We start from the raw sequence: 57,671 nt of genomic DNA, 5'->3' as shown, positions 1-57,671 counted from the left end.
CATCGAAGAAAACCTGGAGCGCCTGGCCTACGCCGAAACCGTGGACAACGGCAAGGCCATCCGCGAGACGCTGAACGCCGACATCCCGCTCACCGTGGACCACTTCCGCTACTTTGCGGGCTGCGTGCGCGCGCAAGAAGGTGCCTTGAGCAACATCGACGAGAACACGGTGGCGTACCACATCCAGGAACCGCTGGGCGTGGTGGGCCAGATCATTCCGTGGAACTTCCCCATCCTGATGGCCGCCTGGAAGCTGGCCCCCGCGCTGGGTGCGGGCAACTGCGTGGTGCTCAAGCCCGCAGAAAGCACCCCCATCTCCATCCTCATCCTGGTCGAGCTGATTGCCGACCTGCTGCCGCCCGGCGTGCTCAACATCGTCAACGGCTACGGCCGCGAGGCGGGCATGCCGCTGGCACAGAGCAAGCGCATCGCCAAGATCGCGTTCACCGGTTCCACCAGCACCGGCCGCGTGATTGCGCAGGCCGCTGCCAACAACCTGATCCCCGCCACGCTGGAGCTGGGCGGCAAGAGCCCCAACATCTTCTTTGCCGATGTGATGGACAAGGACGATGCGTTTCTGGACAAGGCGATTGAAGGCCTGGTGCTGTTCGCGTTCAACCAGGGCGAGGTCTGCACCTGCCCATCGCGCGCCATCATTCAAGAATCGATCTACGACCAATTCATGGAGCGTGTCTTGAAGCGCGTGGCCGCCATCAAGCACCAGAACCCGCTGGACACCGACAGCATGATGGGCGCGCAGGCCTCCAAAGAGCAGCTCACCAAGATCCTGAGTTACCTGGACCTGGGCAAGCAAGAAGGCGCCGAAGTGCTCGCCGGTGGCGGCCAGGCCCACCTGGGCGGCGACCTGGAAGGCGGCTACTACGTGCAGCCCACGCTGTTCAAGGGCCACAACAAGATGCGCATCTTCCAGGAAGAAATCTTCGGCCCCGTGCTGGCCGTGACCACCTTCAAGGACGAGGCCGAAGCGCTGGCGATTGCCAACGACACGCTGTACGGCCTGGGCGCCGGTGTGTGGAGCCGCAACGGCAATGTGGCCTACCGCATGGGCCGCGCCATCAAGGCCGGGCGGGTGTGGACCAACTGCTACCACGCCTACCCGGCGCATGCGGCGTTTGGCGGCTACAAGGAGTCGGGCATTGGGCGTGAGACGCACAAGATGATGCTGGACCACTATCAACAGACCAAGAATCTGCTCGTCAGCTACAGCGAAAACAAGCTCGGCTTCTTCTGATCTGGGGTGGCGGTCCAAAAACCGCCCCTGGCGTCGTTGCTCCTTCTGGCCGTGGCGCTGCCACTGTCTGCGACGGAGGCGCCTAGCCAGAGACGGTTTGTGAACCGCTGGAAACGTTTCTACTGACGCGGCTCGTTGTTCCAACTGGCCGCGTTTTTGCATTGCACGCTGGAGACAACCATGGTCGAAAAAGTCATCGCCACCCCTGCCGCGCTGGAGCTGGTGGCCTTTCTGCAAGCAAAGCATGGCCCTGCGCTCATGTTTCACCAGAGTGGTGGCTGCTGCGACAACAGCGCGGCCAACTGCTATCTGCCGGGTGAGATCACGATGGGCGCAGGCGATGTGTACCTGGGCGACATCGGTGGCTGCCCGTTCTACATCGGGCGCGCGCAGTACGAGACCTGGAAGCACACGCAGCTCATCATCGATGTGATCGAAGGCACGGGCGGCACGTTTTCGCTGGAGGGGCCGGAGGGCAAGGCCTTTCACACGCGCTCGCGGGTGTTCTCCGACGCCGAGCTGACCGAGCTGGGCATTGCGCGCGGGCCTGCGGGCTGAACCCCGGGGGCTGTACGGCCCTCCATGACGCCCCTTCATGCCCGCTCCAGCGGAATTCGGGTCATTCAGACCGGTAGCGCTAGTGCAATATGCCGCTGCAGCTATTGAATTCGTAGCACACCTGCGGCCGTGCGCAGGCCGCCATCGTCGCCCAGGCGGAACACCGACACCACGTGCACCAGGTCTTCGGCCTGGTTCTTGAGGCTGCTGGCGGCGGCGGCCATCTCTTCGACCAGTGCAGCGTTCTGCTGGGTCACCTGGTCCATCTGCGTCACGGCCTCGCCCACCTGGGCCACGCCCAGGGACTGTTCGTGGCTGGCGGCACTGATCTCGCCCACGATGTCGGTCACGCGGCGGATGGCGCCCACCACCTCGCTCATCGTGGCGCCGGCGCGGTCCACCAGGGCGCTGCCCTGGGCCACGCGCTCCACACTGGCGCTGATAAGCGTCTTGATCTCGCGCGCGGCCTCGGCACTGCGCCCGGCCAGGCTGCGCACCTCGCTCGCCACCACCGCAAAGCCCCGGCCTTGCTCGCCCGCGCGGGCCGCCTCCACCGCAGCGTTCAGCGCCAGGATGTTGGTCTGGAACGCGATGGAGTCGATCACGCCGATGATGTCCGAGATCTTCTGCGACGAGGCGTTGATGCCGTGCATGGTGTCCACCACCTGCGCCACCACTTCACCGCCCTGCACGGCCACGGTGCTGGCATTGGCGGCCAGCTGGCTGGCCTGCTGGGCACTGTCGGCGTTCTGGCGCACGGTGGCGTTGAGCTGCTCCATGGACGCGGCGGTTTCTTCCAGCGCGCTGGCCTGGCTTTCGGTGCGGGCCGACAGGTCGGTGTTGCCCTGGGCAATCTGCACGCTGGCGGTGGCCACACTTTCTGACCCGCTGCGCACGTTGCGCACCACCTGTGTGAGTTGTGTGCGCATCTGCTGCAATGCCTCCAGCAACTGACCCACCTCGTTGGTGCCATGGGCAATGGGTGCGCCGCTCAGGTCCCCCTGTGCCACGGCGCGTGACAGCGCCACGGCCTGCGACAGCGGCCCGGTCATGGAGCGCACAAACACCAGCGCCATCGCACTGGTGGCCGACAGCGTGATGACCAGGGCCAGCGCCACCCACAGCAGATTGCGCTGCAGCCCCGCCACGCGCGCCTGCAGCGCCTGGTCCAGGCTGGTCATGGACAGGTTGTTGAGCGCGTTCAGCGCCTCGATGGTGCGGGTGAACGCGTCAAAGTAATCCTTGGACGGCAGCTGCAGCTCCGTGGCGTTGAGGATGTCGCGCTCCACCATCTGCAGCGACTGCTGGATCTGCCCTTGCACGGCCTGCACGCTGCTGCCCAGCGCGCGCTGCAGCTCGGCGTTGCCCTGCAGGGCGCGGTCCAGCCCCCGGAAGGTGTCGCCCTGCAGTTCGGCCACGCGCTGCTGCAGCACCAGCAGCTGGCCCTTGCCCTGGGGCGTCAATTCACGCTTGCCCAAGGCGCTGGCGCCCTGGGCGCGCAGCATGCCCAGCTTTTCTCCCAGCATGGGGGCTTGGGCCAGCGACGCCTGCACCAGCGCGTGGGTGTCGGCCTCGGGGTCGATCTGCAGGCCATAGGCATGCACCAGCGCCTCGTTGAGCTGCAGCAGCGCCGCGATGAGCTGGGTGTGCTGCGCCGTGCTTTGCACCTGTTCGATGCTGCGCGCGGCCACGGCCTGCTCCAGGGTGCGCCAGGTCTGCTGCGCCTGGGTCCAGGCCGCCATCTGCGCCGCAGGCACCTTGGCGGCGGCAAAGCGGGCGCTCACGTCGTCCAGGGCGGTGTTGACCGCATCGCGCGCGGCGGGGCGGCGCGCGGCCAGCGACTCATCGCCGCCCAGCATGCCCACGGACAGGCCCCGGTGCACCTGCATGCGCTGCACCAGGTGCGTGAGTGCCTGGGCAGGGGCCACGCCCTGCGCCTCCAGGCGCGCATGGTCGATGGCGTGGAGGGAGTCGCGCACCACCAGGTAGGTGGGCAAGGCGCTCATCATGAGCCCGATGGTCCCCAGAATGAGGAATTTCTCGAGCAGGTTCAAACGGTGAAGCAATGACATGGCAGTGGGCGCAGGCAACGCGGCGTGCGCAATGGAATAGGCCCCAGGGGCGGGTGTCGGCACCGCCGACTGGATAGCGGCCCTCTCAAGAACGTGTGGACGATCTCGCAGGGGATCACCGACACGCTCTGAAGGCCAAACGGAATGGTTCTCAATGTAGGGACGTGTCCGCAGTAGGGTTTTGACTCAGGTCAAGTCACGCAGAGCTTCCCCGCCCGTGGCGGGACGGCCGGCATCGGGCTGTGTACGGGTGCGCAAAGGGGCTACGGCCGCCGGGGCGCTGGAGAATAATGAACACATCCCCATCCTTTGGAGCCCCTGGCATGCACTCGATCACCCTGCGTTTCCTGGCGTCCCAGACGACCCTGCCCCAGGCGGGCCGCGTACCCGGTGGCACGGTGCTGCGCTGGGTGGATGAGGCTGGATTTGCCTGCGCCAGCGCCTGGGCCCAGGGGGATTGCGTGACCGAGTTTGTGGGCGGAGCCCACTTTGTGCGCCCTATCCGGCCGGGCAATCTGGTCGAGGTGCACGCGCGCCTGGCTTACACCACCGATACCAGCATGTGCCTGGCGGTGGAGGTGCGCAGCGGCGCCGTACACGGCGCGCCGCTGGAGGATGTGGTGCACTGCGTGGCCGTGTACACCGCCGTGGATGCCAGCGACCAGCCGCGCACCGTGGACAAATGGAGCCCCGAGACCCCCGGCGACATTGCACTGGCCCAGCGTGTGAAGGCGCACATTGACGCAGCGCGCGCAGCGCAATGAGCGGCGCTGCACAGGCCGCATCAGCCACCAGCCCGCTGCGTGCGCGCGACCTGCTCGCGGCGCTGGTGGTGGTGATCCTCTGGGGCGTGAACTTTGTGGCGATGAAGTGGGGGCTGCGCAGCTTCAGCCCGTTCCAGCTGGGTGCCGCGCGCTACCTGTGCGCGGCCCTGCCGCTGGTGCTGCTGGTGCGCCCGCCGCGCATGCACTGGCGCTGGGTGCTGCTGTTCGGGTTGTTCCAGGGCGTGGGGCAGTTCGGCTTTTTGTTCATCGGGCTCAAGGTGGGCATGACGGCCGGGCTGGCCAGCGTGCTGCTGCAGACCCAGGTGTTCTTCACGGCGCTGCTGGGCTTTGCGCTGCTGCGCGAGCGCCCGGGGCTGCCGCTGCGCGTGGGCATGGGGCTGGCCGCGCTGGGGCTGGTGTGTTTTGCGATGAACTATGTGGGCCCGGGCTCCGGCATGGGGGTGGCGGCTGCCACCACGCTGGCGGGCCTGCTGCTCACGCTGTGTGGCGCGGCGATGTGGGCGTCGTCCAACATCGTGGCGCGGCTGGCGCAGCAGCACAGCCCGGGGTTTGACCCGTTGGCCTTTGTGATCTGGAGCAGCCTGGTGCCGGTGCTGCCGTTCATGGCGCTGTCCGCCCTGTTCGACCCTGACGCCGCGCGCTGGCTGCAGTGGCAGACGCTGGCCAGCGTGCCGCTGCTGTCATGGGCCGCCGTGGCCTACCTGGGCTGGGCCGCCACCATCGTGGGCTACGCGCTGTGGACCAACCTGCTGCAGCGCTACCCCGCCAACCGCGTGGCGCCGTTCAGCCTGGCGGTGCCGGTGGTGGGCCTCACCGCAGGCTGGCTGCTGCTGGACGAGGGCGTGGTGCCCTGGCAGTGGGCGGGCATTGCGCTGGTGGTGGCCGCGCTGGCCTGTGTGGTGCTGGGGCCCAGACTACAAGCCAAAATGGCCGGTAGCGCTGGTTGAATATGCCACAGCAGCTATCAATTAGATGGCATTCAGCCACCGCACCGGCTACAGCAACCTGCGCCGCGCAAAGCGCACCACGGTCACCCCGGCACGTGCTTGGCGCACCGAGGGCATGACCAGCACGCAGTCGTCGTACGGAGTGACCACCGGCACGCCGTCGTTGTCACCAATCACCGTGCCCGCCTTCTCGAACACTTCAAGGCCCGTGTACGGCGCCACGAAGCGGAAGGCGCTGCTGGTGGCGACCACGGGGCCGGTCACCTCCAGCGCCCACTGGCGCGGTGCGTCGGGCAGGCGCCAGCCGGGCAGCTGCTGCGCCAGCGCGTCGGCGCTCAGGGCACCGGACTGTTCGACAAAGCGCACACACTGGTCCTGCGCCACGGCGCGGCTGGCCGGGTCGCCATGGAAGCCACATTCGATGAGCAGCGAGCGGGTGCCGTTGTCGTCCAGGTCGCCAAACCGGCCGTAGTCACGCATGCGCACGCCGTCCTTGTGGCCGGCGTCCACCACGATGTGCTCGGGCGAGCGCATGGCACGCGCCAGCGCTAGGTTGCGCGGCTGGATGCCAGTGAGCAGCAGCGGCGCCGAGGGCTCGTGCATGGAATGGATGTCGAGCAGCCAGTCGGCCTGTGCCACCCACGGGCGCAGCGCGGCGGCGCGGCGGCGCTCGTTGGTGTCGGCCGCATCGATGCGCTCGTCCAGCCACTGGCGGTTGAGGTCTTCGTCGGTGAAGCGCGAGGCGTCGTGGTTGCCGGGGTCAAACCGGTCGAAGGCGTCGAGGTTGCAGAACGCAAGCGTGAGCGTGCCCTGCTGTGGGCGCACACCGGCGTCGAGCAGGCCTTTGAGCGCCCAGGCGCCGCACAGCTCGTTGCCATGCACCAGAGCGCTGATCATCACGTGGCGGCCGGGCCGGCCCGAGTCGAAGTGCCACACGCCTTCGGTGCCGGTGTTGCCTGCCCGCCAGGCGCTGATGTCGGGGGCGGGTAACGCAAACACCAGGGGTTGCACGGACGTGGAGGGGAGAGTGCTGGTGCTCATTCTTCGATCTTGGCGAATTCAACAATCTTCTTGTACTTGGCCACTTCGGTGGTCAGGAACTGGTCGATGTTCACGGTGGGCGAGGCCACGGTGGACCCGCTGGCTTCCATCTTCTTGCGGAAGTCCGGCGATTGCAGGCTGTCGGCCAGTGCCTTCTTGAGCTTGTCGGTCACCGGCTTGGGCAGGTTGGCCGGTGCCATGAGCGCAAACCACACGCTGATGTCCACGTTCTTGTACTGCGGCGACTCGGCCAGCGCCGGGATGTCGGGTGTGGTGGCGGAGCGCTTGGCCTCGGTGGTGCCCAGTGCAATCACCTTGCCGCTCTTGATGTGCGGCAGGCCGCTGGAGAGCACGAACACGCCGTACTCCAGGTTGTTGCCCATGAGGTCGCTGGTGAGCGGCGCCACGCCCCGGTAGGGGATGTGCGTCATGAACAGCTTGCCTTGCTCCTTCACGGCCTCGCCCGCCAGGTGCAGCGCCGTGCCCACGCCCGAGCTGCCGTAGCTGAACTTGCCGGGGTTCTTGGACACCTTCTGCGTGAACTCCGCCATGTTCTTGACGCCCGCGCCGGTGGAGGCCACCAGCACCAACGGCTGGGAGGCAATGAGACCGATGGCGGTGAAGTCCTTGATGTCGTACTTGACCTTCTTGGTCACGAGCTTGTTGATGGCGATCTCGTTGTTGGCGCCCACCAGCAGGGTGTAGCCGTCAGGTGCGGCGTTGGCCACCTTCTGCGCACCGATCGCGCCACCGGCACCGCCCAGGTTCTCGATCACCACCGGCACGCCAAGCTTGTTGCCCAGCTCGGTGGCCACCGTGCGTGCGGTCAGGTCGGTGCTGCCGCCGGGCGGATAGCCCACCACGATGGTGATGGGCTTGCTGGGGTAGGCGTCTTGGGCGATGGCAGGGGCAGCGAGAACGGCCAGGCCGCACAGCAGTGCAGCACGGCGCAGGGGACGGACGGTGGTCATGGTGAAACTCCTTGGCAAAGGCGTGGGGCTGAATGGGGCGGGTGAGGTATGGATTGGATTGTGAAAAACCGGCCCCTGACTGTTGGTGCCAAAACGGCACCAGGTCGTGCTGATTCGCGATGCCCGCCACGGGGAAACCCGCAGGTCTCTCACCGTGGACACACACTCATCAGCGCTGCGCCAGGGCCTTCCACAGTGCCTCGGCCAGCGGCCCCAGACGGCGCTTGGGGCGATACAGGCGCACGTCAAAACGCACCTCCATGCGGGCGTCACCCGCCAGCGCGAGGCGCTGGGCCTTGCAGTCGGCAAACACCATGGACCAGGGCAGCCACGCAACGCCCAGGCCTTTTTGCACGTATTCGTAGTGGGCGTCGGCCGAGTCGCACTCCACCACGCGCTGCAGCCGGGGCGCATGGGGGTTGTGCGCCAGGTGGTCTTCCACCAGCCGCCCCAAGGCCAGCTGGGGGGCGTAGGCCAGGTACGGCACCAGCGTGGCGTCGGGCCCGAACCGGTGCAACGCCTGCCCCTGCGCCGTGGCGCGCGAGACGGGCACCAGCCGGTCGGAGGCCACCGTCAGGTGCGTGAACTGCCGCGCATCGAGCCGGATGGCCAGGGCCGGGTGGTGGTACACGAGCGAAAAATCAGCCTCGTTGCGCTCCAGCATGCCCACGGTGTCGGCCAGCGCCCGGGTGCGAATGCACAGCTCGCCGCCCTGCAAAATGGGCTGCAGGCGCACCAGCCAGTCGGCCACCACGGTGCGCGCCAAGGTGCGGCCCGTGGCCAGGGTCACGGTGCGGGCCTGCCGTCCGGCCAGGCTTTGCAGCTCCTCGTGCGACTGGGTGAGGTTGCGCACCATTTGCCCGGCGGTGTCCAGAAAACTCTGCCCCGCAGGTGTGAGGGTGACCGGGCCACCGCTGCCGCGCTCCACCAGCGGCGTGCCAGCCCAGGCTTCCAGCGCACGAATGCGGCGGCCAAACGCGGGGTGGGTGACATGCCGCAGCTCCGCCGCGCGGGTGAAGCTGCGCTCCTGCGCCAGCACGATGAAGTCTTCCAGCCATTTCAACTGCATCGTCGGCTCCTAGAGGGGCGGCTGTCCGGTCGGTGGGCTGGTGCCTGGGCTGTGCCGGCCCCGTTAGAGGACCAGACACCGCGGTCGGAGGGAGAGGGCTCAGCCCCGGGCAGCTTCCAGAACGCCTCGGGTGCGCATGGCTTCTGCACGCGCGACCTCAGCAAAGTCCTCGCCTTTGGACGCGTAAAGAATGGCCCGCGACGAGTTCACGATGATCGGCCCGTCACTGCGCAGCCCGGCACGCACGGTGGCGGCGGCATCGCCACCCTGGGCACCCACGCCCGGAATCAGCAGCGGCAGCGTGGGCGCGATGGCACGCACGCGCTCGATCTCCTGCGGGTAGGTGGCGCCCACCACCAGGCCGAGCTGGCCGTTCTTGTTCCAGGGGCCTTGCGCCAGACGCGCCACATGCTCGTACATGAGCGGCTGGCCCTCGACGCTGGCCAGGCGCTGGGTCTGCAGGTCGTCGCCGCCGGGGTTGGAGGTGCGGCAGAGCAAAAACGCGCCCTTGCCGTGGTAGGCCAGATAGGGCTCGATGGAGTCGAAGCCCATGAAAGGCGACAGCGTGACAGCATCGGCACCGTAGCGCTCGAAGGCCTCCTTGGCGTACTGCTCGGCCGTGGAGCCGATGTCGCCGCGCTTGGCGTCCAGGATCACCGGCACCTGCGGTGCGTTGGCCCGCATGTGCTGCATCAGGCGCTCGAGCTGGTCCTCGGCACCATGCGCGGCAAAGTAGGCGATCTGTGGCTTGAAGGCACACACCAGGTCGGCGGTGGCGTCCACGATGGCCGCGCAAAAGTCATAGATCTTGCGGGGGTCGCCCTGCATCGCGGCGGGAAACCGCGTGGGTTCAGGGTCCAGGCCCACGCACAGCAGGGAGTTGTTCTGTGCCGTGGCGTCGCGCAGCATGTCGGTGAAGTTCATGGGGCGTGATTTTAGGTGGGTGGGCACGGGATGCCCCCGCCGGGGATCGTGGTCGTCAAGGAGAGGCCCCGTGAAGCGGAGGTTTCGGGCACCCCGGGGTGTGCCAACGGGCAACAAAAAAAGGCCGTCGAGACGGCCTTTTTGCGGTAGCAGAGGGAGCAACAAGTCCCTGGTGAGAACGAAAGATCAGCGGGGCACAGCCAGCAGGCGTTGCACGTCGCGGTCGTTGGGCAGCGCGTAGTCGTAGCCACGCACGATGCGGCTGTCTTCGGTGCGCACCAGCTTCAGGCTCACGTAGGTGTAGTTGGCGGCCGCAGAGTAGGTACCCACCAGCACCAGCGAGGCGTTGTGGTTGCGGGCAATGTCCTTGATCTCACGCGACAGCAGCAGCTCGCCCTGGCCTTCGCGCACGAACACGTCACCGCGCAGCTTGATTTCCTTCACGTTGAAGCCGCTGGCCGCCATGCTGGTAGCGTACTGCTCGGACAACGTGCGGCCCAGCGGGGCAGCGCGGCTGAGGTCGTTGACGTTGACCACGGTGGCCACGAGCACAGGCCCGCCGCCCAGCGAGTTCATGTCGAAACCGGTGGTCAGCTTGGTCACCGCGTCGCGGCTGCTCTGGATGAACTGGCTGCTAGCGGCTTCCTGGTAGGTGGGCTCGACGCGCACCGGCGCAGCGTTGTTGGCGCAACCGGCCAGCACCACGCCGGCCAGCACCGTCAGAAGAAGTGCGGGGGTTTTCATTGCGAGACAACCTTCATGTTGACGTTCTTGTACGAGGGGCGCGTGAACAATGGGGTGTCAGCGTTTTCCAGGTAGTACACGTCGGTCTTGCGGGCCAGGTACTGGCCGCCGCGCGTGACGGTGGTGGTCAGGATCAGCTCGGTGTTGGTCGGGCCACCAGAGTTGATGCTGTTGGCATAGTCGGCGGCGAGGGTCAGACCCAGGCCAGCGGCCAGCTGGGCGTCGATGTGCTCATGGCGCAGGCCGTAGGCGGCAAAAAGGCCTGCAGCCAGCATGGTGAACTGCCCAGGGATGAAATGCGGGCGGTCGCTGTTGTGACGCACGACCTGGATACCGTAGGAGACTTCCAGGGCCTGGCCCAGGTTCTGCTGCACCACGGCGCCGTTCTGGACCAGTTTGGTGATCAGGAACTCGCGGAAGGCGGTTTCAAACTGCGTGGCATTGGCGGGCAATGACACATGCAGGGGGGTGTTGGGGGCCACGCCGGCCTTGTCCAGGGTGCTCAGCGTCTGATTGACCACATCGCGCGAGACCAGGTCCCAATGTCCGGCGGAGCGAACCTTGGGCTGCGAGGTGTACTCGAAATTTTCCGCGACGGGAATAGGCGCCCTCTGTGCGCACCCCACCAAAGTTGCCACAGCGCCAGCCAGCACGGCCAAGCTGATTGCCTTTGAAAACGACATGATTCCCTCCTACGGACTGAATTTGCGAGGATCCGAACAGATGCGACCCGCACGATTGAAAAATAATTCTGGGCGGTATCCTCAACAAAAACAAGAAAAAATTACGCTAACTACGCTCCGGCGTACACAGTTCGTTGTTTTTGGTCACAGTTGTGTGCCGATGCAAGGCGTGTAAGCAGGCAGGGCCACCTTTGCGATGGCCCGCCTTGCATTTGCTTACACGGAAGCGGCTGCGCGCTGCTCCAGGATGTCGAAAGCGGGCAGCTTTTTGCCTTCCAGCACTTCCAGGAAAGCGCCGCCACCGGTGGAGATGTAACCCACCTGTTTGTCGATGCCGTACTTGGCAATGGCGGCCAGCGTGTCGCCACCGCCCGCGATGCTGAAGGCCGAGGATTCGGCAATCGCCTTGGCGAGTTGCTTGGTACCGTTCTCAAAAGCGGCAAACTCGAACACGCCCACAGGGCCATTCCAGACGATGGTGCCAGCAGACTTGAGCTGGGCCGCGAGGCGGGCAGCCGTCTCGGGGCCGATGTCCAGGATCATGTCGTCGGGCGCCACGTCCGTGGCGGCCTTCACCGTGGCGGGGGCATCCGCAGCAAAGGTCTTGGCCACGACCACGTCGGTGGGGATCGGCACCTCGGCGCCACGCGCCTTCATGGCAGCCATCACGGACTTGGCGGCGTCCAGCAGATCGGGCTCAGCTAGGCTCTTGCCGATGGGCAGGCCTGCCGCCAACATGAAGGTATTGGCAATGCCGCCGCCCACGATGAGCTGGTCCACCTTGTCGGCCAGGCTTTGCAGGATGGTGAGCTTGGTGGACACCTTGGAGCCCGCCACGATGGCCGCCAGCGGGCGCTGGGGATGCGCCAGGGCCTTGGTCAGGGCATCGATCTCGGCCGACAGCAGCGGGCCGGCGCAGGCAATGGGGGCGTACTGCGCGATGCCGTAGGTGGTGCCTTCGGCGCGGTGGGCGGTGCCAAACGCGTCGTTCACGAAGATGTCGCACAGCGCGGCCATCTTGCGTGCCAGCTCCTCTTTGTTTTTCTTCTCGCCCACGTTCAGGCGGCAGTTTTCCAGCAGCACGATCTGGCCGGGTGCCACTTGCACACCGTCCACCCAGTTGGCGACCAGCGGCACTTCACGGCCCAGCAGCTCGGCCATGCGCTGGGCCACGGGGGCCAGGGAGTCCTCGGGTTTGAATTCGCCTTCAGTCGGGCGGCCCAGGTGGCTGGTGACCATGACAGCGGCACCGGCGTCCAGCGCCATGCGGATCGCGGGAATGGAGGCACGGATGCGGGTGTCTTCAGTGATGTTGCCGGCGTCGTCTTGCGGCACGTTCAGGTCGGCGCGGATGAAGACGCGCTGGTTGCGGGCCTTGCCCTGGGCGCACAGATCGGAAAAGCGAAGGATGTTCATGGGGGAAGGTTTCCTGGAGGGGCCGGTGGATCAGGGGCGCCATTTTAGGCGGCCCTGCTGACGCGGCCGGCCGCCGCCAGCACCTACCAGCCCCAGCCGATGTGCAGTGGCAGATACACCGCCATACCCACCAGAATGGTACCCAGGATGCCCCGGCGCCAGAAGTAATACACGCTGGCGAACAGCACGGCCGGCAGGCGTGCGTCCATGAAGGTGTCGATCAGCTCGCCCTGCACCATGAGGATCTCGGGTGCAATGACGGCGGTGAGCGCGGCCAGCGGGGCATATTTGAGGCCCCGCTTGAGCCAGTCGGGCAGGGGCAGCTCACGCTCCGGGATCATGAAGAAGGAGCGCGACACCACCGTGATCACAGCCAGGCCCACAGTGGCCAGCAAAGGATAGATCCAGGACCAGCTCATGGGTGGCGTTCCTCGCGCAGCGGCACCACATCGCCCGCCTCGACATGCTCACGCTCCTCGGGTGGCATGACGCTGTCAGCGGGCACCAGCAGCAACTCGGGTTGGCGACGACGGCGGTCCACGGCCTCCATCAGCAGTCCCGCGGCCACGGCTGCCGCCAGCGCCACCAGGATGTTGAGCTTGAGCGGCAAGGCAAACGCAGCAATCGCTGCAGTGGCCGCAACACCCGTGGCGAGCCAGGTGGCCCGGTCGAACAGCAGGGACAGCAGCACGCCCAGCAAGGCCAGCACCCCCGCAAAACCCAGCCCCCAGGACAAGGGCACCGCGTTGGCCAGCAGGATGCCGGCGATGGACGGCACCTGCCAAGCCAGCCAGTTGGTGGAGGCCGCGCCCCAGAAATACGGCACCTGCTCTGGGGCCGGCCGGGGTTCCGGAAAGCGCTTCATGAACGCCACATAGATCACGTCCCCGCTGAAATACCCCACGGCCAGGCGCTGGCGAAGCGGAAGGTGCGCAAAGTAGCTGCGCCACATGCTGCTGAAAATCACAAACCGCAGGTTGACGCAGGCGGCCGTGAGCCACACCACCCACAGCGGCGCGCCCACGGACAGCAGCGGAATGACGGCGAGCTGGGCGCTGCCGGCATACACCAGCAGCGACATGAACACGGCCATCCCGACCGACATGCCACTTTTGACCATGGCCACCCCGGTGACCAGCCCCCAGGCTGCAATGCCCAGCGAGGTACCCGCCATGTCGATGGCGGCCATTCGGAAGGAGGGGTGGCGCAGTGTCCGGCCCAGCGCAGCAGACACGCTCATGCAGGGTTTGCACCCAGCACCATGCCCGGCTGCAGGTCAAAGCCGCGCAAGAAATCAGCCGCCGCCAGCCGCTTGCCACCCGCCCGCTGCAGCGTGGTCAGGCGCAACGCCGTGCCGCTACCGCATGCGACGGTCACTCCCGCGCCATCCGCAGCCAAAATCTGCCCGGAGCGCTGGTCGGATTTGCCTTGAATGCTATCAATTGCATAGCTCCAGATCTTGATCGTCTCGCCGTTGCACTCGGTGCTGGCCCCCGGGAAGGGATCGAACGCGCGAATGCGCTGGCCAATGACTGCGGCAGGCAGTGTCCAGTCGATCGTGCTCTCGGCCTTTTCGATCTTGTGGGCGTAGGTGATGCCGTCTGCCGGTTGCGGCACGGCAGTGAGGCCCCCACAGGCGGCCAGCTCCAGCGCCTCGACGATCATGCGACCGCCCAGCGCGGCCAGGCGGTCGTGCAGGGTGGCCGTGGTGTCGCTCGGGGCGATGGGCAGGCGCTCGGTGAGCAGCATATCGCCCGTGTCCAGCCCTGCGTCCATCTGCATGATGGTGACGCCCGTTTCCGCATCGCCTGCCTCGATGGCACGGTGGATGGGGGCGGCACCGCGCCAGCGGGGCAGCAGGCTCGCGTGAATGTTCAGGCAGCCCAGACGGGGCAGATCCAGGGTCCACTGCGGCAGGATCAGCCCGTAGGCGGCCACGACCATCACATCGGCCTGCGCGGCCAGCAGGGCTTCGTGCGCAGCGGCGGCATCGTCGGGGTACTTGCCATCCAGGCGCAGGCTGCGGGGCTGGGAGACGGCTATCCCATGCTCCAGCGCGCATTGTTTGACGGGCGACGCCTGCAGCTTCATGCCACGGCCTGCAGGGCGGTCCGGTTGCGTCAGCACCAAGGGAACGGTGAAGCCTGCGGACAGCAGCCGCTCGAGGGCCACACGGGCGAATTCGGGGGTACCGGCAAAAATGACTCTCATGGGAACGGATGTTGGCTCAGGTGGGCGCGTTACGCGGTGGCCCTGCTGGGCGGGCCATCCCATCAATCGCGCGCGTTGTCAAAATTCGGCAGTTCGTCGGTGAACAACACCTGGCGCACCACCCCTTGGCGATCCAGGTGCACATGGGCCTGTCGCAGGTCCGAGTTCTGCCGGAAGCGGTAGGTCCAGATATCACCATCAAAGCGCGCCACCTGCTCGACACGCAAGGGCATTCCGAAGGTGTTTTGCAGGTCGGCACGGGTCCAGGTGCCCACGGGCAGGTTCTCGAATCGCTGCTGCGTGAGCACCTGCTCGTTGCGCACCAGCCGGCCAATGGCATCAAAGTCGAGGTTGTAGGCGGCAAACCCGGCGGGTAATTCCGAGTACAGCAGCCGCTCGCCAGAGGGCAGCGCTATCGTGACGGTTGGCGGGCCCAGGCGAGCGATCACTTCGGCCCGCAACGCGCCGGGCCGTTCACGGGCCGGCAGCACACAGCCCGCCAACTGGCCAACCAGCGCCACCAGCGCCAGCACTCTGACGCCCCAGCGGACGCAGAGCGCTGCGCGCATCACCCGCGCGCCTCCCGCTGCTGCTTGACCATCTTGGTCTTGATGCGGTTGCGCTTGAGGGGGGAGAGGTATTCCACAAACACCTTGCCCATCAGGTGGTCCATCTCGTGCTGGATGCAAACCGCCAGCAGTCCGTCGGCCTCGATGACGCGGGACTGACCCTGAGCGTCCAGCGCGCGCACATGCACCGCGTCAAAACGCTCCACGCCGTCATAAATGCCAGGCACCGACAGGCAGCCTTCTTCGTTCAGGTGCTTTTCGGCGCTGGTCCAGACCAGCTCGGGGTTGATCAGTACCAGGGGCTGGTCGCGCTCCTCCGACACATCGATGACCACCAGCCGCTCATGCACATCCACCTGGGTGGCCGCCAGGCCAATGCCGTGCGCGTCGTACATCGTGGCCAGCATGTCGGCCACCAGCGTGCGAATGCGGTCGTCCACCGCCTGGACGGGGCGGGCGACCTTGTGAAGCCGGGGGTCCGGGTAACAGAGAATGGGAAGGATTGCCATGGCTGCAGGTAAGAGATGTCGCTATTTTCGCCACTTTTGCGGCCTACTGCCGCCTTGCGAGCCAATAATCGTTGCCGAATCAAGGGCTTGAGCAGAGAATCTAAGAAGCTTTGTAACGTATTTGCCCGGCCGCACGCCTGCTTTGTGCGCCGAGGTGCCAGCGAGGGGGCGTTTCCCAATGCATGAGAAAAGGAACAACATGACGGCATTCACCAGCGTGCGGCGGACCGCCCTGGGCGCGCTCACGATCATTGCTGGCGCCCTGCTGGTCATGCCGGCCCAGGCGCAGAATTACCCCATCTCCAGCGGCCAGCGCGCCACAGCGCAGCAGGTGTCCGAGCGGGGTGTACCGCTGGAGGAGCTGGCGCCCAACGCCCCAGACACCTACACCGTCAAGCGGGGCGACACGCTCTGGGGCATTTCGGGCATGTATCTCAAGCGCCCATGGCGCTGGCCCGAGCTCTGGGGCATGAACCTCAAAGCCATTCCCAACCCGCACCTGATCTTCCCGGGCCAAACCCTGTACCTGATCAAGGAAGACGGTTATGCCCGGCTGAGCACCAGCCGCTCCAGCGAACCCGAAACCGTGCGCATCTCGCCCCGCACGCGCAGCGATAGCCTCGCTGATTCGGCGCTGCCCACACTCAAGCAGCACCTCATCGAGCCCTTCCTGGTCGAGCCTCTCGTGGTGGACGAGCAAGTGCTGTTGCGCGCCCCACGCGTGATCGCAACAACCGACGAGCGCGTGTTGATGGCGGCCGGCGACCGCGCCTATGTGCGTGGAGATGCGACGGCGCCCATGCTGGCCGAAGCGGGCGAGCCCCGTTACTACCGCGTGTTTCGCAATGCCGTAGCCCTCAAGGATCCTATCTCAGGCGAGGTGCTGGGCTATGAGGCCCAGTACCTGGGCAAGGCGGAACTGGTGCGCGGCGAGTCGTTTGAGGAGATTCCGAATGGCAAGGGCGGATACACGGCGGAATATATCCCTGCCACCGTGGATCTCTCAGCCACCAAGGAGGACGTGCGCGCGGGAGACCGCCTCCTGCCAGCACCGGCCCGACCCTTCATGAGTTTCACCCCGCGAGCGCCCCAGATCGAGGTCGATGCGCGCGTAGTATCCATCTATGGCAGCTCTGCAGTGGCCTACGCGGGTCAGAATCAGGTGGTAGCCATCAACATGGGTTCGCAGGACGGACTGGAGCCTGGCCATGTGCTCAGCCTGCTGACCAAGGGTGACCGCATCAAGGACATGACGGACGACAAGAAGGCGATGGTCAAGCTGCCCAGTGAAATCAACGGCACGGCCATGGTGTTCCGCACCTTCGAGCGCGTGTCCTATGTGCTGCTGCTGGAAATCCGCAACGGTGTGCGCGTCGGCGACCGCTTGGTCAACCCCAAGTAACGCTCAGGGCCGGTAGTACGTATCGCCGCGCGGGGCTCCTGCGCTGCGGTAGTGACGTTGCCGCGCCGTACTGGTATCCATGGACCACGACGAACTCGGCGCCTGGCTGCGGCTGACCTTGACGCCAGGCATTGGCAACGGGGCCGCGCGGCGTCTGCTGGCACGCTTTGGCTTGCCGCAATCCATCTTTCAGCAGACCGAAGCCGCCCTGCAACTCTGTGTGCCCGCCGCGCAGGCCAAGGCGTTGCGCGAGATTCCGCAGGGGTGGGAAGCCCTGTGGCAGACCACCGCCCAATGGCTTGCCAGTGCTGTGCCGCAAGGCCCCGCGCGCGCCATCGTGAGCCTGGGCGACCTGCGTTATCCGCAGGCCTTGCTGGACACGGAAGACCCACCGCTGCTGCTCTACCTCATGGGCCCGGCATCACTGCTGGAGGACCAGCCTTTTCCCAGTGATCGGTGTCTCGCTGTGGTCGGGAGCCGCAACCCCACCGCCCAGGGCGCCGAGAACGCTCGCCTGTTTGCCCGGGCGCTGCACAGCGCAGGCTTGACCATCGTGTCGGGGCTTGCGCTGGGGGTAGACGCTGCCGCCCACGAAGGCGCGCTGGACTCGGCGACCCCCCCTTGCGCAAGGGCCGCCACAATCGCCGTGGTAGGCACCGGGCTCGACCGCGTGTATCCGCGCAAGAACCTGGACCTGGCCCATCGCATTGCCGCACACGGACTGATCGTCAGCGAGTACCCCCTGGGCACTCCACCGCTGCCAGGCAACTTTCCCAAACGCAACCGCATCATTTCGGGCCTCTCGCAGGGCACGCTGGTGGTGGAAGCCGCACTGGCATCGGGCTCGCTGATCACAGCCCGCATGGCGGCCGAGCAGGGGCGTGAAGTGTTTGCCATTCCAGGTTCCATTCATGCACCGCAGTCACGCGGCTGCCATGCGCTGATCCGTCAAGGCGCCAAGCTGGTGGAGTCTGCCCAGGATGTGCTGGAAGAACTCAAGATCCCCGCCACCACTATGTCCGGCCTGCCCCACGAAGGCGCGAACGCCGCGGGAGTCACTGTATCGGACGGCACCGAAGACCCCGTGCTCGCCGCCTTGGGCTACGACCCCATGGGGCTGGATGCTCTGGTCGCCCGCACGGGCATGGGCGCATCGGCCTTGCAGGTGGCCCTGCTGGAACTGGAACTCGATGGCAGCATTGCGCGGTTGCCGGGGGGGTTGTTTCAGCGGGTCGGCAGGGGCTAGCTGATCGCTGCGTGATCGCCCAGGGCCAGAGGGGCGCAAGGGATGCCAACACGCATCCCGGATAAAAGCGCCTGTTGACGATCTCACAGGAGATCTCACACAGGCTCTGAGCAACGCCTGCGGGGCTCAGTCCAGCAATCGTTCCGGGTTGGCGTCCAGCTTGGCCAGGGCATCGCGCGTGGCGCGCAACGTGAGTCCTTCCTCGTCCTGGGCCACCAGCAAGCCAGCCTGCAGGTACGCCGCCAGGCGGCGCAACTGGATCAGGTAACTGCTGCCATCCACCGCAGCAAACAGGTGCAACTGCTTGCGCTGGCTTTGCCAGGCGTACTGCACCTGGGCCGATGCACCGTTGTGGTCCAGCGTATACCAGGTGCCAGGCTGCAGATCCTGCGCCCAGGCCACCATGGCATCGTCCACCGGAGCACCGTTGTCAGCAATAACGTGGATGGACGAGGCGTCGATGCCCAGCATCATCTCGATGTTGTCCGCATTGAGCGGCATGTCACCCAGTGTGGCATCACTGATGAAGTCTTCGAGGTTGGCCAGGCGTTTGGCCATGGCATCGATGTGCGCCTGGGGAATGGACGCCGTCTTGGACAAAAAGGCGTCGGCCAGGGTATCTGTCAACACTTTGACCTGCGCATCCTGCGCCGCGCCGTTCACACCCAGCAGGGTCAGCCCTTGGCGCAGGCGTTGCAGCAGCGCGGGCAGGTTCTGGATGACCTGGGCCCGGTCGCTGCGATTGGGTTTGGCGCTGGCGGCCCAGACGAGGTCTGCTGCCGTGCGCTTGAAGGCCACCGTGTCGGCATGTTGAGGGCCGTCACGCACGGCCGACAGCGCCAGCACCTCGGCCCAAGTCTTGAACAGGAACTCGCGGATCTCGTCGCGCACCGGCATGTCGCGCAACATGGTGCGCAGCTCGATGGTGTACTGGATCGCCAGCGTTTCCCGCTGCTCGACCTGTTGGGCGACGCTGACCAGGCGCGAGGTGACCTGCTTTTCGGTCAGGAACTTGGCCAGGAATTTTTCGAACTCGTCATAGACCAGCTGGAAGACGCGGCGTCCCGTCTCGGGGTACTGTTCGATCACCTGCACCACGCGGCGAATCTCGGCTTCCAGCGCACTGCCATTGATGCTGGTCGCGTCAAAACCGAGAACACAGGCTCCCATGCGGTCGATCAGCTTGCGCGCAGGGTGGTCGAGGTTGCTGAAGAATTCGGGCTCGGCCAAGGCCACGCGCAGCACGGGCACCTGCAGCCGGGCAAACCACACCCGCACGGCGGGCGGTATCCGGTCTTCGGCGAGGATGCTCTGGAACATCAGGGCCACCACCTCGATGATGGCCTTTTCGCCCGAGGTGGTCGCTTTCTTCTTGAGTTCAGTGGAGCGCTCGCGCACGGCGCCCACCAGCTGGACCACAGCGGCAGGGCTGTAGTCCTCCATCAGGGTAGCGACGCCGCTGTAGTAGGTGTCCGCATGCACGCGGTGCGCGGTGAGTGCATGGGCCAGCGCCGCCGACGCGGGGGGCGCATTCACCATGTCAAAGCCCGTAGCGGGCTGCGTGAGCAGGCGCCGCAGCTGCCCCATCACACCCTGCGCACGCTGGCGTGCCCGGGCGAGCGGCGTCATGCCCGTGGCAAAGGCCGTGGGCATTCCGTGTTGTGGCCGGGGGTAGCCGCCATGTCCGGGGGGCGGCATCTGCGTGCCCGGTGGCCCCATCGGCCGAGCCCCAGCGGGCATGCCGGGAGGCTGCTGCACTCCTCCGCGCGCGGCCATCATGGCCTGGCGGGTCTGCGCCAGGGCCTGCGAAGCCAGGCCCCCGGAACCCGAATCGCCCCCGCCACTGCCCGTGGCGGTGCCACCCTGCGTGCGGCGCACCTTGGATTTGAGATCGACCTGCGGCGTGATGCCCTGCTCTACGTAGAACACGTTGACCGCCTGGTAGTGCTTCTGGAGCAGGTTGGCCAGCTCGCGCTGCAGGGGATCCACCACGGTTTGCAGGTCCGTGCGGGGTAGCCCTGCCTCCACCCATTGTTCCACCAGCAACAGGCATACCGTGTCGGGTCGCAGGATGTCGCTACTGTCCAGCTCCTGCCCCTCCAGCGACTGGGTGCGCTGGCGCAAGGTGTCGAACTGATGGCTGACCTGCTCGTTCACCGTCAACGCCATGCGCGAGGCGAGGATCTTGTTCTCGACCACATCGTCGCTGAGCAGCTCGAACTGACTGAGCCCACCACCACCAGCCGCCAGCTGGCCACGTGTAGAGCTGACGTGGGGAGCCAGCGCCTCCTGCCAGGCCTTGCCGGCGCGCTCCGTCCATGCGGAATGTTTTTGCTGGTACAGAAGCCACGCATCCCGGCGCGACTGCATCTCGCGGGCTGTGCCCGTCTGGTTCATCAACGCGGTGAGGAAGTCCTGGACGGTCTTGTCCAGATCCACCAACCCTCCACAGATCCCCTCTACAAACCGCTGGCGCGCCTGGCGGGCTAGGCGGCGTTGCGGAACAGAAGGGGGCGTGGTGTGCATGAACAGATATTAGCGGGTCAGACGGTAGCTCCGGCATGGGGATCGTTGGGATCCCCCTCCTTTTTGGCGGGCTTGACGAGGTCCTCGCGCTTGACGCCCAGCCACATGGCAATAGCCGCCGCCACGAACACCGAGGAATAGATACCGAACAGGATACCGATGGTCAGCGCCAATGCAAAGTAGTGCAAGCTCGGGCCACCAAAGAAGAACATCGACAGCACCATCGCCTCGGTGGAGGCGTGGGTGATGATGGTTCGACTCATCGTGCTGGTGATGGCGTGGTCGATCACCTCGTGCGTGGTCATCTTGCGGTACTTGCGGAAGGCCTCGCGGATCCGGTCGAAGATCACGACCGATTCGTTCACCGAGTAACCCAGCACGGCGAGTACGCCAGCGAGCACCGACAGCGAGAACTCCCACTGGAAGAACGCAAAGAAGCCCAGGATGATCACCACGTCGTGCAGGTTGGCAATGATTGCGGCGACGCCGAATTTCCACTCAAAGCGGAAGGCCAGGTAGATCACGATGCCCACGACCACCATGGCCAGCGCCATCAGGCCGCCGTGCACCAGTTCCTCGCCCACCTGCGGACCTACAAACTCGGTGCGACGCAAGGTCACTGCGGGGTCTGCAGCCTTCAAGGCGCCCAGCACCTGCTCGCTCTGCTGTGCGGACGTCACGCCCTTTTGCACGGGCAGGCGAATCATCACGTCACGCGAGGTGCCGAAATTCTGCACCTGCACGTCGGGGTAGCCCAGTGCGGCCACGGTGTCGCGGACCTTGGCTAATTCGGCGGGCTGGCTGTAGGCCACTTCCATCACGGTGCCGCCCGTGAACTCCACCGACAGGTGCAGCCCACGCGTAAGCAGGAAGAACACCGCCAGAGCGAAGGTGATGAAGGAGATCGCGTTGAAGACCAACGCGTGCTTCATGAAAGGGATGTCTTTGCGGATACGGAAGAATTCCATGGTCTTCCTCCTTTAGTTCGTCTTGGCCACAGCACTATCGGGCTCAGGCTTCCACACCTGACCGATGGCCACGCTCTTGAGCTTCTTCTTGCGGCCGTACCACAGGTTCACCAGGCCACGCGAGAAGAACACGGCCGAGAACATGCTGGTCAGGATGCCGATGCAGTGCACCACAGCAAAGCCACGCACCGGGCCGGAGCCAAACGCCAGCAGCGCCAAGCCCGCGATCAAGGTGGTCACGTTCGAGTCCAGGATGGTGGCCCAGGCACGCTCATACCCCGCGTGGATGGCCGCCTGGGGCGACACACCCTCGCGCAGCTCTTCGCGGATGCGCTCGTTGATCAGCACGTTGGAGTCAATCGCCACCCCCAGCGCCAGCGCCATGGCAGCAATGCCGGGCAGCGTGAGAGTGGCCTGCAGCATGGACAAGATAGCCAGCAGCAGCAGCACGTTCACCGCCAGCGAGACGGTGGAGAAAATGCCGAACAGTGCGTAGTAGATGCACATGAACACCGCAATGGCCACCATGCCCCACACCACGCTGTGGATACCGCGCTCGATGTTGTCGGCGCCCAGGCTGGGGCCGATGGTGTATTCCTCGATGATTTCCATGGGCGCGGCCAGCGAGCCAGCGCGCAGCAGCAGGGCGGTGTCGTTGGCCTCGGCCGTGGTCATGCGGCCCGAGATCTGCACGCGGCCGCCACCGATTTCGGAACGGATGACAGGGGCCGTGACGACCTCGCCCTTGCCCTTTTCGAACAGCACGATGGCCATGCGCTTGCCCACGTTCTCGCGCGTGATGTCCTTGAAGATGCGGGAGCCCTTGGCGTCCAGCGTGAGGTTGACCGTGGGTTCCTGCGTCTGGCCGTCAAAGCCCGGCTGCGCATCGGTCAGGTTTTCGCCGGTCAGGATGACCTGCTTCTTGACGATGACGGGCTGGCCGTTGCGTTCCAGGTAGCGCTCGGAGCCGAACGGCACGGGGCCACGGCCTGTCTCTGCCGAACGGGCTTCGGTGCCCTCGTCCACCATGCGCACTTCCAGCGTGGCGGTGCGGCCCAGGATGTCCTTGGCCTTGGCGGTGTCCTGCACACCGGGCAGCTGCACCACGATGCGGTCCATGCCCTGCTGCTGGATCACGGGCTCGGCCACGCCCAGCTCGTTGATCCGGTTGTGCAGCGTGACCATGTTCTGCTTGAGCGCCTGCTCCTGCACGCGGCGTGTGGCTTCGGGCTTGATCGAAGCGCGCAGCTTGAACTCAGTGCCTTCTGGCGTGGTGGTGACCTGAAGATCGGCGAACTGGTCGGCGATCAGGTTGCGCGCGGCCGTGGCCGTGGCTTCATCGCGCACCTTGATGTCGATGGACTGGCCGTCGCGGCTGATGCCGCCATGGCGGATGTTCTTGTCGCGCAGTGCCGTGCGGATGTCACCCGCATAGGACTCGGCCTTCTTGGTCAGCGCCGCCTGCATGTCCACCTGCAGCATGAAGTGCACGCCACCGCGCAGGTCCAGCCCCAGGTACATCGGATTGGCGTGCAGGGCCTTGAGCCACAGCGGCGAACGCGACACGAGGTTGAGGGCCACGATGTAGGAAGGGTCGTTGGCGTCAGGCACCAGCGCCTTCTGGATGGCGTCCTTGGCCTTGAGCTGGGTGTCGGGCGTGTCGAAACGCGCGCGCACCGAGTTGCCCTCCAGCGCCACAAAGTCAGGTGTCACACCGGCGGCCTTGAGGGCTTCTTCCACCCGCTGCTGCACGGCGGTATCCACCTTGATGGTGGCCTTGGCCGACGACACCTGCACAGCAGGCGCCTCGCCAAAGAAATTGGGCAGGGTGTACAAGGCCCCCACCAGCAGCACGATCACCAGGATCGCGTACTTCCAGACCGGATAACGGTTCATGATCGCGCTCTCACCTCAGTTGTGCAGGCGCCCTACGCGCCAGCGCCCCCCGACCCCGCGCCCGGACGGGCCGGGGCGCGCAGCGCCTCAGGGGGATGTTCATGGATTACTTGACGGAGCCCTTGGGCAGCACCTGCACCACAGCGCTGCGCTGCATTTGCACTTCCACGCCACTGGCGATCTCGATGTGCAGAAACCCTTCGGACAGGCGCGTCACCTTGCCCACGATGCCACCGGCGGTAGCCACTTCATCGCCCTTGGCGATGGCGTCGATCATGGCGCGGTGTTCTTTCTGGCGCTTCATCTGGGGGCGGATCATGACGAAGTACAGCACCACAAACATGAGCACCAGGGGCAGCATGCCGGTCAGAGAGGACATGATGTCACCGCCGCCAGCGGCTGCGGCAGGTGCGGTTTGGGCGAAAGCGGAAGAAATAAACACGGACTGGACTCCACAACGGATGGTCAAAATTCACACAACCCGCCCACACCACGCGCCAAAGCGCCTGCGGGGGCAGAACAGGGCATTGTATGCGGCGCCTTGAGCGCCGCCCAAGGGGGAAGACCCAAGCGCGCAGCGGGTGTTTGCCACCTGCGGGCCCCACAAGGGCCTGCCAGCGGAAATACAGGCCAAAAACGGGTGATGCGCTAGGGATTCATGCCTCGATAGCTACACTATTAATAGCAAAAGCCCGCACAGAGGCGGGCTTTTGTGGGAGACACTGACGGCAGAAGGACCTATCAGGCGACCTGACGCTGGACCGGGGCGCCCGTGCGCCACTGGGCCATCAGGCCGTCCCACTTGGGACGCGCCGCCTTCAGGTGCCGTTCCTTCACGTGGCCGTAACCACGGATCTCTTCGGGAATGCGGGCAATTTCCACCGCCAAGGCCAGGTTGTCAGCGTTCAGGCGGGCCAGCAGCTCGTCGACGCAGGCGCGGTATTCGACGATCAGTGCACGCTCCATGCGGCGCTCCTCGGTCTTGCCGAAGATGTCCAGTGCCGTGCCGCGCAGGCCTTTCATCTTGGCCAGCACGCCGAAGGCGCTGCGCATCCAAGGGCCAAACGGCTGCTTCACCAGCTCGCCCTTGTCGTTCTTCTTGGCGGTCAGGGGCGGTGCCAGGTGGTGCACCAGCTTGTAATCGCCTTCGAACATGTTCGCGATCTTGTCCGTGAAGGCCTTGTCGGTGTGCAGGCGCGCCACTTCGTACTCGTCCTTGTAGGCCATTAGCTTGAACAGGTAGCGGGCCACCGCCTCAGACAGGCGGGTGCCGCTGCCCAGTTTTGCTTCCGCCGCCTTCACTTTCTCGACGAAGGCCTGGTACTCGGAAGCGTAAGCGGCGTTCTGATAACCCGTCAGGAACTCCACGCGCTTGGCCACCATCTCGGCCAGCGACGGCTTCTTGACGAACTGGATCACTTGCGCGGCCTGGAACAGCGCCTGCACCGCCGCCAGGTCGTGCGCGCAGCGGCGGCCCCATTCAAACGCTGCCTTGTTGTTGTCCACCTGCACGCCGTTCAATTCCATGGCGCGCATCAGCGATGCGTAGGTGAGTGGCACGCGGCCCTTTTGCCAGGCGTAGCCCAGCATCAGCGGGTTGGTGTAGATGCTGTCGCCCAGCAGCTGGGTGGCCACTTGCTCGGCGTCAAAGCTGCCCACACCTGCCGCGCCTACGGCGGTGGCAATGGCGGCGTCGCAGTTGCCACCAGGGAACTGCCAGTCCGGGTTGTTCACAAACGCCGCCGTGGGCGTACTGTGGGTGTTGAGCGCCACAAAGGTGCGGCCGGGCTGCATGACAGCCAGGGTGTACTTGTGCGCGGCCACGATGGAGTCGCAACCGATCACCAAGTCGGCCTTGGCGGTATCGACCTTGGTGGTGTAGATGGCGTCGGGGCGATTGGCGATCTGGATGTGGCTCCAGGTAGCGCCGCCCTTTTGCGCCAGGCCCCCTGCGTCCTGGGTGATCACGCCCTTGCCATCGAGGTGCGCGGCCATGCCCAGCAGCGAGCCGATGGTGATCACGCCCGTGCCGCCCACGCCACCCACCACGATGCCCCAGGCCGTTTCGGCCACGGGCAGCACAGGCTCAGGAATGGAAGGCAGCGCCGACAGGTCGCCCTTCTTCTCCTTCTTGGGCTTCTTGAGCTGGCCACCTTCCACCGTCACAAAGCTCGGGCAGAAACCGTTCACGCAGGAGTAGTCCTTGTTGCACGTGCTCTGGTTGATGCGGCGCTTGCGGCCGAATTCGGTCTCCACGGGCTCCACGCTCAGGCAGTTCGACTTCGTCGAGCAGTCGCCGCAGCCCTCGCACACCAGGTCGTTGATGACCACGGTCTTGTCAGGGGTGGCCAGCTTGCCGCGCTTGCGACGGCGGCGCTTTTCGGTGGCGCAAGTCTGGTCGTAAATGATGGCAGTGCAGCCCTTGATCTCACGGAACTGGCGCTGGATGGTGTCCAGCTCGTCCCGGTGGTGCACCGTCACGCCATCGGCCAGGGCCACACCGTCGTATTTGTGCGGCTCGTCCGTCACGATCACGAGCTTGGCCACACCTTCGGCCTTGAGGCTGTTCATGATCTGCAGCACCGAGTGGCCCTCAGGCCGCTCGCCCACCTGCTGGCCGCCGGTCATGGCCACGGCGTCGTTGTAGAGCACCTTGTAGGTGATGTTCACACCCGCCGCAATGCTCTGGCGAATGGCCAACAGGCCGCTGTGGAAGTAGGTGCCGTCGCCCAGGTTGGCAAAGATGTGCGCGTCCGTGGTGAAGGGCTGCTGGCCCACCCAAGTCACGCCCTCGCCGCCCATTTGCGTGAAGGTGCTGGTGCGGCGGTCGGGCATCCAGTTGACCATGTAGTGGCAGCCAATGCCGGCGACGGCGCGGGAGCCCTCGGGCACACGGGTGCTGGTGTTGTGCGGGCAGCCGCTGCAGAACCACGGAGCGCGTTCGCCCGTGTCCACCTTCAGCTCCGTCATGGCGCGCTCGCTGGCGTCGATGATGGCCAGGCGCGCCTCCATGCGGGCCACGATGTCAGAGGGCACACCCAGCTTCTTGAGGCGCTTGGCAATTGCCTTGGCGATGATGGCGGGCGTGAGGTCGGCCTTGGCTCGCAGCAACCAGTTCTGGCTCGGGTTGGGCATGGACCATTCGCCACCCGTCGCGTCGCCCTCGGGCTCGTCGAACTTGCCCAGCACGTTGGGACGCACATCGGGGCGCCAGTTGTACAGCTCCTCCTTGAGCTGGTACTCGATGACCTGGCGCTTTTCTTCCACCACCAGAATCTCTTGCAGGCCCTGGGCAAAGTCACGCGTGATGGTGGCTTCGAGCGGCCACACCACGTTGACCTTGTGTACGCGGATGCCGAGCTGGCGGCAAGTATCGTCGTCGAGCCCCAGGTCCACCAGTGCCTGGCGCGTGTCGTTGTAGGCCTTGCCGCTGGCGATGATGCCGAAGCGGTCTTGTTTGCCTTCGATGACGTTGTAGTTGAGCTTGTTGGCGCGGATGTACGCCAGGGCCGCGTACCACTTGTAATCCATGAGGCGCGCTTCCTGCTCCAGCGGCGCGTCGGGCCAGCGGATGTGCAGGCCGCCGGGCGGCATCACGAAGTCCTCGGGCAGGATGATCTTCACGCGGTCCGGGTCGATGTTGATGCTGCTGGACGACTCCACCACCTCCTGGATGGTCTTCATGCCCGACCACACACCCGAGAAGCGGCTCATGGCAAACGCATGCAGGCCCATGTCCAGAATCTCTTGCACGCTGCTCGGGAAGAACACCGGCGTGCCGCAGGCCTTGAAGATGTGGTCGCTCTGGTGCGCGGCCGTGCTGCTCTTGCTGATGTGGTCGTCGCCCGCAATCGCGATCACGCCGCCGTGCTTGGCGGTGCCCGCCATGTTGGCGTGCTTGAACACGTCCGAGCAGCGGTCCACGCCCGGGCCCTTGCCGTACCAGATGCCGAAGACGCCATCGAACTTCTTGCTCTGCGGGTACAGGTCGAGCTGCTGCGTGCCCCAGACGGCCGTGGCGCCGAGTTCCTCGTTCACGCCGGGCTGGAAGACGATGTTGTTGGCCGCCAGGTGCTTCTTGGCGGCCCACAGCGCCTGGTCGTACGTGCCCAGGGGCGAGCCCCGGTAGCCACTGATGAAGCCCGCCGTATTGAGCCCCGCCGCCGCATCGCGCTGGCGCTGCAGCATGGGCAGGCGCACGAGGGCCTGCACGCCGCTCATGAAGGCGCGGCCCTCGCCCAAGGTGTATTTGTCATCCAGAGTGACCGTCTCTAGCGCTTTGCGGATGGACTCGGGCAGGGGGGCGTTCATGGCTATGTCTCCAATGGCTTTTGTGGGGTCCGCGCCTTGTGGGCACGCTGGGGCAGCACCTGCGGCCCGTTTAGGGCCACGGCACTAATGTGCAGGTAAGTGTATGTCTGCGCCGCTGATATGTCTTTGCGTTCTGTGCCGTGTTTAGACTATTCTGAGAAAGGATCTTTCTCATTTCGGCCACTTTGTGAACACTCTTGACAAATTCGATATCGCCATCCTCAACGAGCTGCAGGCTGACGCCCGACTGACAAATGCCGAGCTGGCCCAGCGGGTGGGCCTGTCGGCCGCACCCTGCTGGCGCCGCGTGCGGGCGCTGGAGGAACAAGGCTTCATCAAGGGCTACCGCGCAGAGATCGACCGGCACAAGATCGGCCTTGGGGTACTGGCCTTCGTGCGGCTGGATGCGGACCGCAGCACGGGCAACCTCACGCGCAAGATGGAGGAAGCCATCCGACAGATTCCGGAAGTGGTGTCGTGCCACTACATCAGCGGCACCGGCACCTTCGAGCTGCAGGTGGTGGCACGGGATCTGGACAGCTTCTCGCAGTTTGCGCGCGACGTGCTGCTGAACCTGCCCAATGTGAAAGACATGCACACCAGCTTCTCGCTGGGTGAGGTGAAGGCCAGCGGGGCGCTGCCGCTGACACACCTCACACGCACACGGGCTTGAAGGCGCGCCGCCCTGGCTCTGCCAGCTCCAAAAGGCATGGCAGATTGGGGCCACGCCTCATTTCATGAGCGCCTCAGCGCGGCCACAGCGCCCAAAGGCGCAAGTTCTGCTTGAGCCGGCCCGCGATGTCACCCGCCTCTGGCCCCCAACCCGTGAAATAGTCCGCGCGCACTGCACCGAGGATGGCGCTGCCCGTGTCCTGTGCGAGCACCAGGCGGTTGAGCTGAACCTGCGGGCCGGACGAAGCCAGCCACACGGGTGTGCCGTAGGGAATGCTCTGCCGGTCCACTGCAATCGATCGGCCGGGCGTCAGGGGCACGCCCTGCGCACCACGCGGGCCAAACCCGGCGTCCAGCGGGCTCAAAGGCTCTTCGCGGAAGAACACATAGCGAGGGTTGCTCCACAGCAGCTCATTGGTGCGCTGGGGGTTCGCGGCCACCCAGGCGCGGATGCCCGGCCAGGTCGCATCGCGCGTCAGGCCCTGGTCCAGCAGCCAGCGGCCCACGCTCTGGTAGGGCTGGTCATTGGTGCCTGCGTAGGCCACCCGCACCAGCGAGACCGAGCCATCGGGCTCGGTGATGCGCAGACGGCCCGACCCCTGGATGTGCAGCACCATGGACTCGATGGGATCACGCAGCCACGCAATGGCCCGGCCCGCGAGCGCGGCCTGGGCCTCCGGCAGGGTGTCAATCTGCTGGCGGGTGTACCAGGGCTTGCGCGCCCCGAGGCTGGCGGGTACCCGATAGATAGGCACCGTGAAACCATTGCCGGGCTGGCGCGCCGCGTCCATCATGGGTTCGTAGTAGGCCGTCAGCAAACCATCGGCGTTGCCGTCAGTCGCCTCGACGCGGTAGGGCTGCAGGCGTGCGATGAGCCAGGCACGCTGCTCATCGGCCGTGGCAATGCTCAGCTGCCGTACCTCGCTGCACAGCGCAGTGAAGGGAGGCTGGGGCCGCTCGCAGCTCTTGATCCACGCGTTCCAGGCTTCGTGCAGCGCGTCTTCGGTAAAGCCCGGCAGCTCGGCCCAGCGCACGGGAATCCAGCGGCTTTTGGGCTGCGCCATGGGCGATGGCAGCGGGCCGGTGTCGCCCGGCAGCACCACCGCACTGGGCGGCAGCGGCGCAGGAGTGCCCCCAGGGCGTGCGGGGACTGGGGCAGGGGGCGTGGAGCAGGCGGCCAGCGTTCCTACAATCAGCGCGGTTAACGCAACGCGCAGGAGTGTCAATTTCATGGGGCTGATTTTGCTTGAAGCGCTGCTGGCGCTGGTGGTACTGGTGGCTATCGTGTGGTGGACCATGTTCTCAGGCCGCAAGGGAGGGGAACTGAAGTCCCCGCCGCCTGCCGACAGCGACAAGCATCCGCCATCGCCTTGAACGAGCGGTGAGTTGCTCCCCAGGGACGGCCCTGTCCTACAACCGATGGGCCAGCGCGCCGATGGCACAGCTTCATCGCGGGCCCACGATGGTGTGAGCTGGGTGACGCCACTGCACGGGACGCGATAACACTCCGACAGCGCGGCGGGCGCAAGGCCCGCCCACCCAGCGCCACCGCTTTTCAAGGAGCACACACATGCGCACACACATTCAAATTCTCGGCGCTGCCGCCGCCATCGTTCTGGTCACCGGATGCGCCAGCATGGATGACACCCAGCGCCGCACAGCCACCGGAGCTGGCATTGGGGCGCTGGCAGGCGCGGTCATCGGCTCCGCGACCGGCGGCAGCGCCGGGACCGGCGCCGTGGTGGGGGCCGGTGTCGGGGCACTGGGCACCTACATCTGGTCGCAAAACATGGAGCGCCAAAAGCGCGAGATGGAACAGGCCACCCAGGGCACCGGTATCGCCGTGACCCAGACGGCTGACAACCAGCTCAAGCTCAATATCCCCAGCGACATCTCGTTTGCCGTGGGCCGCTCGGACATCCAGCCCAACTTCGCGCCGGTCCTGGACCAGTTTGCCGCAGGCCTGCGCAACAACCCGAACACTGACGTACGCATCGTGGGGCACACCGACAGCACAGGCAGCGATGCCACCAACAACCCCCTGTCGATGGACCGCGCCGCAAGCACCCGCAGCTACCTGACAGCGCGCGGTGTGGATGGCCGCCGCATCGTGATCGAAGGCATGGGCGAGCGTTACCCCATCGCTACCAACGACACCGCCGAGGGCCGTGCGCGCAACCGGCGGGTCGAGATTTTTGTGGGCGAACGACCACGGGGCTGATCGCCCGGACTGCGAACTCCCCGCCAGAAGGTGGGCTCAGTTACCCGTGCGCAGCAGGTTGGCCAACTCCACAGCGGACTTGACCTGCATCTTGTCGAACACCCGTGAGCGGTGAACCTCGACCGTGCGCACGCTGATGTCGAGCTGGTCAGCGATGAGCTTGTTGGGAAGACCGGCCACCACCAGGTCCATCACATCACGCTCCCGCTCGGTCAGTTCGCTCAGCCGCACCTGCAAGTCACTGCGTTCCCGCACCTGGGCCAGCCGCTCGGCCGATTGGGCGAGTGCCTGCTCAATGCGGTCCACCAGCGCGTTGTCGGAAAACGGCTTCTCGCAAAAATCAAAGGCCCCCCGCTTGACGGTGTCCACAGCGGTGGGCACGTCCGCATGGCCAGTGAGAAAGATCACCGGCATGGTGGCCAGGTCGCCCCGCGCGGCCAACACGTCAAACAGTGCCAGCCCGCTCATGCCAGGCATACGCACATCCAGCAGCAGGCAACAGGGCTGGCGTTGGGGGGGCCGCTTTTGCAGCATGGCATCGAAGGCTTCAGCCGAATCAAAGGACTCGCTGGGCAGCCTGCGCGAGCGCAGCAGCCAGGCCAGCGCCTCGCGCACGCTGGCGTCATCGTCCACGATGTACACGGTGGCGTTGGTGATGGGCTCCATAGATCAGTTCAGTTGTCCATTGCAATGTCAGTCCCGCGCAGACGATGAAAGCACCAAATCCCCATCGCTGGCAGCCGTAACGTGCCTCAGGGGGTGGTTCCATTGTTTACGGGCAGCGTGAAGGTGAATACCGTACCACGGGGCTCATTCGGCGCAAATCCGAGAAAACCGCCGTGTTGTTCAATGACGGTGCGGCACATGCTCAACCCCAAGCCCATGCCCTCCGGGCGGGTGGTGAAAAACGGGGTGAACAGTTTTTCTGCGACCTCGGGGGGAATCCCGGTTCCCACATCGGTCACAGCAAATTCAATCCAGCCGTTGTGCGGATTGGAGGCAGCACGCCGCACCCGGATATCCAGCACGCGATTGCGCACGCCGGGATCATCCATCGCCTGCATGGCATTGCGCGCCAGGTTCAGCAACACCTGCTCCACCATCGTACGGTCACACAGCGCGGGCGCCAGGCCCTGCTCCACCGATGTGTTGACGCGCACACCCAGTTTGCGGGCCTGCAGGCTCACCAGCGGCAGGATGGCATCGAGCAATTGCTGCGCATGCACTGCCTCACGGGCTTGGTCGCGGCGCCGGACGAAGTCGTGAACACTTTTGATCACTCGGCCCGCTCGCTCGGCCTGGCGGGCAATCTGGCGCATGGCCATGCGCACATCCTCCAGCGCGCCGGGCTCGGGTACAGACGCACTGGCGGGAGTGGCATGTTCCAGCAGGTTGATGGAACCATTGGCGTAGCTGGAGATGGCGGCCAGCGGCTGGTTGAGTTCATGGCTGAGCAACGAAGCCATCTCGCCCACCGTGGCCAGCCGCGCAGTGGCCTGCAGCCGCTCCTGCGAGGCGCGGGACAGCTCCTCCACCCGGCGCTGTTCGCTGATGTCCAGGAACGCGCTCATCCAGCCGGTGTGCTGGCCTTGGGCATTGATGAGCGGGGCCTCGATGATCAGCACGGGAAACCGCGTGCCGTCCTTGCGCATGAACTCGGACTCAAACCCCTCGCGCGGCGGCATGGTGCCGGCAAAACGGATGGCCTGGCGCTGGCGGTATTCCTCCACACGCTCGGGGGGCCAATAGGGTGCCGACATGCTCAGGCCCAGCAGCTCCTGCGGGCTGAAGCCCACCATCTCGCAGAAGGCCGGGTTGACGTAGGTGATGCGCCCCTCCAGGTCGCGCGCGCGAAGCCCGGTCACCAGCGAGTCCTCCATCGCCTTGCGAAAGGCCAGCGCATCGGCCAGGTCACGCTCGGCGCGCAGGCGGCGGCGGTTGTCGCGCACCAGCACCACCATCACCGTCACCAGCGCAATCGACATGGCCGTGACCAAGGCCGTCAACACATTGGGGAACAGGCTGGGTGCACTGTGCCAGCTGTCCATGCGCAGCACCAATGTACTGCCTGGCAAGTCCAGCAGATGCTGCGCCGAGAACATGCGCGACCCCCGTCGCGCCGCTCCCAGCACCGCCAGCCGGGTGCCGTCGGCCTCTGTGAAGGAGGCTTCCTGGCTGCGCGTGAGGTTGTGCCCCACCAGATTGGCCAGGATGTCCTGCAGCGCATACGTCGCGACCAGATACCCCATGGTACGTCCGCTGGCAGACAACGGAACACACAGCTCCATCATCTCCGAGCCCAGGCCGTCACCATGGGGCTGAAAGTAGCTGCTGGAATACGCAGGCCCCCCCAGGCGACGCGCGTTGGCACAGGCGATAGTGAGGTCCGACTGGCCACTGTCGCGCAGCCGCATGTCCCAGGCCACCGGGCGGTAGGGCGACTGAACGTGGGTGCGCATGCGCAGATTCGCATCGCGCAGCTCAATGCGCACGAGCTCGCGCCGGTTACGCAGCAGGTCAGACGCCTCGACCTCCCAGGCCAGATGGCTCGGGTTGTCGCTGGGGAGTGCCTGCAGGCTTTGCAGGTTGTGCGTCAGCGCGGTGCGGATGTCCGAGACTGCATCGGCGGTGTCCCGCTCCAGGCGGGTCTGCACCTGGCTGGCTTCATAGCGCCCGGCCAGCCACACCATGGTGGCAAGCATGGACACCACGAGCAGCACCAGCGCCGTCCACAACGACCAGCGCCGCCAGGCTCCGCGCCAGCGCTGCAGCAGGGTGCGTTTGACGGGCGTTGGCTTCACAGCACGCGGTGGGTCAATGCGGGCAGCTGAGCGCGCACGGCACTCAGGCGCTGCTCGTCCAGCTCGCCGGCTACCACGCCAGCGCCTTGATCGCGCTGCGCGATGATGCTGCCCCAGGGGTCCACCAGCATGCTGTGGCCCCAGGTGTGGCGGCCGTTGGCGTGCACACCGCCTTGGGCAGGGGCCAGCACATAAGCCAGGTTTTCCACCGCGCGGGCACGCAGCAACACTTCCCAGTGCGCATGACCCGTGGTGTGCGTGAAGGCGCTCGGCACCAGCAGCAGGTCCGCACTCGCGCGGGCATGCGCGCGGTACAACTCCGGAAAGCGCAGGTCGTAACACACGGACAACCCCACCCGCCAGCGCTGACCGCTGCGCGCTTGCAGATCAAACTGCACCGGGGTGTCACCGGCGTCGATGACACGGCCTTCGTCGTACTGTTCAGCGCCGTTGCTGAAGCGAAAGAGATGGATCTTGTCGTAGCGCGCCACACAGGCACCCGTCGGGTCGAAGACCAGCGTCGTGTTGCGCACCCGGTCCGGCGTACCCGTGGCCATCGGGAGCGTGCCGCCCACGATCCACATCTCAAGCGCGCGCGCGGTATCGGCCAGAAACTGCTGGATCACTCCGGAACCAGCGGTCTCGCGCAAGGCGAGCTTGTCAGTGTCCTTGTGCCCCATCAGGCAAAAATACTCCGGCAGCACCGCCAGCTCAGCGCCGCCCTGCGCAGCCTGTTCCAGCAGCTGGCGCGCAACGCGCAGGTTATCGTCCAGCGCGATGCCAGACACCATCTGGATGGCGGCGACTTTCATGAAGGTTCTCCAGTCTTGGGGGGTGGGTTGGCCCGAGGCGTCGCCTCGGTGGCAGGGCTCGATTCGCGCCCGCGGCGGGCCACGCGCACCACCCGCGGGTCGGCCCAGGTGCCATCGATGCGGAATTCCTGCGTGGCAGCCTCGATGAGCGGACCGCGCAAAAACACCTGTGCCAAAAAGCTGCCCAGGCCAATCACCGGGTTGATGGCCGTGGCCACAAGCGACGCCGTCATGGCGTTGATCTCTGGCACCACCACCACACGCAGGTCCTGCGTCTCCTGGTCGATGTTGGCGCTGCCTTCCATCAGTACGGCCGCATTGACGCCCTTCATCTGCAGGTTGTTGGTGGTGGCCACACCGCGCTCGATGCGTACATCACCGCGCACAAAATCAAACGCAAAACCTTCACTGAACACATCGCGAAAATCCAGTGTCAAGCGGCGCGGCAATGATTGCAGGCTGAGCACGCCCAGCAGCTTGGCCAGACCAGGATCAGCCTTCAGAAACTGGCCGGATTCGACATTCAGGTTGATCTGCCCGGTCATGCTGCGGTAATCGGGGCTGAAGGGAGCGCCAATCCAGCCCACCTGCCCTTCCATGCGGCCCTTGCCGCGCCGCACCACGTTGGCCATGCCCAGGCGGGCCAGCAGATCGCCCGAGTCGCGGATATCGAGCTTGAAGCTGAGCACGGTGCGCCGCTCGGCCGAACGGGGGCCTGCAGAGACTGCATTGAGCACCGCCCAGTTGCCGTTGGCAGTGAAAGCTGCTTCGGGCGCAGTGATATTGAACTTGGACAGGCGCCATTCGCGTTGCACCCCCTCGCCGCCCCGGTTCTGGGCCTCCATCTCCACCCGTCCCAGCCGCTTGCCACGCAGCTCGAAATCCTCCACGACGATGTCCAGCGCAGGCAAGTTGCCCGGTTGCTCGTTGAGCAGTTCTTCGACCTGGGTCACGTCGCTTTGCGGCATGTTCACACGCGACAGTCGGGCAAACAAACGGCCGTTGCTGAAGTCGGGCGATCCGGGCTGGCGGTACTCCAGGTAGCCATTGAGTTCGGTGGCATCGAGGTTGGCACGCCAGGTGGAGCCGTCGCGCAGCGCACCTGCCACCACGTTGTGCAGCGTGCGGCCTTGCAACGTGAGCTCGCGCGCGCGCAGCGCCAGGGTGGTGGGCAGATAGTCCTGTGCCACGGCCTGCCCGGCAGGCGTGGTCGCCACTGCGGCACCCCGAGGGGCGGGCTCGGCGGCAGTGGCCCGGGTGAGCACCTCGTCCCAGGCGTCCACGTCCAGCTTGCCCTGGTTGATGTTGGCAGCCACGCCTTGCGCAGGCATCGGGGCAGACTCGCCGTTGCTCAGGCCCACACCGATGGCGCCGCGCAGCACGCGCGGCTGGGGGCCGCTCAGGTCGCGCAGGTAGGTGGCGGAGCCAAGTGATCCCAGGTCCAGCATGATCTGGTCCCGCAACGGGGGGGCACTGCTCCCGTTGCCGTTGCTGCTCGCCAAGCCCACCAGTGATTCGCGCGCCACCTGGTTGTCAAAGCGCAGGGGCAGGCTGCTGTCCGCCGTCTTGCCCAGCGGGGGCGGCAAGGCCAAGGCCAGGCCCTGCAGGCTAGTGTTGACCTGCAGCTCGGGCACCCCGCGGCGAAACGACAGGGCCAGCGCGTAAGGTGCGCTGCCGGTGGCACGCCGCGCCAGTTGCGACAACATGCCCAGCTGCGGGGTTTGCTGCAGGCCTTCGGCCGTGGCGGTGCCCTGCGCACGGATCTGCACCGCCGACTCGGTGGCCGGGGCATTGGCCGCCAGCGCACGCATGCCGCCTTCCAGCCGCACGGGGCCGCCCAGCGCCTGGGCCTGCACATTGGACAGCGAAAACCCGGTCTCGCTGAACTGCACGGCGCCCCGCACGCGGGTGAGCGCCGGGGTGTCGGGGGTGATGCGCAGCTCATTGCCAGCCAACGTGACGCTGCCCTGCACCTTGGATTTGTTGATGTCGCTGATGGGCAGGCTCAGTCGCAACTGGAAGTCGGCATTGCCCGTGCCGCTGGCCTGCTCCAGCGCATTGCCCGTCATACGGCCCAGCGGTGATGTGGTCATGAGCGTGAGCAGCTCTGCCAGCGGGCCGCGTGCATCGGCGCTCACACCCACCACGGTGTGCGCCAGGTCTGGAATGCGGGCATCGACCTTGGACAGCCGCAGGCCCTTGCTGCCTGCAAAGCCGCCGCTGGCGCCGCGCACCTGCATGGACGAACGCTCAAAAATCAGCTCGCCGCCGAGGTCAGTCAACGCAGGCCAGGGCAGGGTGCCCGCAGGCTGCAGCGCAGTAGGAACGTAGGCATAGGTCACGTCCTTGACGCGCGCCGCAATGCGGAACTCGCCCTGCTTGGGATCGTTGAAGGGCAGGTCGTGCAGATCGCCCTTGACGCGGAACTGCACATTGCTGGCGCTGCCGGCGACCACCGCGTCGCGCACATAGTGACGCGAATCGGCAGGAATGGACAGGGGCAGGTAGCGGTGCACCCGGGTGCCGTCGGCACGGTGCAGCGTGCCGGTGAGGTCCAGCACTCCCGGAAAGCGCGACCGGTGGGGCGCCTTGGATGCGTCGCTGGTGTGCCAGGTGGCACGGGCATCGCCCTGCGCATCGGCGTTGGCGAACTGCACATCATTGGCCTGAACGGCAATACGGCTGCCGTCCAGCTGCCAGCGCACGTCAGCACTGAGCCGGTCCAGCGGCAGGACGGGTTCCTCGAACACCCCTGGCAGCACCAGCGCACCTGACGCCATGGTCAGTGCCGCCTTGCCCCCTGCCTGATTCATGTCGATGTCCACATTGGCGCCACGCAGACCCAGGTGGGCGGGGGCCGAGCCATCCGTGGCACCCGCCAGTGCCAGCCCCTGGATACGCCCCTTGACCTCGTACTGCTGCAACGCATCCAGAGGCCCCTTCCAAGTGGCCTGGATCTCGTCCACCAGCCCTTGGGGCGTGTAGGTGCGCAAGGCCTCGTGGGCGGCCGTCCCCAGCGGCAGGCGGCTGGCCACCTGCGCCAGGGCCGCCAGGTCCAGCCGGTCAGCCCGCAACTCGCCTTGCGCCGGGGCCTTGCCGTTGGCATCGGTGTGCACCAGCCGCAAGTTGCCGCCGGGCCAGGTCAGACCGTCATCGGTCTGGAACTGCAGCGCCTGCGTCGAGAACTCAAAGCCGCCGGTGAGCCTCCGTCCCCCCAGCCGGCCCTGGATGGAAGGAAGAACCAGCGGGCGCAGATCGGCGGCCAGCGTGGTGTTCACATCGGCCAGTGCCAGGTCGGCCGTGCCCCCCACCACCTGGCCGCTGCGCACATCTGCCCAGGCCCGCAACGCGCCCCGGCCCTGCGCCACCTCGATGCCCACATCGGCGTGGTGCCGCAGATGCGACACATCGACCCGCGTGAAGTGCGCAAACACCTGACCGTTCCAGTGCTTCCAGTTGCCATCGCGGGCGCGCAGCAGCGGCGCGCGAAACAAACCCACCAGGCTGAAACGGTCCCCCCATTCCGGCGGCGGCGTGGCATCCACCCGGAGGTTGTGGCGCCAGTTGCCGTTGCGCAAAACCAGGTCCACTTTTTCCAGCGCCAGCTCGGGGGCGCCGCGCTGCTCATCGGTCCAGCGCACCGTGCCGTCCTTGATGTAGACCTCGCCCTGCGAGAACAACCAGTCGGCCGCCGCGCTGCTGTCGCCCTGATTCTGGGCAAACTCCAGTCCCGCCACATAGATGCGTCCGTCACTCGCCCGGCGCACATCCAGGTCGGGGCCTTCGATGTAAAGCTGCTCGAACCCCCACTGCAGCAACGAACGGGGTGACAGCGCCACCACCACCCGGGGCAGGCGCAACGCAGTGCGGCCCGAGGCATCCAGCAGCGCGACATCAGACAGCTCGATGGACGGGATCAGCCCCTCGGTGCGGGCCACGATGGCGCCGATCTGCACGGGAACCCCCAATACCCGTGCGGCCTGCGCCTGCAACTGTGGGCGGAAATCACCGATTCGCGGCACAATCCAGCCATGAAGAGCCCCCCATGCGATGGTCAGCAGCAGCCAGAAGGCGAGCAACAGGCCCAGCGACCACCGCGCAAAACCTGCAACTATTTTCAGCAGGCGTGAGGGGTGCGAGGTGGGATCGATCATGGTGGGATGGAAAGTGGCAGGAATTATGACCCGCAGCCCTGGCGTGGGTTCACTCGTGACCCGAGTGCCCAGTGAGCTTTTGTATGCCGTCGGGCCCGCAGACCAGCACCCCGCTTCCCATCCAACATCCGGCTGTGGCTGCCATGCATCCTTCTCTGTCTGACCCCCGTTGCCATCAGCCCCTGCCCAAGGGACCTCTGGCCGAGCATTCCCGCTTCTACCAGCGCCTGCACCGCCGCTACGCCAACGACCTGCCGCTGCTGCCACCCGGTGTTCCGGTGCTTGCGACCATGGAGCAGGCCTACGACGCTCTGTGCGCGCGTGGCTGCGACACCGGGACCGCGCTGCGGGTGCTGCGCCAGCTGGTCATGGAACGACTGATCCAGCTGGACTGCGAAGCGCAGACACCGCTGGCCGACATCACCCGGGCCGTGACCGAACTGGCCGAGCTGGCCCTGGACCGCGCCTGCCAGCAGGCGCGCCGCGAGCTGGACGAACGCCATGGTGCCCCGCGCGGCCCACAGGGCCAGCCCGTGCAGCTGTGGATCATCGGCATGGGCAAACTGGGCGCCCGCGAGCTCAATGTCTCGAGCGACATCGACCTCATCTATGTGTATGAGCACGATGGCGAAACCGCCGGCATGCCCGATGGCCGGGGCCGCATCTCCAACCACGAATACTTTGCGCGCGCCGTCAAGGCCATCTACAGCCTGGTGGGCGACACCACCGAGCATGGCTTTGTCTTCCGGGTGGACCTGGCCCTGCGGCCCAACGGCAACTCGGGCCCCGCATCGGTGTCCCTGGCCGCGCTGGAGGAATACCTACAGGTGCAGGGTCGTGAGTGGGAACGTTTTGCCTGGCTCAAAAGCCGCGTGGTGGCCCCCCGCGACTGCATCGGCCGCCCCGAGGTGCAAGCCCTGCGCGGCGTGGTGCTGCCGTTTGTGTTTCGCCGTTACCTGGACTACAGCGTGTTCGATGCGTTGCGCTCGCTGCACAGCCAGATCCGGGACCATGCGTCCAAACGCAGCGCCGGGCACCCCGAGCGTGCCAACGACGTCAAGCTCTCGCGCGGCGGCATCCGCGAGATCGAATTCACCGTGCAGCTGCTGCAGGTGGTGCGCGGCGGGCAGTTCCCCGAGCTGCGCCGCCGCCCCACGCTCGATGCGCTGCAGCGCCTGGCCCATGCGGGCCTGATGCCGCAGGAAACCGCCGACGCGCTGGCCCGGGCCTATGTGTTCCTGCGACGGGTGGAGCACCGCATCCAGTACCTGGATGACCAGCAGACCCACGTGCTGCCCACACGCGACGATGACCTGGCCTGGATCGCCAGCACCCTGGGCTACAAGGACTGCTGCGCCTTCCTGCACGAGCTGGACGCACACCGCGAGCTGGTGGCCCAGGAGTTCGACACCCTGCTGGGTGGCAACGGCAAAAAACAATGCAGTGGCGGTGGCTGTGGTGGCCCCCGGGCAGCGGCACCGCCGCCTCCAGAGCTGGAAGGCCTGCTGGAGCAACTGCCACCGGGCTTTCGCGAGCGTGTGGCCGAGTGGCGCAACCACCCGCGCGTGGCCGGGCTGCGTGACGAGGCGCGCGCGCGCCTGTTCCGCCTGGTGCAGCGCACGGCCCAGTGGCTCAAGGAAGGACGCGTCACCGAAGAGGCCACCGTGCGCCTGGCCAACTGGCTGGAGCCGCTGCTGCGGCGCGAAAGCTATCTGGCGCTGTTGCTGGAGCGGCCCTCAGTGCACGAGCAGCTGCTGCACCTGCTGGGTGCGGCCAAGTGGCCCGCGCGTTACCTGCTGCAGCACCCGGGCGTGATCGACGAACTGGTGGGCGATGCACTGTTATCCGAACGTTTTGTGGTGGCCGACTTTGAACGCGAGCTGGGCATGCGCCTGGCGTCGCTGCGCTCTACCGGCGAGGATGACGACGAAACCCTGCTCAACCTGTTGCGCCGTGCGCAGCATGCCGAGACCTTCCGCACCCTGGCACGCGATGTGGAGCGCCGCATCACCGTCGAGCAGGTGGCCGACGACCTGAGCGCGCTGGCCGACAGCGTGCTGCGCATCACCAGCCAGTGGTGCTGGAGCCGCCTCAAGAACCGCCACCGCGACGAGCCCCAGTTCGCCATCATTGGCTATGGCAAGCTGGGCGGCAAGGAGCTGGGCTACGGCAGCGACCTGGACATCGTCTTTGTATTTGATGACGACGACGAACGCGCGCCTGAGGTCTACGCGGCCTTTGTGCGCAAGCTCATCAACTGGCTCACCGTCAAGACGGGCGAGGGTGACCTGTACGAGATCGACACAGCCCTGCGGCCCAACGGCAACTCGGGCCTGCTGGTGACGAGCTTCGAGGCCTACGCCAACTACCAGCAGCAACGCGGCAGCAATACAGCCTGGACCTGGGAACACCAGGCCATGACACGTGCGCGGTTCGTGATGGGCAGCGAGGCCTTGCGCGAGCGCTTTGACGCTGTGCGCGAGGCCGTCATCACCTCTGCCCGCGACCCGCTGGCGTTGAAAGACGAGATCGTGACCATGCGCGAGCGGGTGCGCTCAGCCCACCCCACGCCCGCCGGTCGCTTCGACGTGAAGCACAGCCCGGGCGGCATGGTGGACGCCGAATTTGCCGTGCAGTACCTGGTGCTCTCGCAGTCTGCCGCCCACCCCGAATTGCGTGGCAACCTGGGCAACATTGCACTGCTGCAGCGGGCCGAGCAAGTGGGCCTGCTGCCCCCAGGCGTGGGCCACGCAGCCGCCGACGCCTACCGCGAACTGCGCCGGGTACAACACGTGGCGCGGCTGGACGAGGCGCCCACCCAGGTCACGCCACCCGCACTGCAGGCCGAGCGCGATGCCGTGCTGGCGCTGTGGTCGGCGGTCTTCGGCTCCGCAGCCCCATCGGCCTGATCGGCCGGGCGCACTGCGCAAGGGATGGCCGACTTCTGGAGGGGTCGCCTTCCCCCTCCCCGCCATATATTGGGACGGTGCAAAACCTCCATCCCATCTGCCCGTCCCTCGCTGCATTCAACAGGTCATCCCTGGCAGAAACACGGCCGAAACACCCACGATATTTTTTGAAACAAAAATTTAATCAATCGTTTGATTAAATAGTGCTGTAATCCGGCTCCATGCCAGATTCAGCCCCCAAGCCAACCCGGCCTTCCATGCCCCCCCCACCGCCCACGGAAGGCGCACAGGCCCGCGCGCGGCTGCTACACGCCGCCTTGCGCCTCTTTGCCGAAAACGGCTTTGCCAAGGCGTCCATCCGCGACATTGCCCAGGCGGCGGGTGTCAACCCGGCCTCCATCAGCTACTACTTTGGCGACAAGAACGGGCTGTACCGCGCAGCGTTCACCGAGCCCATGGGCAGCCCCATCGCCGTGGATGCCTGGCCGGACACCTTGCCTGCGTTCATCGAGCTGCTGATCCAGAGCTTCATGCAGCCCCTGCACGAAGGTGATCTGGTCGAGCTGTGCATGCGCCTGCACTTTCGCGAAATGCTGGACCCCACCGGGCTGTGGCAGCAGGAGCTGGAGTGCGAGATCAAGCCCGCCCACGCCGCGCTCGTCGGCCTGCTGTGCAAGGAGTTCGGCCTGAAAACTGCCGATGACGATGTGCACCGCCTGGCCATGGCCATCACCGCCCTGGCGCTGCAGTACTACGTGGGCCGCGACGTGGTGCAGGCGGTGCGCCCCGGCCTCACCGCCACGCCGCGAGGGCTGGCCGCCACCACATCCCGGCTGGTGGACTTTGCCCAGTTCATGGTGGACGGGGAACGCCGGCGCCGCGCTACGGCCCGAGCGGCCGCCCCCGCCAAAAAAACCTCCTCTCCCCGTACCCCAGAGTGACTTGCACATGCGACTGATCTCACACAAACCCTTGTGGCTGGCGCTGGTCCTGCCACTGGTGGCCTGCTCCACCTCCGCACCACCTGCGCCGGTATCGGCACCCGCACCTGCGGCCTGGAACGCACCCTTGCCGCACCAGGGCTCCCTCACGGGCATGGCCCGCTGGTGGACCCAGCTGCAAGACCCGCTGCTGGTCGAGCTGATCGACGCCGCCCAGGCCGTGAGCCCGGACATCGCGCAGGCCCAGTCGCGCATTGCGCAGGCCCGCGCCACGCAGGTGGGCAGCCGGGCGGCGTTGCTGCCTTCGCTCGACGCGCAGGCCAGCGCCAGCCGGGGCTTCAATGACCAGCTGGCGCGCGTGGCGACCACCTCGCAGGCGGGGCTGCAGGCAAGCTGGGAGCTGGACCTGTTTGGCGCCAACCGCGCCGCCAAAAGCGCTGCCGATGAGCGGCTGGCCGGCGCGCAGGCCCTGTGGCACGAGGCGCGCGTGAGCGTGGCAGCCGAGGTGGCACAGCAGACCAGCAGCATCCGCACCTGCCTGGCCCAGCAACATGTGGCCGAGCGCGATGCGCAGTCCCGTAGCGAAACGTCCCGCCTGTCCCAGCTCAGCGAACGTGCGGGCTTTACTGCGCCCGCCACGGCCGCACTGGCACGCGCCAGCGCCGCCGAGGCCCAGGCCCGCGCCTCGCAGCAACGCATGCAATGCGATGTGGAGGTCAAGGCCCTGGTGGCGCTCACCGGCTGGGAAGAACCCACGCTGCGCACCCGGCTGGCCCAGCCGGTGGCTGCGGCCCCGGACGCTTTGTTCACCATTGACGCACTGCCCGCCCAGGTGCTGACCCAGCGCCCCGACGTGTACAACGCCGAGCGCGAAGTGGCTGCCGCCAGTGCGGACGTCGCCAGCGCCCAGGCCCAGCGCTACCCACGTCTGACCCTCAGCGGCAGTGTGGGTGCGGCCCAGGTGCGCACAGGGGGCGTGACCACCGACCTGAACACCTGGACCATCGGCCCGCTGGCGCTCAGCGTGCCGATCTTTGACGGGGGCCGCCGCGCCGCGCAGACCGATGCGGCGCAGGCCCGCTACGACGAGGCCGCGTCGCAGTACCGCGCCAAGGTGCGCCAGGCCGTGAGCGAGGTCGAGCAAGCCCTGGTGCGCCTGCAAAGCACGGCCGAGCGCAGCGCCAGCGCGCGCACTGCCGCCGAGGGCTACCGCGCGTCGTTCGACGCGACCGAGGCGCGCTGGCGTGGTGGCCTGGCCAGTCTGGTGGAGCTGGAAGATGCCCGGCGCACAGCGCTGGCCGCCGAGAACGCGCTGGTCGCGCTGCAGCACGAACGCCAGACCGCCTGGATTGCGCTGTACCGCGCCGCCGGTGGTGGATGGAAGCTATGAGACACCCCCCTGAGGCGCTTTGCGCCTCGGTGCGTCCGCCGGAGGCGGCCGCTCTTCACCGCCGTCCAAGCCTGCGCAGGCAGGCTCGGAGCCGCGGCGCTCAGCCCCCGCTCTCGCATTGCTGCGCAATCCGGGCAGGGGGACGCAGCCCTCGCTGCGGGGCGGCCCTTGCTGGGCTGCCCTCGTCTGCGCATCGCCAGTTTCGAGCGCAGTGGGCCACGCCCAACACCATGCACAGCTGATATGAACTCCCCAGGACAGATGCACATGCAACACTCCTCTTTCTCCTTCAAGTTTTCCCCCACCGCCTTCGCCGTGATCGCCGCCTGCGTGCTGGCCACGGGCGGTGCGCTGGTTTTCTCGGGCGCATCGCGTGCCGCCGATGAACCCAAGGCGGGCCAGCCCCGGCCTGCGCTCACCGTCAGCACGGCGCAGCCGCAGCGCATGCCAGTGCCGCTGCGCCTGGCGGCCAACGGGAACATCGCCGCGTGGCAAGAGGCGAGCATTGGGGCCGAGAGCAACGGCCTGCGCCTGACTGACGTGCGTGTGAACGTGGGCGATGTGGTCAAGGCCGGGCAGGTGCTGGCCACCTTCTCGGCCGACACGGTGCTGGCCGATGTGGCGCAGAGCCGCGCCAGCCTGCTCGAAGCCCAGGCCAATGCGGCCGAGGCCGCCGCCAATGCCGACCGCGCCCGCTCGTTGCAAGCCACGGGCGCACTCAGCCAGCAGCAAATCCAGCAGTTCACCACGGCCGAGCAAACCGCCCAGGCCCGCGTGGAAGCGGCCAAGGCCGCGCTGAACGCGCAGCAGCTGCGCCTCAAATACACGCAGGTGGTGGCGCCTGACAGCGGCGTGATCTCGGCCCGCACCGCCACCGTGGGCGCGGTGGTGGGGGCAGGCACGGAGCTGTTCCGCATGGTGCGCAAGGGCCGCCTGGAGTGGCGCGCCGAGGTCACGTCCACCGAGCTGCGGCGCATCCAGCCCGGGGCCAAGGTCAGCGTTACGGCTGCCAGCGGCGCCGCGGCCGAGGGCACCGTGCGCATGGTCGCACCCACGGTGGACCCGCAAACGCGCAATGCGCTGGTCTACGTGGACCTGCCCGCCAACACCGACTTCCGTGCCGGGATGTTTGCGCGGGGCGAGTTTGCACTGGGCAGCAGCGACGCACTCACCGTGCCACAAGAGGCGCTGGTGGTGCGCGACGGGTTCTCGTACGTGTTTGTGGTGGGCGGAGACCAGCGCGTGCAGATGCGCAAGGTCCAGACCGGCCGCCGCGTGGCCGACCGGGTCGAGGTGCTGTCGGGCCTGGATGCAGGAGCCTCCGTCGCCGTGCGCGGTGCGGGCTTTTTGAACGATGGCGACCTGGTGCGCGTGGCGGCCCCTGCGGCGGCGCCAGCGGCTGGCAAGCAGTCCTCCAGCCAGCATTTCATGCAAAAAGTGCCTGTAGCGCTAGTGAATCATGCGCAAGCAGCTATCAATTAAGGAGCATTCCACATGAATGTGTCCACCTGGTCCATCAAGAACCCCATACCGGCGCTGATGCTGTTTGTGCTGCTGACCTTCGGCGGCCTGCTGTCCTTCAACGCCATGAAGGTGCAGAACTTTCCCGACATCGACCTGCCCACGATCTCCGTGACCGTGGCGCTGCCGGGCGCCTCGCCCGCGCAGCTGGAGAACGACGTGGCGCGCAAGATCGAGAACAGCATCGCCACGCTGCAGGGCCTCAAGCACATCTACACCAAGGTGCAGGACGGCGGCGCCACCATCACCGCCGAGTTCCGCCTGGAAAAGCCCACGCAGGAGGCGCTGGACGACGTGCGCTCCGCCGTGGCCCGTGTGCGCGGCGACCTGCCGGGCGACGTGCGCGACCCCATCGTCACCAAGATGGACCTGGCCGCGCAGCCCGTGCTGGCCTTCACCATCGCGTCGGCCCGCATGGACGACGAGGCGCTGTCCTGGTTTGTGGACGATGCCGTGGCCAAGAAGCTGCTCACCGTGCGCGGCGTGGGCGCCGTCAACCGCGTGGGCGGTGTGCAGCGCGAGGTGCATGTGGCGCTCGACCCGGTCAAGCTGCAGTCCCTGGGCGCCACGGCGGCCGATGTGTCACGCCAGCTGCGGCTGGTGCAGACGGAGAGTGCCGGCGGCCGCACCGACCTGGGCGGCAGCGAGCAGCCGGTGCGCACGCTGGCCACGGTGCAGTCGGCGCAGGAGCTGGCGGGCCTCACGCTGGCACTGTCGGACGGCCGCCACGTGCGGCTGGACCAGGTGGCCACGGTGACAGACACCATCGCCGAGCCCCGCGCGCTGGCCCTGCTCAACGGCAAGCCGGTGGTGGGCTTCGAGGTCGCACGCAGCAAGGGCGCGAGCGAAGTGGAAGTGGGCGCTGCCGTGCAGGCGGCCCTGCAAGAGATGCGCGCGCAGCACCCGGACCTGGAAATCACCGAGGCCTTCAACTTCGTGCAGCCCGTGCAGGAGGAATACGACGGCTCCATGCACCTGCTGTACGAAGGCGCGCTGCTGGCCGTGCTGGTGGTGTGGCTCTTCCTGCGCGACTGGCGCGCCACCTTCGTGTCGGCCGTGGCGCTGCCGCTGTCGGTGATCCCGGCGTTCATCGGCATGTACTGGCTGGGCTTCTCGATCAACGTGATCACGCTGCTGGCGCTGTCGCTGGTGGTGGGCATCCTGGTGGACGACGCCATCGTGGAAGTCGAGAACATCGTGCGCCACCTGCGCATGGGCAAGACGCCCTACCAGGCGGCCATGGAGGCGGCCGACGAGATCGGCCTGGCCGTGATTGCCACCACTTTCACGCTGATCGCGGTGTTCCTGCCCACGGCGTTCATGAGCGGCATTGCGGGCAAGTTCTTCAAGCAGTTTGGCTGGACGGCGTCGCTCGCGGTGTTTGCCAGCCTGGTGGTGGCACGCCTGCTCACGCCCATGATGGCGGCCTACATCCTCAAGCCCATCGTGGGCGACCACAAGGACCCGCGCTGGATGACGGTGTACCTGCGCTGGGCCGCGTGGTGCATCAAGCACCGGTGGATGACCTTCATTGCCACGGCGGCCTTTTTCATCGGCTCGCTGGCGCTGATCCCGCTGCTGCCCACGGGCTTCATCCCGCCGGACGACAACTCGCAGACCCAGGTGTACCTGGAGCTGCCACCCGGCGCCACGCTGGCGCAGACGCGTGCCGTGGCCGAAGACGCGCGTCAGCGCATCGCCAAGGTGGAGCATGTGCAAAGTGTGTACACCACCATCGGCGGCGGCTCGGCCGGCACTGACCCCTTCATGGGCGGCGCCAGCACCGAAACGCGCAAGGCCACGCTGACCATCTTGCTGTCCGAGCGCGGCGACCGTCCGCGCAAGCAGGGCATCGAGAACCAGATCCGCGCCGCGCTGGAGACGCTGCCCGGTGTGCGCAGCAAGGTGGGTCTGGGCGGCTCGGGCGAGAAGTACGTGCTGGTGCTCACGGGCGACGACCCGCAGGCGCTGACCACGGCCGCATTGGCGGTCGAGAAAGACCTGCGCACCATCCCCGGCCTGGGCAGCATCTCGTCCACCGCCAGCCTGGTGCGCTCCGAAATTGCCGTGCGCCCCGACTTTGCCCGCGCCGCCGACCTGGGCGTGACCAGCAGCGCGATTGCCGAAACGCTGCGCATTGCCACCGTGGGCGACTACGACGTGTCGCTGCCCAAGCTCAATCTGGCCGCACGCCAGGTGCCCATCGTCGTCAAGCTACAGGACGATGCGCGCAAGGACCTGTCGCTGCTGGAACGCCTGCCGGTGCCCGGCGCCAAGGGCCCGGTGATGCTGGGCCAGGTGGCCACGCTGGAGTTCAGCGGCGGCCCGGCCGTGGTGGACCGCTACGACCGCGCGCGCAACGTGAACTTCGAGATCGAACTCTCGGGCCAGCCGCTGGGCGACGTGACCAAGGCGGTGGAGGCGCTGCCCTCCATCCAGAACCTGCCGGCCGGCGTGCGCCAGATCACCATTGGCGATGCCGAGATGATGGGCGAGCTGTTTGCCAGCTTTGGCCTGGCCATGCTCACCGGCGTGCTGTGCATCTACATCGTGCTGGTGCTGCTGTTCAAGGACTTCCTGCACCCGGTGACCATCCTGGCGGCACTGCCGCTGTCGCTGGGTGGCGCGTTTGTGGGGCTGCTGATTGCGCAGAAGAGCTTCTCGATGCCCTCGCTCATCGGGCTGATCATGCTCATGGGCATTGCCACCAAGAACTCCATCCTGCTGGTGGAGTACGCCATCCTGGCGCGGCGCGAGCATGGCATGACGCGCTTTGAGGCGCTGATCGACGCCTGCCACAAGCGTGCACGCCCCATCATCATGACCACGCTGGCCATGGGCGCGGGCATGCTGCCCATCGCCATCGGCCTGGGTGCTGCGGACGCGAGCTTTCGCTCGCCCATGGCGGTGGCGGTGATTGGCGGGCTCATCACCTCCACGCTGCTGAGCCTCCTGGTGATTCCGGCGGTGTTCACCGGGGTGGACGACCTGGGCCAAGGGTTCGGCCGGCTGGCCCGCCGCCTGCGCGGGGGGCGCCATGCCCCGGGCGCACCGGCGGCCCCCACAGCCACAGCCGCCGCCACGGCGCAACCAGCACCGCCCTCCGCCCCCTGAGGCCAAGTCTTGGCGCGCCCCCCGGCGTGAGCCCAAAAAGCAGGGCAATCACGGGGGTCGCGCGGGCTTTGGCGGGAGGTAGCCGTCGGATAATGCAACGCGCACCATGAACCTCGTCAGCCTCAACATCGAATCCATCCAGCTGGGCCATCCCCTGCCTTTTGTGCTGCGGGGGGCCGACGGCGTGTTGCTGGCGCAAAAGGGCTATGTGATCCGCACCCGCGACGAACTGGCCAAGCTGGTCGAACGCGGGCGCGAGCTGTGTGTGGACACCGACGAATCCGGCGGCAGCCACCGCGCCTACCTGGCGCAGCTGCAGCGCATGCTGATCGCCGATACCAACCTGGGCGAGATCGCCGCCATGAAGATGACGGCGGGCGAGCAGGCCGCCGCAGCGGCCGCTGCGCGTTCGGGCAAAACCCTGCCCGACTGGCCCGAGCTGCAGTTGCGCGCCACGCAGCTGCTGCGCGCCCCGTCGCCCAGCGACTTTGGCGGTCGGTTTCAGGCCCTGCACGACGAGCTGGTGCGCCATTGCGAACAGACGCCCGACGCCACGCTGCTGGCACTGATCTATCTCTCGGCCCAGGAAACGCGCATGTACAGCGCCACGCATTCCATGCTGGTCAGCTGCGTGTGCATGGTGGTGGCCCGCGAGATGCTGCGCTGGCCCAGCGGCCGGGTGCAGCAATTGGGGCACGCAGCGCTGAGCATGAACATCGCCATGACCGAGCTGCAGGACCAGTTGGTGCTGCAGACCCAGCCCCTCACCGCGACCCAGATTGCCGCCGTGGAAGACCACGCGGCGCGGTCCGAGGCGCTGCTGCGCCATCTGGGCGTGGCCGACCCGGTGTGGCTGGAGGCCGTGCGCTGCCACCACCACCGCACGCCCGGGCCCCTGGCCAAAAAGACCGAAGCCCAACAAATGGCCCGCCTGCTGCAGCGCGCCGACATTTTTGGCGCCCGCCTGGCCCCCCGCGCCGCACGGCTGCCCATGCCTGTCACTGCCGCCATGCAGGCCAGCTACTACGACGAAGAGCACCAGGTGGACGAGGCCGGCGCCGCCCTCGTCAAGACCCTGGGCGTATACCCCCCCGGTGCCTTTGTGCGCCTGGCCAGCCGTGAAGTGGGCGTGGTCATCCGCCGGGGCACCACCGCCACCACCCCCCGCGTGGCCGTGGTGACCAACCGCGACGGCATGGCCACGGGCGAGCCCATTCCCCGCGATACGGGCATGCCGCCCTGGAAGGTCACCGGTGTGGTGGCTTTCAAGGATGTGCGGGTCAACCTGTCGCTGGACCGCCTGCTGCAGATGATCTGACGCCTGGGAGGGCGCTGCGAGCCCCCCGGTTCTGCGTGCCGCCGCTGTCTGCGGCGGACAACCCCCCCCTGTTTTCGGCATTGAGCGTCGCCTCATGCCTGGCTCCTGGTGCCTGGCACCGGGTCTGACGCCGCGCTCGCCCCTTTTCCCTGCCTGGTGATCGGCCGGCGCCGTTTGGGCTGCACGGCCGTTTTGGGCCTCTCACCCCGTTGCTTCCGAAATCTGAATCCAAATGCGTTCGCACCACGTAAACCATTCAGTACAAATAAAAACTCATGTGGACAAAAAATGATGAAATGGTTAAATTGGCCGCACTCACTGCCCAAAGTCCTATGAACCGCCTTACAAGACTCCTCTCGACAGCCACCGCGCTGGCGGCCTGGCTGCTGCTGGCGCCCGCCGCCCAAGCGGCCGATGCGCCTGCAGCGTGCCCGGCCACGCTGCAGCACACCTTTCCGCGCCTGCAGGACGAAAAGCCGCAGTCGCTTTGCCAGTACAGCGGAAAAGTGGTTCTGGTGGTCAACACGGCCAGCTTCTGTGGCTTTACCGGCCAGTACAAGGGGCTGGAAGAGCTGTATGCCCGCTACAAGGACAAGGGGCTGGTGGTGCTGGGCTTCCCGTCCAACGACTTTGCCCAGGAAAAAGGCAGCAACAAGGAAATCGCCGACTTCTGCGAAAACACCTTCGGGGTGAAATTTCCCATGTTTGCCAAAAGCAGCGTGAAGGGCCCGGAGGCCTCGCCGCTGTACCAGCAACTGGCGCAGCTGTCGGGCACGGCGCCCCGCTGGAACTTCCACAAATACCTGCTGGGGCGCGACGGCAAGCTGGTGGACAACTACTCCAGCCTGACCGGGCCGGACAACAAGGGCCTGGTGCGTGCCATCGAACAGCAGCTCGCCCTGCCCACACCCCGGTGAGCGCAATGACTTCTTTACATTTCTTGAAAAAAAATACAGGCGCCCTCTGGAACTTCGCCGGAGCGGCCTCACTCTATCCATTGCGCAAGACGATTGCGCAGCGTACAGTTTTAATGTTGCGAAGCCTTTCGGGCCCCCGGGTTCCGACTGACCTCCTGGAGCGCTTCTCCTCCCTCCCTCTCTTATTCGTTTCGGGACGCTTCGCAACCTTTTTATTCCGTGCACCGGCCAGAGGGAGCCGGTCATGAAAATCGCCATCATCGGCTCCGGCATCTCCGGGCTTTCCGTCGCGCACCAGCTGCGCGGCCAGGCGGACATCACGCTGTTCGAGGCGGGCGACTACTTCGGCGGTCACACCCACACTGTCGATGTCACCCTGCCCGATGCGTCAGGCACCCCGGTCACCCACGGCGTGGACACCGGCTTTCTGGTGTTCAACGAGCGCACCTATCCCCACCTGATCCGCCTGTTGGCCGAGCTGGGCGTGGAGACGGCCAAATCCGACATGTCGTTCTCGGTGCAGGTGCCCGCAGCACTGGGCGGCGGCCGCGCGCTGGAATGGAGCGGCACCAACCTCAGCACCGTGTTTGCCCAGCGTTCCAACCTGGTCAACCCGCGCTTTCTGGGCATGCTGCGCGACCTGCTGCGCTTCAACCAACTGTGCACGCGCATTGCCGACAAGCAGGCCGAGGCAGCGCTGATGCAGCCCCTGGGAGACTTCTTGCGCGAGCACCGCTTTGGCGACGCCTTCCGTGACTGGTACTTCCTGCCCATGCTGGGCTGCATCTGGAGCTGCCCCACCGACCAGATGCTGAAGTTCCCCGTGGCTACCATGATCCGGTTCTGCCACAACCATGGGCTCATCCAGGTGAGCAACCGCCCGCAGTGGTGGACGGTGTCTGGCGGTGCGCGCCACTATGTGGACAAGATCGGGGCGGGCATTGCCGACAAGCGCCTGAACACCCCCGTGCGCCGCATCGAGCGCGATGCCGCCGGGGTGCGCGTGGTGACCGCAGGCCACACCGAACACTTTGACCAGGTGGTGCTGGCCACCCATTCGGACCAGTCGCTCGCGCTGCTGGCCCAGCCTTCGACGCAGGAGCGCGCCGTGCTCGGCTCCATCCGCTACCAGGCCAACCGCGCCGTGTTGCACACCGATACGTCCGTGCTGCCGGCGCGCCGCGCCGCCTGGGCTGCGTGGAACTACGAGCGCGCCCAGCAACGCAGCCGGGAGTCGGCCCGCGTGTGCCTGCACTACCTCATCAACCAGCTGCAACCCGTGCCCTTTGCGCAGCCCGTGGTGGTGTCGCTCAACCCGGTGCGCGACATTGCGCCTGAGCATGTGATCGGCAGCTACGAATACGCCCACCCGGTGTTCGACATGGCCGCTATCCGCGCGCAGCAGCAGGTGGGCAAGCTGCAAGGGCAGCAGCACACCTGGTTCTGCGGCGCCTGGACGGGCTACGGCTTCCACGAAGACGGCCTCAAATCGGGCCTGGCCGTGGCCGAGCAATTGCTGGCCGCCCTGCCGGCCCCCCTGGCGGAGGCTGCGTGAGCCACGCGCCGGCCCCCACCGCAGCGCCCCTGATCGGCTTCGGCCAGGTGCGCCACACGCGGCTGCGGCCCCGGCGGCATGCGTTCGCCTACCCCACGTTTTTCCTGATGCTGCCGATGCGCAGCCTGCCCGGCATGCGTGGGGAGCTGGCTGTGAACCGGCGTGGCGCCATCAGCTTCCATGACGTGGACCACGGCGACGGCCGCAGCGCCGCGCAGGGCGGGGCGCTGGCCTGGCTGGACGAGTTGCTGCGCACCGAAGGCATCACCGACGCCACGGGTGAGGTGTGGCTGCACTGCTACCCCCGTGTGCTGGGCTACACCTTCAAACCCGTGAGCTTCTGGTACTGCCACCGTGCCGATGGCCACCTGCGCGCCATCGTGGTGGAGGTCAACAACACCTTTGGCGAGCGCCACTGCTACCTGCTGGATGCGCCGCAGTACGGCGTGGAACAGCAAGCACGCAAGGTGTTCCACGTGTCTCCTTTCTGCGAGGTGAGCGGCGGTTACCGCTTTCGTTTCATGCGCACCGAGGCCGGTGCACAGGACGCAGGCCGCACCGTGGTGCGCATCGACCACGACGACGACACCGGCCCGCTCATCCAGACCAGCGTGAGCGGCTCCCTGCAGGCCATCACTGCACAGACCCTGCGCCAGGCGCTCTGGGGCTACCCCGCCATGACGCTGGCCATCATTGCCCGCATCCACTGGCACGCGCTGCAGCTGTGGCTCAAGCGCGTGCGTTTCCATCGCAAGCCCGAGGCGCCTGCCTCCATCGTGACCCGTTGATCTCCATGTCGTTCCAGCCCCGCGAGACCGCCGCCATGAACTCCACCACCGCCACCCGCTCCGACCGCAACGCGCAGGCCCTGCCCGCAGGCACGCCGGCAGCCGCCCGCACCGCGCTCAGGCTGCTGCAGCGCCTGCAGCACGGCCACCTCACGGTGCAGTTGCCTGACGGCACCCTGCAGCACTTCGGGCACGGCGATGGCCCGTCGGCGGCGATCACGCTCAAGAACTGGAATGTCTGCAGCGCAGCGCTCAAGTCGGGCGACATCGGCTTTGCCGAGAGCTACATCGCGGGCGACTGGACCACCCCGCACCTGACCGATCTGCTGAAGCTCTTCATCGCCAACCGCCAGCAGGTGGAAGGCGTGATCTACGGCACCTGGGCCGGCCGGCTGCTGTACCGCATCAAGCACCTGCTCAACCGCAACACCCGCGCCAACAGCCAGAAGAACATCCACGCCCACTACGACCTGGGCAACGCGTTCTACGAACTCTGGCTGGACGACACGATGAACTACTCGTCCGCCTGGTTCGAAGGCGATGCAGGCGGCGACATGCGCGCGGCCCAGCACGCCAAGGTGCGGCGCGCGTTGCGCATGGCCGGTGTGCAGCCAAATTCCCGAGTGCTGGAGATCGGCTGTGGCTGGGGCGCGCTGGCCGAGATGGCGACCGTCGAATTCGGCGCCCACCTGACGGGCGTGACGCTCTCCACCGAGCAGCTCGCCTTCGCGCAAAAGCGCATGGCGCAGCAAGGGGTGGCCGAGCACGCCGACCTGCGCCTGCAGGACTACCGCGACATCCAGGACGGCCCTTACGACGCCATCTGCTCCATCGAGATGGTCGAGGCCGTGGGCCGCGAATACTGGCCTACCTACTTCCAGTCGGTGAACCGGTTGCTCAAGCCCGGCGGCCGGGCCTGCATCCAGAGCATCGTCATCGACGACAGCCTGTTCGAGCGCTACATCAGCTCCACGGATTTCATCCAGCAGTACATCTTCCCGGGTGGCTGCCTGCCGTGTCCGCGCGAGTTCCGCCGAGAGGCCGAGGCGGCGGGCCTGCGCGTGGTCGACGAGTTTGCGTTTGGCCAGGACTACGCCGAAACCCTCAAGCGGTGGCGCGAGCGCTTCCTCGCGCAGCGCACGCAGATCCTGCAGCTGGGGTTTGACGAGCGCTTCATGCACATCTGGGAGTTCTACCTGGCGTATTGCGAGGCGGCGTTTGCGATGAGCAACATCGACCTGGTGCAGTACACCCTGGCCAAGGACTGATGATTGCTATGAAAAATATAGCTGCTACCGCAATATTCACTAGCGCATTGATGGCTTTTGGCCCTCAAACCGCGCTGGCGCAGGTTGCAGAGGCCAGCGCAGCCGCCGCAGCACCGCTGTCGGGGGCCCACCTGGTGGGCCAGGGCGTGCTGCGGTTTCTGGGGTTTGAGATCTACCGTGCGCGGCTGTGGGTGCAGCCCGGCTTTGATGCCGACAACTACGCCGCCCACCCCCTGGCGCTGGAGCTGACTTACCACCGCGATTTTTCGGCCGAGGCCATTACCAAGCGCTCCATCGAAGAGATGCGCCGCGTGGGCAGCTTCACGCCGCAGCAGGCCACGCGCTGGCAGCAGGCGCTGGCCGCGGCCTTGCCGGATGTGAAGGCGGGCGACCGGCTGCTGGGCCTGTACCAGCCCGGCGCGGGCGCCGTGTTCAAGATGGGCGGGCGTGTGGTGGGCGAGGTGCCCGACGCCGAGTTCTCGCGCCTGTTCTTCGGCATCTGGCTGTCGCCACAGACCTCCGAACCCGGACTGCGGCAAGAGCTGATCGCGGCCACCCGCACTGCGGGACAAGGGCAGCAATGACCTCCGCCACGCCCATTCGCGCCGGCCAAGGCCTGGCCTATGGGCTGCTGGGCCTGCCGCTGGCTTTTGTGGCGCTGCCGCTGTATGTGCTGCTGCCCAACCACTACGCTCGCGAGTTCGGCATGCCGCTGGCCACGCTGGGCTCGGTGCTGCTGGCGGCGCGCTTGTTCGATGCGGTGTCCGACCCGCTGCTGGGGCGTCTGTCCGACTACCTGTTTGGTCGCTCGGTGCGCGCCGTGCTGGCGGTGGGGGCTGTGTCTGCCATGGTGCTGGCACTGGGTCTGACCAGCCTATTCTTTCCGCTGGTGCGCGGGGCCGATGCGCTGATTGCGTGGGCGCTGGTGGCACTGCTCATCACCTACACGGCCTACAGCCAGCTGGGCATTGCGCACCAATCCTGGGGCGCGCGCCTGGGTGGGGACGAGCTGCAGCGCGGACGCATCGTGGCCTGGCGCGAGGGCGCTGCATTGGTGGGCGTGGTGCTGGCCTCGGTGCTGCCCGCGCTGCTGGGCCTGCCGGTGATGCTCAGTGTGTTTGCCATCACCCTGCTGCTGGGCTGGTGGGCCTGGACCAGAGCCCCGCGCCCCGCAGCCTATGCGGGTGGCACAGTAGCAGGGGTGTACCGCCCGCCCCAACGCGCCAGCCTGTGGCGGCCCTGGGGGCGGCCCGCCTTCCGCCGACTGCTGGCCGTGTTCATGCTCAACGGCATTGCCAGTGCCATCCCGGCCACACTGGTGCTGTTCTTCATCCAGGACCGCCTGCAGGCCCCGCCCGCGCAGGAGCCCATGTTCCTCGCGGCCTATTTTGTCTGTGCGGCGCTGTCCATACCGCTGTGGCTGCGTGCTGTGGCGCGCTGGGGCCTGGCGCGCACCTGGCTGGCGGGCATGCTGCTGGCGATTGCCGTGTTTGTGTGGACTGCGTTTTTGGGCGCGGGTGATGTGGTGCCGTTCCTCGTCGTTTGTGCGCTGTCGGGCATCGCACTGGGCACCGACCTGGCCCTGCCCAGCGCCCTGCTGGCGGGCGTGATCGCGGCCGAGGGCGACAGCGGCCGGCACGAGGGCGCGTACTTCGGCTGGTGGAACTTTGCCACCAAGCTCAACCTGGCCCTGGCAGCAGGCCTGGCGCTGCCCCTGCTGGGCTGGCTGGGCTACACGCCGGGCACGCGCAGCGAAGACGGCTTGCAGACACTGGGCCTGGCCTACGCCGTGCTGCCCTGCGCGCTCAAGCTGGCGGCAGCAGCAGCGCTGTACGTCCTTTTTCTGCGGCACCCACGCGGTGCGGCGATGGCTGGAACCTGACACCCATACCCCCAAGGCACAACCCATGATGCAAAGACGCCTCCTCCTCTCCGCCGCTGTGGCTGCGCCCGTGGCGCTGTCCGGCTGCGCCAGCCAGAACCTGGATGGCTACGCCACCGAGAAACCGGTGCTGGACCTGGCCCAGTACTTCAACGGCAAGATCGACGCCTACGGCATCTTTCAGGACCGCAGCGGCCAGATCGTCAAACGCTTCACCGTCGTCATGGACTGCACATGGAAAGGCAACGAGGGCGTGCTCGACGAAGCCTTCACCTACTCCGACGGCACCACGCAGCGCCGCATCTGGCGGCTGACGAAGCATGCCGACGGTCGTTACACCGGCACCGCCGACGATGTGGTGGGCACGGCCAACGGCCAGACGCGCGGCAACGCCTTCCGCTGGAACTACACGCTGGCCCTGCCGGTGGATGGCAAGGTCTACAACGTGGACCTGGACGACTGGATGTACCTCATCGACGACCGGGTGATGCTCAACCGCGCCACCATGACCAAGTTCGGCGTGCGCCTGGGCGAGATCACGCTGTCCTTCACCAAACGCGCACCATGAGCCTCAACCCTCCCTTGCGCGACTGGCAGGGCCGCCGTGCCTGGCTCATCGGGGCCAGCAGTGGCATTGGCCGGGCCACCGCAGCCGCGCTGCATGCGCGCGGTGCGCAGGTCATCGTGTCGGCGCGCAGCGGTGATGCACTGAACGCCTTTGTCGTGCAGCACCCCGGCAGCATGGCGCTGGTTTTCGACACCGCCGAACCGGCACAGGTGCAGGCGGCCGCAGCGCAGGTGCTCGCGGGAGGGGCGCCCGACCTGGTGTGCTACTGCGCGGGCTACTACCGCGACATGCGCGCCACCGACTTCGATCTGGCCGTGATGTTGCGCCATGAGCAGATCAACTACAACGGCGTGCTGCACGTGCTGGCCGCCGTGTTGCCCGCCATGCTGGCCGCAGCGGAGGCCGGGCGCCCAGGCCACGTGAGCCTGATCAGCAGCGTGGCAGGCTTTCGCGGCCTGCCCAAGAGCCTGGCCTATGGGCCCACCAAGGCGGCCCTCATCAACCTGGCCGAGGCGCTGTACCTGGACCTGCACGACCTGGGCATGGGCGTGAGCGTGATCAACCCTGGTTTTGTGGCCACGCCACTCACGGCGGGCAACGACTTCACCATGCCGGCCCTCATCTCACCCGAAGCAGCAGCGGCGGCCATCGTGCAGGGCTGGGAGCGGGGGCATTTCGACATCCACTTCCCCAAGCGTTTCACACGCGTGATGAAGCTGCTGCGGCTGTTGCCGTACCGT

General features: G+C 66.6%; 46 protein-coding genes (2 of these 46 only partly in view). 23 read left to right on the top strand and 23 right to left on the bottom strand.

Annotation, left to right across the window (positions count from 1 at the left end):
- Together ASD75_RS02800 and ASD75_RS02795 are read left to right on the top strand one after the other, a co-directional pair.
- On the top strand, positions 1 to 1,252 hold the 3' portion of the coding sequence (locus ASD75_RS02800; RefSeq protein WP_056067906.1) for an aldehyde dehydrogenase family protein. The gene continues 272 nt to the left of window position 1, outside the view; only the last 1,252 of its 1,524 coding nucleotides appear in the window; the start codon falls outside the window, past its left edge; the stop codon is at positions 1,250 to 1,252.
- Positions 1,253 to 1,432: 180 nt separating this feature from the next.
- Positions 1,433 to 1,810 (top strand): DUF779 domain-containing protein, encoded by a 378-nt coding sequence (locus tag ASD75_RS02795; RefSeq protein WP_056743235.1) that lies wholly within the window; start codon positions 1,433 to 1,435, stop codon positions 1,808 to 1,810.
- A 101-nt stretch (positions 1,811 to 1,911) separates the two neighbouring features.
- Here ASD75_RS02795 and ASD75_RS02790 read toward each other — a convergent pair whose 3' ends face one another.
- Entirely contained in the window at positions 1,912 to 3,882 is a 1,971-nt protein-coding gene (locus ASD75_RS02790) for a methyl-accepting chemotaxis protein (protein ID WP_056743233.1), read from the bottom strand.
- Positions 3,883 to 4,205: 323 nt separating this feature from the next.
- Between ASD75_RS02790 and ASD75_RS02785 the strand changes: the two genes are divergently transcribed.
- Together ASD75_RS02785 and ASD75_RS02780 are read left to right on the top strand one after the other, a co-directional pair.
- The gene (locus tag ASD75_RS02785) at positions 4,206 to 4,646 is read left to right on the top strand and encodes an acyl-CoA thioesterase (RefSeq protein ID WP_056742911.1); all 441 of its coding nucleotides are present in this window, start codon (positions 4,206 to 4,208) and stop codon (positions 4,644 to 4,646) included.
- A complete protein-coding gene (locus ASD75_RS02780; protein ID WP_056742909.1) occupies positions 4,643 to 5,614 on the top strand; it encodes an EamA family transporter in 972 nt (323 codons plus the stop codon). Before ASD75_RS02785 ends, ASD75_RS02780 begins: the two co-directional genes overlap by 4 nt.
- Before the next feature lie 48 nt (positions 5,615 to 5,662).
- On the opposite strand, the gene ASD75_RS02775 is transcribed toward ASD75_RS02780, so the two are convergent.
- The 12 genes from ASD75_RS02775 to def all read right to left on the bottom strand — a co-directional run bounded on the left by ASD75_RS02775 (position 5,663) and on the right by def (position 15,751).
- Entirely contained in the window at positions 5,663 to 6,655 is a 993-nt protein-coding gene (locus ASD75_RS02775; protein ID WP_056742906.1) for a succinylglutamate desuccinylase/aspartoacylase family protein, read from the bottom strand.
- Entirely contained in the window at positions 6,652 to 7,626 is a 975-nt protein-coding gene (locus ASD75_RS02770) for a tripartite tricarboxylate transporter substrate binding protein (RefSeq protein WP_056067894.1), read from the bottom strand. The genes ASD75_RS02775 and ASD75_RS02770 overlap by 4 nt, the downstream gene beginning before the upstream one ends.
- A gap of 169 nt (positions 7,627 to 7,795) precedes the next feature.
- Entirely contained in the window at positions 7,796 to 8,695 is a 900-nt protein-coding gene (locus tag ASD75_RS02765; RefSeq protein ID WP_056742904.1) for a LysR family transcriptional regulator, read from the bottom strand.
- Between the two features lie 99 nt (positions 8,696 to 8,794).
- Positions 8,795 to 9,619 (bottom strand): orotidine-5'-phosphate decarboxylase, encoded by an 825-nt coding sequence (pyrF, locus tag ASD75_RS02760; RefSeq protein WP_056742902.1) that lies wholly within the window; start codon positions 9,617 to 9,619, stop codon positions 8,795 to 8,797.
- A gap of 186 nt (positions 9,620 to 9,805) precedes the next feature.
- Complete coding sequence (locus ASD75_RS02755) at positions 9,806 to 10,363, bottom strand: FlgO family outer membrane protein (RefSeq protein ID WP_056742900.1); 558 nt, start codon at positions 10,361 to 10,363, stop codon at positions 9,806 to 9,808.
- Positions 10,360 to 11,046, bottom strand: coding sequence for a hypothetical protein (locus tag ASD75_RS02750; protein ID WP_056742898.1), 687 nt, complete (start codon positions 11,044 to 11,046; stop codon positions 10,360 to 10,362). Before ASD75_RS02750 ends, ASD75_RS02755 begins: the two co-directional genes overlap by 4 nt.
- 216 nt (positions 11,047 to 11,262) lie before the next feature.
- Positions 11,263 to 12,462 (bottom strand): phosphoglycerate kinase, encoded by a 1,200-nt coding sequence (locus ASD75_RS02745; RefSeq protein WP_056742896.1) that lies wholly within the window; start codon positions 12,460 to 12,462, stop codon positions 11,263 to 11,265.
- Between the two features lie 83 nt (positions 12,463 to 12,545).
- Entirely contained in the window at positions 12,546 to 12,881 is a 336-nt protein-coding gene (locus tag ASD75_RS02740; protein ID WP_056742894.1) for an AzlD domain-containing protein, read from the bottom strand.
- Entirely contained in the window at positions 12,878 to 13,651 is a 774-nt protein-coding gene (locus tag ASD75_RS02735) for an AzlC family ABC transporter permease (protein WP_369817443.1), read from the bottom strand. The genes ASD75_RS02740 and ASD75_RS02735 overlap by 4 nt, the downstream gene beginning before the upstream one ends.
- Before the next feature lie 47 nt (positions 13,652 to 13,698).
- Positions 13,699 to 14,673 (bottom strand): methionyl-tRNA formyltransferase, encoded by a 975-nt coding sequence (gene fmt / locus ASD75_RS02730; protein WP_056742890.1) that lies wholly within the window; start codon positions 14,671 to 14,673, stop codon positions 13,699 to 13,701.
- A gap of 62 nt (positions 14,674 to 14,735) precedes the next feature.
- A complete protein-coding gene (locus ASD75_RS02725; RefSeq protein WP_056742889.1) occupies positions 14,736 to 15,242 on the bottom strand; it encodes a hypothetical protein in 507 nt (168 codons plus the stop codon).
- Positions 15,242 to 15,751, bottom strand: a complete 510-nt coding sequence (def, locus tag ASD75_RS02720; protein WP_056067873.1) for a peptide deformylase — start codon at positions 15,749 to 15,751, stop codon at positions 15,242 to 15,244. The genes ASD75_RS02725 and def overlap by 1 nt, the downstream gene beginning before the upstream one ends.
- A 199-nt stretch (positions 15,752 to 15,950) precedes the next feature.
- On the opposite strand from def, the gene ASD75_RS02715 reads away from it, so the two are divergent.
- Entirely contained in the window at positions 15,951 to 17,153 is a 1,203-nt protein-coding gene (locus ASD75_RS02715) for a LysM peptidoglycan-binding domain-containing protein (protein WP_082564861.1), read from the top strand.
- 79 nt (positions 17,154 to 17,232) lie between these two features.
- Positions 17,233 to 18,399, top strand: coding sequence for a DNA-processing protein DprA (gene dprA, locus ASD75_RS02710; RefSeq protein ID WP_056742885.1), 1,167 nt, complete (start codon positions 17,233 to 17,235; stop codon positions 18,397 to 18,399).
- Between the two features lie 126 nt (positions 18,400 to 18,525).
- Here the strand turns inward: dprA and ASD75_RS02705 are convergent, their stop codons facing one another.
- From ASD75_RS02705 to ASD75_RS02685, 5 genes are all read right to left on the bottom strand, one after another.
- On the bottom strand, positions 18,526 to 20,925 hold the full coding sequence (locus ASD75_RS02705) for a DUF1631 domain-containing protein (protein ID WP_056742883.1): 2,400 nt from the start codon (positions 20,923 to 20,925) through the stop codon (positions 18,526 to 18,528).
- 17 nt (positions 20,926 to 20,942) lie between these two features.
- Complete coding sequence (gene secF / locus ASD75_RS02700) at positions 20,943 to 21,893, bottom strand: protein translocase subunit SecF (protein ID WP_056742880.1); 951 nt, start codon at positions 21,891 to 21,893, stop codon at positions 20,943 to 20,945.
- A 12-nt stretch (positions 21,894 to 21,905) separates the two neighbouring features.
- Positions 21,906 to 23,789: a protein translocase subunit SecD gene (gene secD / locus ASD75_RS02695; protein ID WP_056742878.1), complete on the bottom strand. Its 1,884-nt coding sequence runs from the start codon at positions 23,787 to 23,789 to the stop codon at positions 21,906 to 21,908.
- Between the two features lie 106 nt (positions 23,790 to 23,895).
- A complete protein-coding gene (gene yajC, locus ASD75_RS02690) occupies positions 23,896 to 24,231 on the bottom strand; it encodes a preprotein translocase subunit YajC (protein WP_015016243.1) in 336 nt (111 codons plus the stop codon).
- Positions 24,232 to 24,530: 299 nt separating this feature from the next.
- Complete coding sequence (locus ASD75_RS02685) at positions 24,531 to 28,100, bottom strand: indolepyruvate ferredoxin oxidoreductase family protein (RefSeq protein WP_056742876.1); 3,570 nt, start codon at positions 28,098 to 28,100, stop codon at positions 24,531 to 24,533.
- A 187-nt stretch (positions 28,101 to 28,287) separates the two neighbouring features.
- On the opposite strand from ASD75_RS02685, the gene ASD75_RS02680 reads away from it, so the two are divergent.
- Positions 28,288 to 28,773 carry an Lrp/AsnC family transcriptional regulator gene (locus tag ASD75_RS02680; protein WP_056067858.1) on the top strand — a complete coding sequence of 162 codons (486 nt, stop codon included), beginning with the start codon at positions 28,288 to 28,290 and terminating at the stop codon, positions 28,771 to 28,773.
- Between the two features lie 73 nt (positions 28,774 to 28,846).
- Here the strand turns inward: ASD75_RS02680 and ASD75_RS02675 are convergent, their stop codons facing one another.
- Positions 28,847 to 30,070 carry a murein transglycosylase A gene (locus ASD75_RS02675; RefSeq protein WP_082522582.1) on the bottom strand — a complete coding sequence of 408 codons (1,224 nt, stop codon included), beginning with the start codon at positions 30,068 to 30,070 and terminating at the stop codon, positions 28,847 to 28,849.
- Here ASD75_RS02675 and ASD75_RS23885 point away from each other — a divergent pair.
- Together ASD75_RS23885 and ASD75_RS02670 are read left to right on the top strand one after the other, a co-directional pair.
- Complete coding sequence (locus tag ASD75_RS23885; protein ID WP_192419165.1) at positions 30,003 to 30,146, top strand: hypothetical protein; 144 nt, start codon at positions 30,003 to 30,005, stop codon at positions 30,144 to 30,146. The genes ASD75_RS02675 and ASD75_RS23885 overlap by 68 nt on opposite strands.
- Positions 30,147 to 30,342: 196 nt before the next feature.
- Positions 30,343 to 30,993, top strand: a complete 651-nt coding sequence (locus tag ASD75_RS02670) for an OmpA family protein (protein WP_056067856.1) — start codon at positions 30,343 to 30,345, stop codon at positions 30,991 to 30,993.
- Positions 30,994 to 31,029: 36 nt separating this feature from the next.
- Here the strand turns inward: ASD75_RS02670 and ASD75_RS02665 are convergent, their stop codons facing one another.
- From ASD75_RS02665 to ASD75_RS02650, 4 genes are all read right to left on the bottom strand, one after another.
- Positions 31,030 to 31,659 (bottom strand): response regulator transcription factor, encoded by a 630-nt coding sequence (locus tag ASD75_RS02665; RefSeq protein WP_056067854.1) that lies wholly within the window; start codon positions 31,657 to 31,659, stop codon positions 31,030 to 31,032.
- A gap of 86 nt (positions 31,660 to 31,745) precedes the next feature.
- On the bottom strand, positions 31,746 to 33,794 hold the full coding sequence (locus ASD75_RS02660; RefSeq protein ID WP_235511525.1) for a nitrogen regulation protein NR(II): 2,049 nt from the start codon (positions 33,792 to 33,794) through the stop codon (positions 31,746 to 31,748).
- Positions 33,791 to 34,606, bottom strand: coding sequence for a carbon-nitrogen hydrolase family protein (locus ASD75_RS02655; protein WP_056742874.1), 816 nt, complete (start codon positions 34,604 to 34,606; stop codon positions 33,791 to 33,793). The genes ASD75_RS02660 and ASD75_RS02655 overlap by 4 nt, the downstream gene beginning before the upstream one ends.
- Entirely contained in the window at positions 34,603 to 38,760 is a 4,158-nt protein-coding gene (locus ASD75_RS02650; RefSeq protein WP_056742872.1) for a YhdP family protein, read from the bottom strand. The genes ASD75_RS02655 and ASD75_RS02650 overlap by 4 nt, the downstream gene beginning before the upstream one ends.
- A 143-nt stretch (positions 38,761 to 38,903) precedes the next feature.
- On the opposite strand from ASD75_RS02650, the gene glnE reads away from it, so the two are divergent.
- The 14 genes from glnE to ASD75_RS02580 form a co-directional block, all read left to right on the top strand.
- Positions 38,904 to 41,669, top strand: a complete 2,766-nt coding sequence (gene glnE, locus ASD75_RS02645; RefSeq protein ID WP_056743228.1) for a bifunctional [glutamate--ammonia ligase]-adenylyl-L-tyrosine phosphorylase/[glutamate--ammonia-ligase] adenylyltransferase — start codon at positions 38,904 to 38,906, stop codon at positions 41,667 to 41,669.
- Positions 41,670 to 41,926: 257 nt separating this feature from the next.
- A complete protein-coding gene (locus ASD75_RS02640) occupies positions 41,927 to 42,610 on the top strand; it encodes a CerR family C-terminal domain-containing protein (protein WP_056742870.1) in 684 nt (227 codons plus the stop codon).
- A 7-nt stretch (positions 42,611 to 42,617) separates the two neighbouring features.
- Positions 42,618 to 44,000, top strand: a complete 1,383-nt coding sequence (locus ASD75_RS02635) for an efflux transporter outer membrane subunit (RefSeq protein ID WP_156400931.1) — start codon at positions 42,618 to 42,620, stop codon at positions 43,998 to 44,000.
- Positions 44,001 to 44,267: 267 nt separating this feature from the next.
- The gene (locus ASD75_RS02630; protein ID WP_056743225.1) at positions 44,268 to 45,482 is read left to right on the top strand and encodes an efflux RND transporter periplasmic adaptor subunit; all 1,215 of its coding nucleotides are present in this window, start codon (positions 44,268 to 44,270) and stop codon (positions 45,480 to 45,482) included.
- A gap of 12 nt (positions 45,483 to 45,494) precedes the next feature.
- Positions 45,495 to 48,635 (top strand): efflux RND transporter permease subunit, encoded by a 3,141-nt coding sequence (locus ASD75_RS02625; RefSeq protein WP_056742866.1) that lies wholly within the window; start codon positions 45,495 to 45,497, stop codon positions 48,633 to 48,635.
- Between the two features lie 106 nt (positions 48,636 to 48,741).
- Positions 48,742 to 49,953, top strand: coding sequence for an HD-GYP domain-containing protein (locus ASD75_RS02620; RefSeq protein WP_056742864.1), 1,212 nt, complete (start codon positions 48,742 to 48,744; stop codon positions 49,951 to 49,953).
- 332 nt (positions 49,954 to 50,285) lie between these two features.
- Positions 50,286 to 50,870, top strand: a complete 585-nt coding sequence (locus tag ASD75_RS02615) for a glutathione peroxidase (RefSeq protein ID WP_056742863.1) — start codon at positions 50,286 to 50,288, stop codon at positions 50,868 to 50,870.
- 244 nt (positions 50,871 to 51,114) lie between these two features.
- Complete coding sequence (locus ASD75_RS02610) at positions 51,115 to 52,425, top strand: NAD(P)/FAD-dependent oxidoreductase (protein ID WP_056742861.1); 1,311 nt, start codon at positions 51,115 to 51,117, stop codon at positions 52,423 to 52,425.
- Positions 52,422 to 53,213 carry a DUF1365 domain-containing protein gene (locus ASD75_RS02605; protein WP_056742860.1) on the top strand — a complete coding sequence of 264 codons (792 nt, stop codon included), beginning with the start codon at positions 52,422 to 52,424 and terminating at the stop codon, positions 53,211 to 53,213. Before ASD75_RS02610 ends, ASD75_RS02605 begins: the two co-directional genes overlap by 4 nt.
- Before the next feature lie 35 nt (positions 53,214 to 53,248).
- Entirely contained in the window at positions 53,249 to 54,481 is a 1,233-nt protein-coding gene (locus tag ASD75_RS02600) for a cyclopropane-fatty-acyl-phospholipid synthase family protein (RefSeq protein ID WP_056057551.1), read from the top strand.
- A 50-nt stretch (positions 54,482 to 54,531) separates the two neighbouring features.
- Positions 54,532 to 55,065 carry a chalcone isomerase family protein gene (locus tag ASD75_RS02595; RefSeq protein WP_056743224.1) on the top strand — a complete coding sequence of 178 codons (534 nt, stop codon included), beginning with the start codon at positions 54,532 to 54,534 and terminating at the stop codon, positions 55,063 to 55,065.
- Entirely contained in the window at positions 55,062 to 56,363 is a 1,302-nt protein-coding gene (locus tag ASD75_RS02590; protein WP_056742859.1) for an MFS transporter, read from the top strand. The genes ASD75_RS02595 and ASD75_RS02590 overlap by 4 nt, the downstream gene beginning before the upstream one ends.
- A gap of 25 nt (positions 56,364 to 56,388) precedes the next feature.
- A complete protein-coding gene (locus tag ASD75_RS02585; protein ID WP_056742857.1) occupies positions 56,389 to 56,931 on the top strand; it encodes a DUF3833 domain-containing protein in 543 nt (180 codons plus the stop codon).
- Positions 56,928 to 57,671, top strand: the 5' portion of a protein-coding gene (locus ASD75_RS02580) for an SDR family oxidoreductase (RefSeq protein ID WP_056742855.1). It continues 39 nt past the right edge of the window; only the first 744 of its 783 coding nucleotides appear in the window; the start codon lies at positions 56,928 to 56,930; its stop codon lies off the right edge, out of view. Before ASD75_RS02585 ends, ASD75_RS02580 begins: the two co-directional genes overlap by 4 nt.

The sequence above is a fragment of the Acidovorax sp. Root568 genome (assembly GCF_001427445.1).
Taxonomy (GTDB): Bacteria; Pseudomonadota; Gammaproteobacteria; order Burkholderiales; family Burkholderiaceae_C; genus Acidovorax; species Acidovorax delafieldii.
The sequence above is the reverse complement of the archived record's forward strand: the minus strand, read 5'-3'. Positions and strand labels throughout refer to the sequence as shown.

What these genes read in the sequence shown, in the direction of transcription:
- ASD75_RS02675 (WP_082522582.1), bottom strand. Translation starts at nt 30,070, where the DNA reads ATGGTCCACCACACGATAGCCACCAGTACCACCAGCGCCAGCAGCGCT.
- def (WP_056067873.1), bottom strand. Translation starts at nt 15,751, where the DNA reads ATGGCAATCCTTCCCATTCTCTGTTACCCGGACCCCCGGCTTCACAAG.
- ASD75_RS02685 (WP_056742876.1), bottom strand. Translation starts at nt 28,100, where the DNA reads ATGAACGCCCCCCTGCCCGAGTCCATCCGCAAAGCGCTAGAGACGGTC.
- ASD75_RS02750 (WP_056742898.1), bottom strand. Translation starts at nt 11,046, where the DNA reads ATGTCGTTTTCAAAGGCAATCAGCTTGGCCGTGCTGGCTGGCGCTGTG.
- ASD75_RS02635 (WP_156400931.1), top strand. Translation starts at nt 42,618, where the DNA reads ATGCGACTGATCTCACACAAACCCTTGTGGCTGGCGCTGGTCCTGCCA.
- ASD75_RS02725 (WP_056742889.1), bottom strand. Translation starts at nt 15,242, where the DNA reads ATGCGCGCAGCGCTCTGCGTCCGCTGGGGCGTCAGAGTGCTGGCGCTG.
- ASD75_RS02770 (WP_056067894.1), bottom strand. Translation starts at nt 7,626, where the DNA reads ATGACCACCGTCCGTCCCCTGCGCCGTGCTGCACTGCTGTGCGGCCTG.
- secD (WP_056742878.1), bottom strand. Translation starts at nt 23,789, where the DNA reads ATGAACCGTTATCCGGTCTGGAAGTACGCGATCCTGGTGATCGTGCTG.
- ASD75_RS02745 (WP_056742896.1), bottom strand. Translation starts at nt 12,462, where the DNA reads ATGAACATCCTTCGCTTTTCCGATCTGTGCGCCCAGGGCAAGGCCCGC.
- ASD75_RS02650 (WP_056742872.1), bottom strand. Translation starts at nt 38,760, where the DNA reads ATGATCGATCCCACCTCGCACCCCTCACGCCTGCTGAAAATAGTTGCA.
- ASD75_RS02780 (WP_056742909.1), top strand. Translation starts at nt 4,643, where the DNA reads ATGAGCGGCGCTGCACAGGCCGCATCAGCCACCAGCCCGCTGCGTGCG.
- ASD75_RS02665 (WP_056067854.1), bottom strand. Translation starts at nt 31,659, where the DNA reads ATGGAGCCCATCACCAACGCCACCGTGTACATCGTGGACGATGACGCC.
- ASD75_RS02625 (WP_056742866.1), top strand. Translation starts at nt 45,495, where the DNA reads ATGAATGTGTCCACCTGGTCCATCAAGAACCCCATACCGGCGCTGATG.
- ASD75_RS02740 (WP_056742894.1), bottom strand. Translation starts at nt 12,881, where the DNA reads ATGAGCTGGTCCTGGATCTATCCTTTGCTGGCCACTGTGGGCCTGGCT.
- dprA (WP_056742885.1), top strand. Translation starts at nt 17,233, where the DNA reads ATGGACCACGACGAACTCGGCGCCTGGCTGCGGCTGACCTTGACGCCA.
- ASD75_RS02670 (WP_056067856.1), top strand. Translation starts at nt 30,343, where the DNA reads ATGCGCACACACATTCAAATTCTCGGCGCTGCCGCCGCCATCGTTCTG.
- ASD75_RS23885 (WP_192419165.1), top strand. Translation starts at nt 30,003, where the DNA reads ATGGGGCTGATTTTGCTTGAAGCGCTGCTGGCGCTGGTGGTACTGGTG.
- ASD75_RS02655 (WP_056742874.1), bottom strand. Translation starts at nt 34,606, where the DNA reads ATGAAAGTCGCCGCCATCCAGATGGTGTCTGGCATCGCGCTGGACGAT.
- ASD75_RS02705 (WP_056742883.1), bottom strand. Translation starts at nt 20,925, where the DNA reads ATGCACACCACGCCCCCTTCTGTTCCGCAACGCCGCCTAGCCCGCCAG.
- ASD75_RS02630 (WP_056743225.1), top strand. Translation starts at nt 44,268, where the DNA reads ATGCAACACTCCTCTTTCTCCTTCAAGTTTTCCCCCACCGCCTTCGCC.
- secF (WP_056742880.1), bottom strand. Translation starts at nt 21,893, where the DNA reads ATGGAATTCTTCCGTATCCGCAAAGACATCCCTTTCATGAAGCACGCG.
- ASD75_RS02735 (WP_369817443.1), bottom strand. Translation starts at nt 13,651, where the DNA reads ATGGCCGCCATCGACATGGCGGGTACCTCGCTGGGCATTGCAGCCTGG.
- ASD75_RS02790 (WP_056743233.1), bottom strand. Translation starts at nt 3,882, where the DNA reads ATGTCATTGCTTCACCGTTTGAACCTGCTCGAGAAATTCCTCATTCTG.
- ASD75_RS02755 (WP_056742900.1), bottom strand. Translation starts at nt 10,363, where the DNA reads ATGAAAACCCCCGCACTTCTTCTGACGGTGCTGGCCGGCGTGGTGCTG.
- ASD75_RS02595 (WP_056743224.1), top strand. Translation starts at nt 54,532, where the DNA reads ATGGCTTTTGGCCCTCAAACCGCGCTGGCGCAGGTTGCAGAGGCCAGC.
- ASD75_RS02775 (WP_056742906.1), bottom strand. Translation starts at nt 6,655, where the DNA reads ATGAGCACCAGCACTCTCCCCTCCACGTCCGTGCAACCCCTGGTGTTT.
- ASD75_RS02620 (WP_056742864.1), top strand. Translation starts at nt 48,742, where the DNA reads ATGAACCTCGTCAGCCTCAACATCGAATCCATCCAGCTGGGCCATCCC.
- ASD75_RS02715 (WP_082564861.1), top strand. Translation starts at nt 15,951, where the DNA reads ATGACGGCATTCACCAGCGTGCGGCGGACCGCCCTGGGCGCGCTCACG.
- pyrF (WP_056742902.1), bottom strand. Translation starts at nt 9,619, where the DNA reads ATGAACTTCACCGACATGCTGCGCGACGCCACGGCACAGAACAACTCC.
- ASD75_RS02585 (WP_056742857.1), top strand. Translation starts at nt 56,389, where the DNA reads ATGATGCAAAGACGCCTCCTCCTCTCCGCCGCTGTGGCTGCGCCCGTG.
- ASD75_RS02640 (WP_056742870.1), top strand. Translation starts at nt 41,927, where the DNA reads ATGCCCCCCCCACCGCCCACGGAAGGCGCACAGGCCCGCGCGCGGCTG.
- ASD75_RS02590 (WP_056742859.1), top strand. Translation starts at nt 55,062, where the DNA reads ATGACCTCCGCCACGCCCATTCGCGCCGGCCAAGGCCTGGCCTATGGG.
- ASD75_RS02615 (WP_056742863.1), top strand. Translation starts at nt 50,286, where the DNA reads ATGAACCGCCTTACAAGACTCCTCTCGACAGCCACCGCGCTGGCGGCC.
- fmt (WP_056742890.1), bottom strand. Translation starts at nt 14,673, where the DNA reads ATGAGAGTCATTTTTGCCGGTACCCCCGAATTCGCCCGTGTGGCCCTC.
- glnE (WP_056743228.1), top strand. Translation starts at nt 38,904, where the DNA reads ATGCATCCTTCTCTGTCTGACCCCCGTTGCCATCAGCCCCTGCCCAAG.
- ASD75_RS02600 (WP_056057551.1), top strand. Translation starts at nt 53,249, where the DNA reads ATGAACTCCACCACCGCCACCCGCTCCGACCGCAACGCGCAGGCCCTG.
- ASD75_RS02765 (WP_056742904.1), bottom strand. Translation starts at nt 8,695, where the DNA reads ATGCAGTTGAAATGGCTGGAAGACTTCATCGTGCTGGCGCAGGAGCGC.
- ASD75_RS02610 (WP_056742861.1), top strand. Translation starts at nt 51,115, where the DNA reads ATGAAAATCGCCATCATCGGCTCCGGCATCTCCGGGCTTTCCGTCGCG.
- ASD75_RS02795 (WP_056743235.1), top strand. Translation starts at nt 1,433, where the DNA reads ATGGTCGAAAAAGTCATCGCCACCCCTGCCGCGCTGGAGCTGGTGGCC.
- ASD75_RS02785 (WP_056742911.1), top strand. Translation starts at nt 4,206, where the DNA reads ATGCACTCGATCACCCTGCGTTTCCTGGCGTCCCAGACGACCCTGCCC.